Source organism: Luteibacter sp. CQ10 (assembly GCF_040900725.1).
Taxonomy (GTDB): domain Bacteria; phylum Pseudomonadota; class Gammaproteobacteria; order Xanthomonadales; family Rhodanobacteraceae; genus Luteibacter.
Genome location: NZ_JAEUYM010000007.1, coordinates 56,074 through 112,591, shown reverse-complemented (window position 1 = coordinate 112,591; position 56,518 = coordinate 56,074). Strand labels below are relative to the sequence as shown.

General features: G+C 67.2%; 52 protein-coding genes (2 of these 52 running past the window's edge). 40 read left to right on the top strand and 12 right to left on the bottom strand.

All coding sequences use genetic code 11. The features are described 5' to 3' along the window. A protein-coding gene (locus tag JNG39_RS20635) for a hypothetical protein (protein ID WP_368313837.1) crosses the window boundary here: on the bottom strand, positions 1–856 show its 5' portion. It extends 146 nt beyond the left edge of the window; 856 of the gene's 1,002 nt are visible here — the first part of the coding sequence; the start codon lies at positions 854–856; its stop codon lies beyond the left edge, outside the window. 166 nt (positions 857–1,022) lie between these two features. Beyond that, entirely contained in the window at positions 1,023–2,885 is a 1,863-nt protein-coding gene (locus tag JNG39_RS20630; RefSeq protein ID WP_368313836.1) for an LTA synthase family protein, read from the bottom strand. Positions 2,886–3,114: 229 nt separating this feature from the next. On the opposite strand from JNG39_RS20630, the gene JNG39_RS20625 reads away from it, so the two are divergent. The 5 genes from JNG39_RS20625 (at position 3,115) to JNG39_RS20605 (ending at position 9,414) form a co-directional block, all read left to right on the top strand. Continuing rightward, positions 3,115–3,570 (top strand): hypothetical protein, encoded by a 456-nt coding sequence (locus JNG39_RS20625; RefSeq protein ID WP_368313835.1) that lies wholly within the window; start codon positions 3,115–3,117, stop codon positions 3,568–3,570. Positions 3,571–3,646: 76 nt separating this feature from the next. Continuing rightward, positions 3,647–6,535: a bifunctional [glutamate--ammonia ligase]-adenylyl-L-tyrosine phosphorylase/[glutamate--ammonia-ligase] adenylyltransferase gene (gene glnE, locus JNG39_RS20620; protein WP_368313834.1), complete on the top strand. Its 2,889-nt coding sequence runs from the start codon at positions 3,647–3,649 to the stop codon at positions 6,533–6,535. A 49-nt stretch (positions 6,536–6,584) separates the two neighbouring features. Next, positions 6,585–7,514, top strand: a complete 930-nt coding sequence (locus JNG39_RS20615) for a nucleoside hydrolase (protein WP_368313833.1) — start codon at positions 6,585–6,587, stop codon at positions 7,512–7,514. 91 nt (positions 7,515–7,605) lie between these two features. Further along, positions 7,606–7,851 carry a type B 50S ribosomal protein L31 gene (locus JNG39_RS20610; RefSeq protein WP_144916375.1) on the top strand — a complete coding sequence of 82 codons (246 nt, stop codon included), beginning with the start codon at positions 7,606–7,608 and terminating at the stop codon, positions 7,849–7,851. Positions 7,852–8,118: 267 nt separating this feature from the next. Then, a complete protein-coding gene (locus tag JNG39_RS20605; RefSeq protein WP_368313832.1) occupies positions 8,119–9,414 on the top strand; it encodes a citrate synthase in 1,296 nt (431 codons plus the stop codon). Positions 9,415–9,463: 49 nt separating this feature from the next. Here the strand turns inward: JNG39_RS20605 and JNG39_RS20600 are convergent, their stop codons facing one another. After that, on the bottom strand, positions 9,464–11,530 hold the full coding sequence (locus JNG39_RS20600; RefSeq protein WP_368313831.1) for a DUF6543 domain-containing protein: 2,067 nt from the start codon (positions 11,528–11,530) through the stop codon (positions 9,464–9,466). 547 nt (positions 11,531–12,077) lie between these two features. On the opposite strand from JNG39_RS20600, the gene JNG39_RS20595 reads away from it, so the two are divergent. The 17 genes from JNG39_RS20595 (at position 12,078) to JNG39_RS20515 (ending at position 25,851) form a co-directional block, all read left to right on the top strand. Beyond that, entirely contained in the window at positions 12,078–12,380 is a 303-nt protein-coding gene (locus JNG39_RS20595) for a hypothetical protein (protein ID WP_368313830.1), read from the top strand. A gap of 161 nt (positions 12,381–12,541) precedes the next feature. Next, the gene (locus JNG39_RS20590) at positions 12,542–12,880 is read left to right on the top strand and encodes a ribbon-helix-helix domain-containing protein (protein ID WP_368313829.1); all 339 of its coding nucleotides are present in this window, start codon (positions 12,542–12,544) and stop codon (positions 12,878–12,880) included. Then, positions 12,877–14,625 carry a type III secretion system outer membrane ring subunit SctC gene (gene sctC / locus JNG39_RS20585; RefSeq protein WP_368313828.1) on the top strand — a complete coding sequence of 583 codons (1,749 nt, stop codon included), beginning with the start codon at positions 12,877–12,879 and terminating at the stop codon, positions 14,623–14,625. The genes JNG39_RS20590 and sctC overlap by 4 nt, the downstream gene beginning before the upstream one ends. After that, complete coding sequence (locus JNG39_RS20580) at positions 14,622–15,740, top strand: hypothetical protein (protein WP_368313827.1); 1,119 nt, start codon at positions 14,622–14,624, stop codon at positions 15,738–15,740. Before sctC ends, JNG39_RS20580 begins: the two co-directional genes overlap by 4 nt. A 113-nt stretch (positions 15,741–15,853) precedes the next feature. Beyond that, complete coding sequence (locus JNG39_RS20575) at positions 15,854–16,204, top strand: hypothetical protein (RefSeq protein WP_368313826.1); 351 nt, start codon at positions 15,854–15,856, stop codon at positions 16,202–16,204. Positions 16,205–16,316: 112 nt separating this feature from the next. Next, on the top strand, positions 16,317–16,637 hold the full coding sequence (locus JNG39_RS20570) for a hypothetical protein (RefSeq protein WP_368313825.1): 321 nt from the start codon (positions 16,317–16,319) through the stop codon (positions 16,635–16,637). Then, complete coding sequence (gene sctJ / locus JNG39_RS20565; RefSeq protein ID WP_368313824.1) at positions 16,630–17,451, top strand: type III secretion system inner membrane ring lipoprotein SctJ; 822 nt, start codon at positions 16,630–16,632, stop codon at positions 17,449–17,451. Before JNG39_RS20570 ends, sctJ begins: the two co-directional genes overlap by 8 nt. Further along, positions 17,448–18,020: a hypothetical protein gene (locus tag JNG39_RS20560; protein WP_368313823.1), complete on the top strand. Its 573-nt coding sequence runs from the start codon at positions 17,448–17,450 to the stop codon at positions 18,018–18,020. The genes sctJ and JNG39_RS20560 overlap by 4 nt, the downstream gene beginning before the upstream one ends. Beyond that, complete coding sequence (locus JNG39_RS20555; protein ID WP_368313822.1) at positions 18,017–18,634, top strand: hypothetical protein; 618 nt, start codon at positions 18,017–18,019, stop codon at positions 18,632–18,634. The genes JNG39_RS20560 and JNG39_RS20555 overlap by 4 nt, the downstream gene beginning before the upstream one ends. Before the next feature lie 83 nt (positions 18,635–18,717). Further along, a complete protein-coding gene (locus JNG39_RS20550; RefSeq protein WP_368313821.1) occupies positions 18,718–19,623 on the top strand; it encodes a FliM/FliN family flagellar motor switch protein in 906 nt (301 codons plus the stop codon). Beyond that, entirely contained in the window at positions 19,602–20,264 is a 663-nt protein-coding gene (locus JNG39_RS20545; protein WP_368313820.1) for an EscR/YscR/HrcR family type III secretion system export apparatus protein, read from the top strand. Before JNG39_RS20550 ends, JNG39_RS20545 begins: the two co-directional genes overlap by 22 nt. Before the next feature lie 6 nt (positions 20,265–20,270). Further along, positions 20,271–20,540 (top strand): flagellar biosynthetic protein FliQ, encoded by a 270-nt coding sequence (locus JNG39_RS20540; protein WP_368313819.1) that lies wholly within the window; start codon positions 20,271–20,273, stop codon positions 20,538–20,540. Next, the gene (locus JNG39_RS20535; protein WP_368313818.1) at positions 20,537–21,283 is read left to right on the top strand and encodes an EscT/YscT/HrcT family type III secretion system export apparatus protein; all 747 of its coding nucleotides are present in this window, start codon (positions 20,537–20,539) and stop codon (positions 21,281–21,283) included. Before JNG39_RS20540 ends, JNG39_RS20535 begins: the two co-directional genes overlap by 4 nt. Beyond that, positions 21,280–22,017, top strand: a complete 738-nt coding sequence (locus JNG39_RS20530; protein WP_368313817.1) for an EscU/YscU/HrcU family type III secretion system export apparatus switch protein — start codon at positions 21,280–21,282, stop codon at positions 22,015–22,017. The genes JNG39_RS20535 and JNG39_RS20530 overlap by 4 nt, the downstream gene beginning before the upstream one ends. Beyond that, positions 22,014–24,110, top strand: a complete 2,097-nt coding sequence (locus tag JNG39_RS20525; RefSeq protein ID WP_368313816.1) for an FHIPEP family type III secretion protein — start codon at positions 22,014–22,016, stop codon at positions 24,108–24,110. The genes JNG39_RS20530 and JNG39_RS20525 overlap by 4 nt, the downstream gene beginning before the upstream one ends. Next, a complete protein-coding gene (locus JNG39_RS20520) occupies positions 24,107–25,396 on the top strand; it encodes a FliI/YscN family ATPase (RefSeq protein ID WP_368313815.1) in 1,290 nt (429 codons plus the stop codon). Before JNG39_RS20525 ends, JNG39_RS20520 begins: the two co-directional genes overlap by 4 nt. 14 nt (positions 25,397–25,410) lie before the next feature. Beyond that, positions 25,411–25,851, top strand: coding sequence for a hypothetical protein (locus JNG39_RS20515; RefSeq protein ID WP_368313814.1), 441 nt, complete (start codon positions 25,411–25,413; stop codon positions 25,849–25,851). Positions 25,852–25,871: 20 nt separating this feature from the next. On the opposite strand, the gene JNG39_RS20510 is transcribed toward JNG39_RS20515, so the two are convergent. Together JNG39_RS20510 and JNG39_RS20505 are read right to left on the bottom strand one after the other, a co-directional pair. Then, complete coding sequence (locus JNG39_RS20510) at positions 25,872–26,528, bottom strand: hypothetical protein (protein WP_368313813.1); 657 nt, start codon at positions 26,526–26,528, stop codon at positions 25,872–25,874. Positions 26,529–26,584: 56 nt separating this feature from the next. Continuing rightward, the gene (locus JNG39_RS20505) at positions 26,585–29,164 is read right to left on the bottom strand and encodes a penicillin-binding protein 1A (protein WP_368313812.1); all 2,580 of its coding nucleotides are present in this window, start codon (positions 29,162–29,164) and stop codon (positions 26,585–26,587) included. Positions 29,165–29,406: 242 nt separating this feature from the next. Here JNG39_RS20505 and JNG39_RS20500 point away from each other — a divergent pair, with 242 nt between their 5' ends. The 11 genes from JNG39_RS20500 (at position 29,407) to JNG39_RS20450 (ending at position 41,614) form a co-directional block, all read left to right on the top strand. Next, positions 29,407–30,468 (top strand): pilus assembly protein PilM, encoded by a 1,062-nt coding sequence (locus tag JNG39_RS20500; protein ID WP_368313811.1) that lies wholly within the window; start codon positions 29,407–29,409, stop codon positions 30,466–30,468. Then, positions 30,468–31,109: a PilN domain-containing protein gene (locus tag JNG39_RS20495; RefSeq protein WP_368313810.1), complete on the top strand. Its 642-nt coding sequence runs from the start codon at positions 30,468–30,470 to the stop codon at positions 31,107–31,109. Before JNG39_RS20500 ends, JNG39_RS20495 begins: the two co-directional genes overlap by 1 nt. Then, positions 31,106–31,759 (top strand): type 4a pilus biogenesis protein PilO, encoded by a 654-nt coding sequence (locus tag JNG39_RS20490; protein ID WP_368313809.1) that lies wholly within the window; start codon positions 31,106–31,108, stop codon positions 31,757–31,759. The genes JNG39_RS20495 and JNG39_RS20490 overlap by 4 nt, the downstream gene beginning before the upstream one ends. After that, positions 31,759–32,286 carry a pilus assembly protein PilP gene (locus JNG39_RS20485; RefSeq protein WP_368313808.1) on the top strand — a complete coding sequence of 176 codons (528 nt, stop codon included), beginning with the start codon at positions 31,759–31,761 and terminating at the stop codon, positions 32,284–32,286. Before JNG39_RS20490 ends, JNG39_RS20485 begins: the two co-directional genes overlap by 1 nt. 20 nt (positions 32,287–32,306) lie before the next feature. Continuing rightward, a complete protein-coding gene (gene pilQ, locus JNG39_RS20480) occupies positions 32,307–34,532 on the top strand; it encodes a type IV pilus secretin PilQ (RefSeq protein WP_368313807.1) in 2,226 nt (741 codons plus the stop codon). A 149-nt stretch (positions 34,533–34,681) separates the two neighbouring features. Further along, on the top strand, positions 34,682–35,674 hold the full coding sequence (locus JNG39_RS20475; protein WP_247370870.1) for a MoxR family ATPase: 993 nt from the start codon (positions 34,682–34,684) through the stop codon (positions 35,672–35,674). Further along, positions 35,671–36,585, top strand: a complete 915-nt coding sequence (locus JNG39_RS20470; RefSeq protein WP_368313806.1) for a DUF58 domain-containing protein — start codon at positions 35,671–35,673, stop codon at positions 36,583–36,585. Before JNG39_RS20475 ends, JNG39_RS20470 begins: the two co-directional genes overlap by 4 nt. Continuing rightward, positions 36,585–37,067 carry a DUF4381 domain-containing protein gene (locus JNG39_RS20465; protein ID WP_368313805.1) on the top strand — a complete coding sequence of 161 codons (483 nt, stop codon included), beginning with the start codon at positions 36,585–36,587 and terminating at the stop codon, positions 37,065–37,067. Before JNG39_RS20470 ends, JNG39_RS20465 begins: the two co-directional genes overlap by 1 nt. Continuing rightward, a complete protein-coding gene (locus JNG39_RS20460) occupies positions 37,060–38,040 on the top strand; it encodes a VWA domain-containing protein (RefSeq protein WP_368313856.1) in 981 nt (326 codons plus the stop codon). Before JNG39_RS20465 ends, JNG39_RS20460 begins: the two co-directional genes overlap by 8 nt. Then, positions 38,037–39,941 (top strand): VWA domain-containing protein, encoded by a 1,905-nt coding sequence (locus tag JNG39_RS20455; protein ID WP_368313804.1) that lies wholly within the window; start codon positions 38,037–38,039, stop codon positions 39,939–39,941. Before JNG39_RS20460 ends, JNG39_RS20455 begins: the two co-directional genes overlap by 4 nt. A gap of 2 nt (positions 39,942–39,943) precedes the next feature. Continuing rightward, positions 39,944–41,614 carry a BatD family protein gene (locus JNG39_RS20450; protein WP_368313803.1) on the top strand — a complete coding sequence of 557 codons (1,671 nt, stop codon included), beginning with the start codon at positions 39,944–39,946 and terminating at the stop codon, positions 41,612–41,614. Between the two features lie 317 nt (positions 41,615–41,931). Here JNG39_RS20450 and JNG39_RS20445 read toward each other — a convergent pair whose 3' ends face one another. Then, complete coding sequence (locus tag JNG39_RS20445; protein WP_368313802.1) at positions 41,932–42,441, bottom strand: O-acetyl-ADP-ribose deacetylase; 510 nt, start codon at positions 42,439–42,441, stop codon at positions 41,932–41,934. Between the two features lie 74 nt (positions 42,442–42,515). Between JNG39_RS20445 and JNG39_RS20440 the strand changes: the two genes are divergently transcribed. The 3 genes from JNG39_RS20440 (at position 42,516) to JNG39_RS20430 (ending at position 47,342) form a co-directional block, all read left to right on the top strand. Then, positions 42,516–42,977 (top strand): MarR family winged helix-turn-helix transcriptional regulator, encoded by a 462-nt coding sequence (locus tag JNG39_RS20440; protein ID WP_368313801.1) that lies wholly within the window; start codon positions 42,516–42,518, stop codon positions 42,975–42,977. Positions 42,978–43,090: 113 nt separating this feature from the next. Further along, the gene (locus JNG39_RS20435) at positions 43,091–44,227 is read left to right on the top strand and encodes an efflux RND transporter periplasmic adaptor subunit (protein ID WP_368313800.1); all 1,137 of its coding nucleotides are present in this window, start codon (positions 43,091–43,093) and stop codon (positions 44,225–44,227) included. Positions 44,228–44,237: 10 nt separating this feature from the next. Next, entirely contained in the window at positions 44,238–47,342 is a 3,105-nt protein-coding gene (locus JNG39_RS20430) for an efflux RND transporter permease subunit (RefSeq protein WP_368313799.1), read from the top strand. A 174-nt stretch (positions 47,343–47,516) separates the two neighbouring features. Here the strand turns inward: JNG39_RS20430 and JNG39_RS20425 are convergent, their stop codons facing one another. From JNG39_RS20425 to JNG39_RS20415, 3 genes are all read right to left on the bottom strand, one after another. Beyond that, positions 47,517–48,959, bottom strand: coding sequence for a M20/M25/M40 family metallo-hydrolase (locus JNG39_RS20425; protein ID WP_368313798.1), 1,443 nt, complete (start codon positions 48,957–48,959; stop codon positions 47,517–47,519). Positions 48,960–49,120: 161 nt separating this feature from the next. Then, entirely contained in the window at positions 49,121–49,531 is a 411-nt protein-coding gene (gene mscL, locus JNG39_RS20420) for a large-conductance mechanosensitive channel protein MscL (protein WP_368313797.1), read from the bottom strand. Between the two features lie 73 nt (positions 49,532–49,604). Continuing rightward, positions 49,605–50,291 (bottom strand): fumarylacetoacetate hydrolase family protein, encoded by a 687-nt coding sequence (locus JNG39_RS20415; RefSeq protein ID WP_368313796.1) that lies wholly within the window; start codon positions 50,289–50,291, stop codon positions 49,605–49,607. Between the two features lie 121 nt (positions 50,292–50,412). Here JNG39_RS20415 and JNG39_RS20410 point away from each other — a divergent pair, with 121 nt between their 5' ends. Genes JNG39_RS20410 through JNG39_RS20395 form a run of 4 tightly spaced genes read left to right on the top strand, consistent with a single transcriptional unit; the run spans position 50,413 to position 54,873 of the window. Next, positions 50,413–51,663 (top strand): efflux RND transporter periplasmic adaptor subunit, encoded by a 1,251-nt coding sequence (locus JNG39_RS20410; protein ID WP_368313795.1) that lies wholly within the window; start codon positions 50,413–50,415, stop codon positions 51,661–51,663. A gap of 18 nt (positions 51,664–51,681) precedes the next feature. Beyond that, a complete protein-coding gene (locus tag JNG39_RS20405) occupies positions 51,682–52,365 on the top strand; it encodes an ABC transporter ATP-binding protein (RefSeq protein ID WP_368313794.1) in 684 nt (227 codons plus the stop codon). A gap of 14 nt (positions 52,366–52,379) precedes the next feature. After that, positions 52,380–53,546, top strand: a complete 1,167-nt coding sequence (locus tag JNG39_RS20400; protein ID WP_368313793.1) for an ABC transporter permease — start codon at positions 52,380–52,382, stop codon at positions 53,544–53,546. A gap of 13 nt (positions 53,547–53,559) precedes the next feature. After that, the gene (locus tag JNG39_RS20395; protein WP_368313792.1) at positions 53,560–54,873 is read left to right on the top strand and encodes an ABC transporter permease; all 1,314 of its coding nucleotides are present in this window, start codon (positions 53,560–53,562) and stop codon (positions 54,871–54,873) included. A 3-nt stretch (positions 54,874–54,876) separates the two neighbouring features. Here the strand turns inward: JNG39_RS20395 and JNG39_RS20390 are convergent, their stop codons facing one another. The 3 genes from JNG39_RS20390 to JNG39_RS20380 form a co-directional block, all read right to left on the bottom strand. Continuing rightward, positions 54,877–55,053 carry a hypothetical protein gene (locus JNG39_RS20390; RefSeq protein ID WP_368313791.1) on the bottom strand — a complete coding sequence of 59 codons (177 nt, stop codon included), beginning with the start codon at positions 55,051–55,053 and terminating at the stop codon, positions 54,877–54,879. Between the two features lie 275 nt (positions 55,054–55,328). Next, complete coding sequence (gene yedA, locus JNG39_RS20385) at positions 55,329–56,237, bottom strand: drug/metabolite exporter YedA (RefSeq protein ID WP_368313790.1); 909 nt, start codon at positions 56,235–56,237, stop codon at positions 55,329–55,331. 94 nt (positions 56,238–56,331) lie between these two features. After that, on the bottom strand, positions 56,332–56,518 hold the 3' portion of the coding sequence (locus tag JNG39_RS20380; RefSeq protein WP_368313789.1) for a methylated-DNA--[protein]-cysteine S-methyltransferase. The gene runs 689 nt beyond the window's last position; 187 of the gene's 876 nt are visible here — the last part of the coding sequence; its start codon lies beyond the right edge, outside the window; its stop codon occupies positions 56,332–56,334.

Genomic DNA, 56,518 nt, shown 5'->3' with positions numbered 1-56,518 from the left:
TCGGCCCGCCCGGGTATTGGCCGCACGTCGCCACGCTGTACACCTCCAGCACGCCACCGAACACCCAGGTCAGGTCGGCATAGGGATTGGTGGTGAGCGTCGAGGTGCGACCCGTGGTGGTGTTGCGCGAGTCGATCTTCCACGTCGAGCATGCTTGTCCGGCCGCGCAGGTGGAATAGGTGTCGCCGACCACGACGTCGCCGGCCTTCGCCGGCACCGGATCGCTGTGGAAGGTGGTGCCGTCCACGCAGCAGTTCCAGCTCGCCAGGGTCCATGCCTTGTCGTTATAGCCGTTCCAGCCCAGAACCGGTTGCAGGATCGACTGCACGGTGGGCAGTTGTTCCAGACCGGGGAAAAAATAGATCACCTGGTTGCTCTTGGTCGACGGCGCGGTCGGCACCGTCCATGTCGCGACGATGCGTCCGATCGGCTTGCTGCTGGTGTAGTTGGCCGCCTGGACCCAGCCGCTCTGCTCCGGCGGCGGCGTGTTCGTGAACGTATGGCGTCCATTCGCCTCGATGCGCTGGCCTTGCAGCGTGAAGTTGGCCTTGGTGCAGACCGGCGCCCGTTCGACGGCGCCGGAGGCTCGATGGATGACGCCGTCGGTTTGCACCTGGTCGCCTTCGTGCACCGTGGCCACGCAATCGGGCGAGAAATAGCCGTTGGGCGTAACGACGTAGTCGTCCGGAATGCCCGACGGCTTCGCCGACGTCGGTAGGCTGCCGACCCGGGTGAGTTGCATGGATGTCGAAAGATCTTGCGATTCGGCGGCGTGCGCCGCGATCGCTAGGGAGAACATGGCCGCCATGATGCCCGCGTGCGCCACGACCCTGCCGAGTGAAGCGAACCTCTTCATGCGTACGACTCCTGCCTTGATGTGGAAGAGTGTCCATGAAGTGCCGACCGGACCCGGTCGGCACGCGCCCCCGTGTTCCTCCACCTGCATGAGGTGGAGGAACGAGGCTAGCGGTGGGATAGGCGTCGAACTGTGACCTGCGTGGCGTTCGCGTGGTTCTTGCCGTTTACTGCTCGGCGCCGGCGGCGGCTTCGTGTTCCGCGCTGCCCGGTTGGCGGGCGACCATCGACATGTCGGGCGTGGCGTACTGGGCCATGATCGGATCGAGCTTTCGCTTCATGCGCAGCAACGCGACGTTGCCCATCGAGGTGTCGGTGGCCTTCTCGACGTTGTCTTCCGCCGGTGCGGGCGCATCCGGAGCATGGGTAAGCGCGGCGAGCCGGGGACCGATCACCTGGGTGAGCGCGAAGTAGGGGTCGTCGTGGATGCCTGCACGTTCGAGCAGACGCCCCGGAAGCATCCATGCGGCCACGTCGTCGCGCTGCGGCGCGGGGCCGTCGCCGTGCGCGTCGACGAGAATGTAGGGCACCGTCTGCGAGAGCATGTTGCCGCCATCGACGAAGCCGAGCTTGTCGTAGGCTTCCGTCAACGCGGGCAGGTGGTCGCCGTAGAACAACAGCAGCGTGGGGCGCTCGCGTTTGGCGAGCAGGTCGGCGAGGCGGCCCAGTTCCGCATCGGCGTGGCGCATGTGGTAGACGTAATTGCGCAACTGCAACTTCGCCGCGTCGCTCAGGCCGTCGGGCACCGCGATGGCGTCGCGTTCCGCGACATCGACGTTGGGCGATTTGTCGTAGGGACCGTGCGCCTCCATGCTGATCGCGAAGACGAAGCGCGGCGGCCCGTCGCCCTTCAATTGGCTCATGATCTCGTCGGTCATGGCGCTATCGGCCATGTATTCACCGCTTCGCGCGAAGTCCTTCGGGAAGTCGGCCTGCGATACGAAGCGATCGAAACCGAGCGACTTGAAGGCGCTGGTGCGATTCCAGAAGCCGGGGTCGTTGCCGTGCACGGCGATGGTCTCGTAGCCGTGCGAACGCAATGTGCGGACCATGCCCGGCATCACGCCCGAATGCATCTGCAGGTAGGGGAACTGCATGGTCGGGAAATAGCGCAGCGACAGGCCCGTGAGCACCTCGAACTCGGTGCGGATGGTGCCGCCGCCGAACGTCGGCACGTGCAGCCGGCCGAAGCTCGCGTGCGCCGCGAGACGATGCAGGTTGGGAGCCAGGTCCTGTCCTTCCATCCCGCGGATCACGGAGGGATCGAAGAACGACTCGCTCTGCACCACGACGATGTCAGGCGTCTGCCGGTGGTTGGTCGCCGCTTCGTTCATGTGTTCGCGCAAGGCGCCGTCCGTACTCGCGATGAAACGCGCGGCGCCGTCCGGATCGGCTTTCTGCTTCTTGCCGGCGTCCTGCAAGCGGAACTGCATGATCGTGGTGACCACGCCGTTGTAACCCGCGTTGGCCGCGGCGGACCAGGGCTGCATGCCGAGGCGGTCCTTGTCGTACATCTTCGACCACGCGGGGACGCCGGCCATCAGCGTGCCGATCAGGGCGAACAGAGCAAGCCCGCTGACGAGGCGGCGGCCATGCGTCCTTCGGTTGAACAACGGCGGCTCGATGCGCGCGGCCAGCACCACGAGCGCGATGGCGGCAGCGATGCCGAGGTAAGGCAAGGGACTCGCCGGCAGGTAGCTGCCCAGCAGGTGCAGTCCGCCGTTCTTCAGCTGCCCCACCATGCGAAAGTCGGCGGGCAGCAGCGGCGAGCCAAGGTTTTTCATCTTGATGGCGCTGACCGCCAGCACGAGTCCCTGCGCGACGAAGGCCAGCCCGAACGATAGCCAAGCGCGCCGGGTAAGCACCAGCAGCAGGGCTGCGGTGAGGAGGCCCGGAAACGCGTTGACGAACATATGCCACGGCCGGTCGGCCCATTGCGCGCTGGCCACACCGGGGTTGCCATCCATGAAACCCGTATACAGCACGAACGCCACCGCCAGCAGCAGGGGAAGGGCGATGCGCGACGCCATATCACGGTGCGGTGAGACGTTTCGGAGCATTGCGGTCTCTGTGACAGCCTGTCATCGAGGGGATGGTGACTGTAACCGAACGGACATGAATCGGCGGGCAGGCCTGATGTTCCAACGGTGTGAAGGGCCGCAAGCCCCTGCCGGCGCGCCAGCGTCCGCGAGACGCGGTGATAACGTGGCCGCGGGGAATCAGGATCGATCACCCGAACCCTCGAAAAGGAGCTTTGCCTTGACCCAACGTAAGATCCTGGGCACCGCCGCTGCACGTATCGTCCTCGCCGCGGCCCTGGTGGCCGGAGCCGGTGCGGCCGAAGCGGCCGGTGCTCGCTATTTTTCATTCATCACCCATGACGGCCCGCTGACCTATTCACCCAACGAATTCGTCGTGGAGGTTCGCGATCCCGCCTTGGCGGACCGGTACACGCGTATCTTGCGCGGCGACGAAAAACAGCGCTCCGTCCCCTTCGTCGCGAAGGTGCTGGCCGGCCGGGCGCCTTATAACGAAGGCTGGTCTTTCCATGTCGACCCCGCGACGCTGCAACCGCCGGCGGATGCCTCCTTTCAAGAGTGCTCCTTCAGCGCCGAAGACGTGGAGGACCACTGGTGGGCGGTGGATGATCAGATCCTGCCTGACAGGACGTGGTGCCCATGGACCATGCGTCTGTCGCGTGAAGTGAAGCGCTGACGGAGGCGGGCGGAAGGTTCGCCCTTCCGCCCTCGGGGCGTGTGGGTGCCCGCTCCGTTGAGGCACAATGGCCGGGATGACCACTCCCCAGCCGGCCCGGCGCGAAAGTGCGGAACTTCGCGCCCTCATCGACCAGCGCTACGCCGACGTGATGGCGGCCTGCCGCGCGGCCAGGATTCCCCTTTACGACGATGCGGGCGTCGCCGAACGCATCCGGCGCACCCTCATGGCGTCGGACTTCGCCTTCGACGTCTTCCGCCGCCAGCCCGACCTGCTCGCGCCCGCCGGCCTGGAGCGGCTTCGGGCCAGCGCCGACGCGGGTTCGCGCGGTGCCATGCTCGACCTGCCCGCCGACGAGGACGGCTGCATGCGGGTGCTGCGCCGCTTCCGCCACGCCGAGGCGGTGCGCCTGGTGTTCCGCGACGTCAACGGACTGGACGACCTCGACGAAACCCTCTCGTCCACGAGCGTGCTCTACGAGGCCCTGCTCGGTGCCGCCCTGCGCTGGTCGGAAAGCGCACTGCGCGCGCGCCATGGCCATCCCCGCGATGTCGCGGGCAACGAGCAGCGCATGGTCGTGGTGGGCTTCGGCAAGCTCGGCGGCAACGAACTGAATTTCTCGTCCGACATCGACCTGGTGCTCGCCTATGCCTCCGGCGGCGAAACCGACGGCGCGAGGCCGCTCGACAACGGCGAATACTTCATCCGTGAAGCGCGCCAGCTGGTGCGCCTGCTCGCCGAGCCCACGGTGGACGGCATCTGCGCGCGGGTGGACCTGCGCCTGCGCCCGTTCGGCAACGCCGGTCGCCTTGCCCTGCCGTTCTCCGCGATGGAGCAGTACTACCAGCGCGAAGGCCGCGACTGGGAACGCTACGCATGGATCAAGGCCCGCCCCGTGGCGGGCGATCGCACGGCGGGTCGTGAACTGCAGGACATGCTCAGGCCCTTCGTCTATCGCCGCTATCTCGATTACACGGCCTTTGCCGGTCTGCGCGAGATGAAGGCCCTGATCGACGCCGAGGTGGCGCGCAAGGACCTGGCCGGCAACCTCAAGCTCGGCCCGGGCGGCATCCGCGAGATCGAATTCGTGGTGCAGCTCACGCAGATGATCCGCGGCGGGCGCGATCCCGCCCTGCGCGTGCGTGGCCTGCTGCCCGCCCTGCGTGCCTGTGAATCGAGGGGCTACATTCCCGCCGGACGGGCGAAGTCGCTTCGCGCGGCCTACGTGTTCCTGCGCCGGCTGGAAAACCGCGTGCAGATGCTGCGCGATGCGCAGACGCACGATATCCCCGACGACGCGCTCACGCGGGAGCGCCTCGCGCTCGGACTCGACTACGACTCATGGGACGCGCTCGAGAGCGAGCTCGCGGCCCATCGCACGGCCGTGTCGGCGGAATTCGCCGCCGTGCTCGTGCCGCATGCGGGACACACCGCCACGCCGCCCGCGGCCGACGTCGAGCTGTGGACCCATGCGCGCGACGGCTCGCTGACGGCGGCCAGCATGGACGCGTCGGGTTTCTCGCCTGGTGCCGAGGTGGCCGAGGCGCTCGGCAAGCTGCCGCATGCCGCGTCCGTGCGCGCGATGTCGGCGCGTTCGGCCGAGCGGCTCGAAAGACTCATGCCGCAACTGATCGGCGCGGCGCGTTCGAGCATTTCGCCCGCCGCGAGCCTGCTGCGCATGCTCCGGCTGGTGCAGGCCGTGGCGCGCCGCTCGTCGTACCTGGCCTTGCTCGACGAGCAGCCCAACGCGCGCCGGCGTGTCGCCGGCGTGTTCGCCGACAGCGCCTTCCTCGCCGAACGCGTGATCGCGCAGCCGCTGCTGCTCGACGACGTGCTCGACCCGCGCATCGACCAGCTGCCGCTCAAGCGCGCCGACATCGTGGCCGAGATCGCCCGTACCCTGGGCGCGCTGGACGAACGCGACGCCGAGCGTGAGCTCGAGCGCATCAACGAATTCCGCTCGAGCATCGCCTTCCGACTCGGCCTCGCGTTCAACGACGCGCGCGCCGACGCCACGGCCACGGCCCGTCGCCTGGCGGGGTTGGCCGAGGCGGTGGTCGGTGCCGTCCTGGCGCTGGCCACGCGCGAACTGGCGGCACAGCATGGACGGTTGCCGGGAGACGGCGGCGGTTTCGCCGTGCTGGGCTACGGCAGCCTCGGCGGCGAGGAACTGGGCTTCGCCTCCGATCTCGACCTCGTCTTCGTCTACGACGGCAGGCGGGCCCAGGTCATGAGCGACGGTCCGCGTCCCGTCGACGGCACGCGCTGGTACCAGCGCCTGGCCCAGCGCGTGATGCACTGGCTCGACGTGCAGACCCACGCCGGCAAGCTCTACGAAGTCGACACGCGGCTGCGCCCCGACGGCTCCAAGGGCCTGCTGGTGGCCAGCGTGGATGCCTTCGAGGCCTACCAGCGCGACCGCGCGTGGACGTGGGAGCACCAGGCCCTGCAACGCGCACGGATGGTGGCGGGCGACGAGCGGGTGGGCATCCTGTTGTCGGACATTCGCCGCCACATCCTGGCCCAGCCGCGCGACGCGACGCGCGTCCGTTCCGAGGTGAGCGCGATGCGTGTGCGCTGGCGCGCCGAGCGCGACCGTTCCGACGAGGCGCGGATCGATCTCAAGCAGGGCAGGGGCGCCCTGATCGACATCGAATTCATCCTGCAGGGCATGGTGCTCGCCCACGCGGCCACGCACCCCACGATCCTGGACACCACGGCCAGCAGCACGCTGATCGACGTGCTGCGCACCGTCGGGCTGCTCACCCAGGAGCAGGCCGACACCTTGCACCTGGCCCACGCCGACCTGCTCCAGGCGGGCCTTGCCTGCACGCTCGACCTGCGGCCGCGTGTGGCGATGCGCACGCCGGAGCTGGATGCCTGCTGCGAGGGCGTGTCGCGGGTCGCGGCCGAGCTGGGCTTTGACTTCGACGCGCCTGCGGCCGACGAGCGGCAGGCTGTCTGAAGGCGTCGCGCGGCGCTATGCTGTCCGGCCGATTCAAGGCGGTTTCACGATGACCCGACTTCCCCTGCTGATCGACACCGACCCCGGCGTGGACGACGCCCTGGCCATCCTGATGGCCCACGCGCACACCGACGTGGCGGCGCTCACCGTCGCCGCCGGCAACGTGGGCCTCGGTCACACGGTCCGCAACGCGCGTACCTTGGTCGACCTGATCGGTGCCGCCACGCCGGTATTCGCGGGCTGTCCCTCGCCGCTGGTGCGCGCTCCCGAGGAAGACGCGGCATTCGTGCATGGTGAAGACGGCTTCGGCGACGTCGGCTTTCCGGAGCCTCGCCATCCGGCCGAAACCGAGCATGCCGCGCTGGCGCTCATCCGCCTCACCCGCGAGCGCCCCGGCGAGCTCACCCTGGTGGCCCTGGGCCCGCTGACCAACCTCGCGCTGGCCGTGCGGCTCGACCCCTCGTTGCCCGAGCGCGTGAAGCGGCTGGTGATCATGGGCGGTGCCGTCACCGGTCATGGCAATACGGGCAAGATTCCGGCCGAATTCAACATCGGCTTCGATCCCGAGGCGGCCCACGTGGTCTTCGAAGCGTTTTCCCGGTTCGACCTGGTCGACTGGGAAGCCACCGTGCGCCATGCCTTCCCCGACGCCGACTACCAGGGCTGGGTGGCGGGCGACGGCGAACGCGCCCGGTTCTTCGGCCGGATCTTCGAGACGGCCCGGCGCTTCAACGCCGACAACGAACGCACGGGCTTCATCGCCGCCGACGCGCTGGCCATGGCCGTGGCGCTGGACCCGGACATCGTCACCCGCGCCGAAACCCGTCACGTGGGCATCGAACTGGACGGCCGCCTGACCCGTGGCGCCACCGTGGTCGACTGGCAGAATCGCCTGGGCGGCCGGCCGAACGCGCGGATCGTGCTGGAGGTCGACCAAGCCCGGTTCGGGGCGATGATCGCCAAGGCGCTGGGGGCTTAGCCCGTCGTACCGGCGTTTGTTTGGTTGCCAAGTCGCCGGTCCCCGGCTACAATGCCGCTCTTTTCACCCCGCTATCAGTCGAGTCACGACCATGAAAGAGAACATCCATCCGAATTACAAGCCGGTGGTCTTCCAGGACCTCTCGTCCGACTTCGCTTTCCTCACCCGCTCGACCATGAGCAGCAAGGAAACCGTCAAGTGGGAAGACGGTAACGAATACCCGGTGATCAAGCTCGATATCTCCAGCCACTCGCACCCGTTCTACACGGGCAAGCAGAAGACGCTCGACGTCGGCGGCCGCGTCGACAAGTTCCGTCAGCGCTACGGCAAGAAGTAATCCCTCGACATCCGCGCGCCGCCTGCGGGGTGGCGTTTCGCGAGGATCGACGGACACGGGGCAGGCCCAGCGCCTGCCCCGTGTCTTTTTGCGTCCGCGATTAAATTTTGTCTAACGGACGTTCGAATCGGCTCTATGCGATAATGGGGAACTTCGGTCGCACATGGCGGCCGGTACGGTGCCTTCCCCAGGTGCCGTTTTCCCAACAGCGCCGCGCCGCTCCAACCTCCGGGACGGCGAGCATCAGCTAGAGAAGAGGAGACCGCCGTGTCCGACGCCAAAACCGTCAAATTGGTCGATGAATCCAACAAGCCCGTCAGCGAACTGCCCGTCATCGGCGGTACGCTCGGTGCCGAGTGCGTCGACATCGGCACGCTCTACAAGGACACCGGCTACTTCACCTACGACCCGGGCTACGGCAGCACCGCCAGCACCAAGAGCGCCATCACCTATATCGACGGCGACAAGGGTGTGCTGCTTTATCGCGGCTACCCGATCGAACAGCTGGCCGAGAAGTCGACCTTCCTCGAAACCTCCTACCTGCTGCTCAACGGCGAGCTGCCGAGCAAGGCCGAGTTCACCAAGTTCGAGAACGAGATCACGCATCACTCGATGATGCACGAGAACCTCAAGGACTTCCTGAAGGGCTTCCACCACAACGCGCATCCGATGGCCATGCTGGCCGCGTCGATCGCGTCGCTCTCGGCGTTCTATCACGACGACCTCGACGTCGATAACCCCGACGACCGCAAGCTCGCCGCCATCCGCCTCATCGCGAAGATGCCGACGATCTCCGCCGCCATCTATCGTCATTCGATCGGCTGGCCCACCCGTTATCCGCGCAACAACCTCGAATACGTCACCCGCTTCCTGCACACCATGTTCGAAGTGCCGAGCGAGCCGCTCGAGTTGAACCCGGTGGTGGCCAAGGCGCTCGACCTGCTCTTCATCCTGCACGCCGACCACGAGCAGAACGCCTCCACCTCCACGGTGCGCCTGGTGGGTTCCACCGGTGCCAATCCGTACGCTTCGGTGGCGGCAGGCATCACCGCGCTGTGGGGTCCGGCGCACGGCGGTGCGAACGAAGCGGTGCTCAAGCAGCTCGAGGAAATCGGCTCGGCCGACAAGGTCGAAACGGCCGTCAAGCGCGCGAAGGACAAGAACGACTCGTTCCGCCTCATGGGCTTCGGCCACCGCGTGTACAAGAACTTCGACCCGCGCGCCAAGATCATCCGCGAGATGTGCCACAAGGTGCTCGAGGAGCTGGGCGTCAACGACCCGCTGCTCGACGTGGCCATGAAGCTGGAAGAAGCCGCGCTGAAGGACGACTACTTCGTCGAGCGCAAGCTCTACCCGAACGTCGACTTCTATTCGGGCATCATCTACAAGGCCCTGGGCATCCCGACCGAGATGTTCACGGTGATGTTCGCCATCGCCCGCACGTCCGGCTGGATTTCGCATTGGATCGAGCAGCACGAAACCCCGGGATCGCGCATCGGCCGTCCGCGCCAGATCTACACCGGCGCCGACGTTCGCGATTACGTGTCCGGCGACAAGCGTTGATGCACCGATGAAGAAAAGCGCCCCGCTCGTCGGGGCGCTTTTTTTATGCCTATACGGAGAGGGATCGGGGGGTGCCCGTATAGAGGTCGTGCACGTCGGTCAACGACGACGGCCTGAGGTAGACGAAGAGCGTTTCGTCGTGCTCCCGGGTGGTGACGACTTCGAGTGGCGTGTCTGGGGCGACCGCGACGTGATCCGCCAGAAATCCGGTCGAGAGATTCTTCTGCGGCACCTTCTCGTCGAACACGAACACGACTTTCTGGTCTGTCGACGGCACCCCATCGTTTGCCCATGTCCTGTGCCAGTCATGCGCGTTGATGGGTTGGGTGGATGCCGACTGTACGCCCCTGTCGGAGAAAGCTCGGGGCTCCGGGCTCTTCAGCGCCTCGACCGCTTCCGGAGTAACGTACGCCGAGCGGTATGAACGACCGTGATAGTCGGAAAGCGACATGAACTCGTCGAGGAATCCACGTGTGTCGTCGGAGATCGATCCCGAACGAAGTTCCTGGTTATATGTCTTGCTTCCCGCCTCGATGTAATCCACGACATGGGGTTTCTGTTCGGCGTTGGATTTTTGAATGAGGGGCAGCACCTCGCGGTGGAAGCGTTCACGGGTTGTGTCGCTGAGTGGGCGGCTCGGATCGTTGAGGCTCTCACTTTTGGCCCTGACCAGATCATCGAACTCCATCCTCGCGGACTGAATCGCAGGAGAGGACGAGGGGCCGGATCCCGATCCCGCGACGTGTGACGGAAGCGCATCGCTTACCGTGCCGGACGCCGTCGGCGTGGGTCGCCCACGCGCCGCCGCGGGTGTGGCAGCTGGACTTTGCCGGGATAGCTTAGGTGCCTTCACTCCCTTCAGCGCGGCGAAGCCATCCAGCGCGCCGAACGCCACGTCCACGCCTCCGGCGATGATCCGCGACGTGCCGTCCGGCTCGCCCTTGATCGCATCGTCGATGCCGACGCCGACGTTGGCTGCCCCTGCGATCGCGCCCAGGGCCACGCCGAAGGGTGGATAGACGATCCCGAGAGGCAGCAGGGCAAGGGAGGCGACGTTGAGGGTGTCGAGAGCCGACTGCTTCGTGTAGTCACTATTGCTGGTGATGGCGGTGCGGCCGTCGGCGTAGGTCCGGTCCTTCATCCGGCGAGCCATTTCGGCGAAGGCGTCGCCCTTTATCGCATGAAGCTCGAATGCAATATCCGGGGCGATGCTGGTGGTGGTATTCGTGGGAGCGACGCTGTACTTCTCCGACCCCGTGGAGGGGTCGATGCTGGGTTTCACCTTGGCGATGTATTCGAGTTTCTCATCCAGTCCCGGGTAAAGTCCCCCGTTTCGACGATCCGCGAGCTGGAAATGGGTGGCAAGCTTGTCTCGGTCGACCGAGGCGAGGTAGTTCACCATATCGGACCGGCTGTCGAATTCCCTCAGCGGCGAGGTGCTGTCCGTGTGCCAAAGGAGAAAACGGTTCGTCCTGGTGTCCCGTGCGTACATCAGGTCCGACGAATCATAGTGGTATGCGCCGACGAAGCCGAGCTGCATGCCAGGATCCGTGGGCGACGGCCGGATGTCGTCCGGCATGATGTCTTCCATGTCGCGCCCGGCGATCCCCAGGACACGCTGGGCCATTTGCCTCCCTTCGTCCGAAAGCGGGCTGTGCCGCATGCTTTCGAAGTACGACATGCTCAATATCCGAGGCGTCCGCTCTTCCGTTTTATCCCAGAAGTTGTTCAGGTACCTTTCGTGGATATCGGTAAACGACGTGTTCCATACGATCGACTTGAATTCTTCCACGCCTAGCGGGAGCTGTCCTTCGAGGAAGCGATCCGGATCGCTGACGGACGATATCATTTGATCGCTGCCCCATGGCGCGCGCCCCATGTTCCGCTTGGCCGCCTCGGTGAGGGTCAGGCTGTCCGACAACACGCGATTGCGGTGACCGAACGTCACCAGGTGCGCCTTATCGGGATCGACGTCGATACCTCTTGCCTTGAATTGCGACCGGAGTTCGTTCGCTACGGTGAGGTCGACGTTGGGAACGCTATCTCTGAAGCTTTCGAAGCTTGACTGGAACGCCGGATGGATCGATCGAGTCGAAGACGTGGTCGACATCGGCATGGACGATGGCGATTCTTGCGTGCCGCTTTGGCGTCGGGACCTGTTCAAAGCGAACTGTGTCGAGGCAGGTGAATCGGTCCCATGGGAAGGTTCCGTGGACGTCGCGTGGCTCGCGGTCGCCCCGGCGGTAGCGTGTCTCGTGGGCGCAGGTGCCGGTGACGGATGCCCGGAAGTGGCTTGTTGTTCGTCTTCGGTGAGGCCAGGCCATGGGCGGCTGAAGGGGGATGCGACTCGCATATTGGCGTGATCCATGTTGTCCATGGATGAGCGTGTACGAGATCGGGTGGCTCCGGGTGTTACATACCGCTGTCGTCCGGAATGCGGGATGGCGTTTCCTCGTGGGATCGTCGTGACACCGCGGAACCATCCGGGCGGTCGACGAAAGGTTCCGATCCTGCGACGAAGTGACGTCATGCCGCATCGATGGAACGTCGGCCAGCGTTATCTACCACCCGGGATCACGCGTGGCGGGTATGGTCGCCGTGGACCACTTGCGCACGTGACACGCGATGCAGGTGGCGATCATCCGCACATGAGGACTATCACCATGAATCCGTTATCCGCCGTCACGCCTTCGCCCTCGACGTCCTTCGCGTCTTCGGTTGCCGGTGCGACGGATGCGCAGTCATCGATCGTCTCCCGCTCGCCGGAAGACGCGTCGTTCGGTCAGGGCGGAGGCATCCCGCAGGGAAGCGCGGAAGCCGAAGGAAAGCTCACGCCCAAAGATTGGATGGGCTTCTTCCAAAAAGGCATGGACTTCATCCAGAACGTCGTTTCATCCATCGCATCGGCGGCGGGAAGTATCGCATCGGCGGTGAGCTCGGTCGCAGCGAAGATTCCGGGTATGTAACGCGAGGCGGAATGGCATTCCGCGATGATTTTAGGAGTTCACCTCATTCCGGGTCATCACGTTGGGATCGTAGTATTCCGTTTGCCGGAGGGCAGTCGGGGGACGGGATTGAGAGGCAAGGATGGCCTTGGTACCTCACAAGAACGATCTCTGGTGACTGAATGAACGATACATCGGTAGTTGGACGGCTCGCCGTTCGCGACGTCCTTTCGCTCGACCGGTTCGACATGGCATTGGCGGAGCCCGTCGCCCGCTCCTTGCGCCTGAACGGAAAGTCGACCTGCATTCGCCTCGAGCGGATTTACTGGTCCTTGCTCGATTACACGGCATCGATCCACGGAGCTTCACCGGGAAAGATTCTTTCCGAGCTGGACCGTGAAGTGCAATTGCGTTTCGGTGGCGTACGCAATTTTTCCTCGCTGGCACGCGTCGTGGCGGTAGCGCAGATCGTGAAGATTCATCCTGGCGTGATCTCCTGCGTGCAGGGGATCGTGACATGATCGAAAGCACTCCCCGTGGTACGAATCGATGTTGCCGATGTTCTCGCTTCGCCGTGTTCGTCGCGCTATGTCTCATGCCCTTGCTTTCGAGCGCGGTCGAGGTGCCTTGGAAGCACTCGTCGATGGTCTACTCCGCTAAGGGAAAGCCTGTTCGGCAGATGCTCCTGGACATCGCCGCGACGCAGCCCTTCTCGGTGGTGGTCGACGGCGGTGTTCGCGGCGAGGTAAGGGGCGATTTCAACGATCCGGCGAGGCGGGTCTTCGAGAGCATCGTCGATGCCTACGATCTCGTGTGGTTCTTCGACGGATCGGTTCTCTACGTGAGTGCGGCGAGCGACTCGCGTGCCGAAGTGGTGCAGACGGTGCCGCTTGCACCCGCCCAGGCATTGCAGTCGCTGCGTCGCCTGGGGCTGGCGGATGCGCGCTTTCCCATCCGTGTATCGAGGGGCGCACTCCTGGTGACCGGGCCGTCACGCTATATCGATCTGGTGTCGAAAGCGGTCGCCGCCGAAAGGGGGTATGCCGACGCCGAAAATGAGTCGAGGCGTGTTGCGTCGGCCGATGGCCTCTCGGGCGCGAGCGGCGATATCGAGCGTCGCCGCGTCATGGTATTTCCGCTGAGCCACGCGCAGGCGGCCGACACGGTATTGCATGCCGGGGACACCGAACAGGTCGTTCCTGGCGTAGCGACGATCCTTCGCTCGTTGCTCGATGGCGAATCGCCTTCATGGCGAAGCGACATGAAGGATGGCATGGGCCGATCCAGGGAACGCCGTCGCGTGCACGGCGTGCTTTCGGAAAACGAACCCGTCCAAACGGTGCCGCAACCCATGGCGCAGCGCACGGATGGCGCGCGAGTCGAACCCGATCGCCGAACCAATGCGGTGCTGGTGTACGACGTGCCTTCGACGCGTGCTTATTACCAGGAGACGATCGCGGCGCTGGACCGTCCGGGGCGGCTCGTGCGCCTGGATGTGGCGATCATCGACATCGACAGCGCGGCGTTGCGAGACCTCGGCATCGACCTGGGTATCAGCAGCCATCGCTGGAACGGCCAGACGGTGCCGTCGCTCGGATCGGGTGGCGCGCAGTTCCAGGGTGTCATCGGCGGTGGGGCGACGAAGCTGACGGCGCGGCTGGCAGCGCTGGAGCAGGTGGGAAAGGCGAAGATCATGTCGCGGCCGTCGATCCATACGCTCGACAACGTGCCGGCCGTGATCGGCAACCAGTCGACGGCGTATGCGCGGGTTGCCGGGGCGTACGCGAACGATCTGTTTCCCATCACGGCAGGCCTTCGGGTCGACATCACGCCGCAGATCGTGCCGGGCGAAAGTGCGCGACGCCAGGTTCGGCTTGCGATCGACGTGCGTGACGGGCGACTCGGTCAAGCGGGCGAAGTCGACGGGCTACCGGTTTCCACGGACAACTTCGTTTCTACCGAGGCACGCGTCATCGACGGCGATACCCTGATGTTCGGCGGATATCGATACGAGCATGAAACGCACCAGCAATCCGGTGTTCCGGGCTTGCGTTACATGCCCGTGATGGGTGGCCTGTTCCGCAAGACCTTGCACCAGAAGGGTCGATCGGAGCGATTGTTCCTGGTCACGCCGCATATCGTGGACGAATCGCGCCGTGATGGCGTGGACATCGACGCCATCGAAGCGTCCGATCCCGGGCTTGCATTGCCCCGAAGGCCGTTCTCGGCAAAACCCGAGGCCAGGGTGGAGGCGAAGCGCCGATGAACGGTTGGAGGCTTCGGATACTTTCCGGCCTTCATGCCGGTGCGGTGGTGGAGCTGGATGCGCATGACGCGTGGCGGGCCGGCAACGGCATCGACGACGGCATTTTCCTCGCCGATGGCGGCATCGATGCGTCGAGTTTCGTACTCGAGCGGAGCGGCGCGCGGCGTTGGCGGTTGAGTGGGCGAGGGCTCAGGCTCTATGGCATCGACTTGCCGATGGAAAAAACCGTGGATGTATGCGCCGGTGCGCGATGGTCCGCGAAAGGTGTCGACCTCCTGCTGGATAACGACGTAGTCGAAGGGGACGAGGCGGCCGCGAGGCGACACGTATTGCGTCAGATCGATGGGAAAGGCTTTCTCCGTGCCTGGCTTTCGGACGTGCGGCGCCATGTGTGGGTCGTGTGCCTGCCGTTGCTCCTGGGTGCCGCATTGGCCGTGGCAATCGTCGGCTCGAATGGTAGCCCCCGTACCATCGACCGGCAGGGAACATGGGCGGATTACCTTCGCGAGCGATTTCCCTTCGTTGAGGTGGAACTGGACCCCGCGAGCGGGATCGCCACCTACACCGGTTACGTCGAGTCGCAGGGCGAGCTCGATCGCCTGCGCAATCTCGCGGCGGCCGCGGACCGCGGCAAGACCTTCATCAAGGTCGTCCCCATGGATGCACTGGTACTGCAAGCGTCGCTGTTCCTGGAGGAGTTCTACGTGTCCACGGACGTGAAGTCGGTCGGGCCGGGCAGGCTGAAGGTGGATATCGACGGAGCCCAGGCCATGAAAACGCTGTCGTCATGGGATTTCGGCGGCATGGCCGCGCGCGTCAGGCGTGAGATTCCGGATATCTCCGAGGTGGACATCGCGCTGACGAACCGTGCGCCGGCAAGGGTCGACATCCCGTGGTCGCGAGCGGGATACAGCGTCCTTCTGACGCCGGGGTCGATTCCCTTCGCGGTGGATGCCAACGGGTTCCGGCTGTTCGAGGGTGCCAGCGTCAACGAAGGTACCCTGCGGCGCATCGATCGCTGCGCCATCGAGATCCAGGCTGCCGACGATTCGGCGCGTTTTCGTTTCGTCGAGGGCGACGACACGTGTGCGTCGAATACGCGGGATGCCCACTGAAGAGAGGCGGCCCCAGCTTCGCGTTGAACGAATATGTACCACCTGCCTCGGGCACCGAGCCCCTACATTGGAGCCTGGTTCAAAGAGCCCGTCTGGGCAAAGGTAAGTGACACATGTCGATCAGTGCCATCGCTTCGGCGACGAATGACATCTATCGTTCGCTCGGCAAGGAATTCGGTCAGCAGGACATTCGTAACCAGCGCTCGCGCCTCTCTGCGGCGGCGTCCTCCAGTGCTGGCGGCATCTCGGACATGGCATTCGCGGCGGCGGCGGGAAGCATTTCCGATAGCCTTCGCCAGGATGCGATGGCGAAGGTGAAAAGCCTGACGAAGGATTCCACTCCGTCGGAGACGATCCTCGCCAACGCGGCCATGCAGCAGAGCCAAACCAGCTACAGCTCGCTCGCCGAGACCAGCAAGAACATGTTCAAGGACAAGAAGGAAGCCATCACGAACCTGCGCTGACGACACGTCGGCGCGGATCGTCGGTCCGGCCGCGGGATGGAGCGCACCCAGGCGCTTCATCCCGCCATCCGGCGAGGGCGGACACGTCGCCGGCACATCGGCGGACATCGATATGATTACATCTAGCCACATGCCGGCGCCGCTGCTATCGCCGGTGGCGCATTCCCTTCCGGACGACGGCGCGGCCAACGGTCTCGCGCGGGCCGAATCGCATCCCTCCATCCTCGACACGCTCTACCGCGACATGGTGTCGAGTCGCGTCGACGCGAAAGACTGGCTCGACCTCATGGCGGCCGGCGGCGAAGGCATGACCCCGGGACGCCTCATCGTCGCGACCTACAAGCTGGGTTCCATGGGCGTGAAGATGGCCGCGGTGACGACCATCGCTTCCAGCGCCAAGAACTGCCTCAACGAGTTGAAACAGAATGGCTGACCGGTTCGCCCTTCGTTGCGTCGTGCTCGGCTTCGCCGCCGCCCTCGCGGGATGCGAGTCGCCGTTACGCAGTGGGCTCGACGAACGGCAGGCCGACCAGGTCCTGGCGTCGCTGCGTCAGGAAGGCGTGTCGGCACGTCGGGAACGCGCCGCCGACGGTACGTGGTCGCTGGTGGCCTCCGAGCGCGACCCGCAGGATGCCGAGCGAGTGATGCATCGCTATGAGCTTCCGCGGGATGAGCATCCCCGTGTGCCCGAACTGTTTCCAGGCACGGGACTGATGCCGAGCGAACGGGAAGAACACCTGCGTTACCAGTACGCGATCGGGCAGGAACTGGCCGCGACCATCGAGCGCATCGATGGCGTACTGTCGGCCAGCGTCCAGGTGTCGATTCCGAACGAAGACAAACGTGGACGGGAATCGCCCCCTCCGAGCGCGTCGGTGTTCGTGCGGTATCGCAGCGACCAAAGGGTGGACCTGATGAAAGCCCAGTTGCGCACCATGGTGGCGCATGCGCTTCCCGGTGCGACGGTCGAGAACGTGGCGGTGTTCACGCTGCCGGTCGCGCCGGCACTGACCGACAGGGAAACCGATCGCCTGGGTTCAGCCCTCTCCGCGGCGCATCGCCCGGGTGCGTGGCCGGCGTTCGTCACCCTGTTGCCCTGGCTGCTGCTCGTTGGGCTGGCGTCGTTCTGGATCACCCGCCCATCGCGGCGTGAGCGCCTGCTTGGGTCGATCGCATCCTTCAGGGCCCGTTTCGACCGTGCGCATCGTCGCCGCGGGTCCACCCGGCCCAACCGGAAGGCCCCATGACACCGCGTCGCGGCGTGCCGTTCGAACGGTCCGTGCTCTTACCGTCGCTTTGGAGCGATCCGGCCCGGGTTCGGCCCGGGTACGATCCGTCGCTGCCGAGGGCCGTCCGCCTGGCCAGCGTGGCCCTGCATTCGGCGGGCGGACCGCTGCCGGGGCCATTGGATGCGAACGACCTCGTATGGATGGAGCGCCTCGGCGATCCGGACGCATACCGCCGGTTCGTCCACTTCGTGGGCGCATGGCACATGGCGCGACGGTTGCGCGCGTGCACGGGATCGATGCTGCTGCGCGATGTGTCCGCCATCATCGGTCGCGATGCCTTGCTCGCGGTGCTGCGCGCTGGCGCGTCGTCATGCGACGCCACGCCGGCGCTGGATATCGACGCCGTGCGAGTCGTCGGCATGGCACGGCTCATGGCATCGCTCGCGCCGCACGCCGCCCGTTGCATCGCCGTTCGCCATGGATCGGAGAACGACGGCGTGCGCGTGGCTCGAGGCCACTCGCGCGACCCGGATGGCGAAGCGGCGCTTGAGCGGTTGTGGCTCGTCTTTAACGGAGCATCCGCATGAAGTGGCTGGGCTGGTCGGGCCTCGACATCGGCGGCGGCCGCATCGTCGACGCGGACCGGGTACGTGTTCTCGGCGACCTGGCGGACCGGGAGAACGCGGCGCGCGATGAACTCGCCCGGTCGCGCGACCGGCTCGCCGGGCGGCTCAGGCGTTCGCGCGAACGCGCCTATCGCCAGGGTTACCAGGCGGGTCGCGCAGCCGGGTGGCGCGACGTGATCGATGGATTCAGGACGGACGTGCGCCGATGGTCGGACGTCGATCGGCAGCTGCGATGTGCCGTCGACGACGCGCTCGCCCACGTGGGCGACCATGTCACCCTGTCGACGCTCCTCGGCCGCCCGCTGCGGCGCCTGCATGCCGAAAGGACGGGGTGCATGCCCTGGACGGTGCACGCCAACGCCCACACGCTCTCCGCGGTGCGGGCGATCCTCGCCGATGCGACGCCAGCGGGAGTCGACGATGGTGTGCGGCTGGCGCAGGCCGATTACCTCGACGATGGCGTTTGCGTCGTCGAAACGGCCGACGGCCTTACCGAAGTCAAGGCGGACGCCGAGCGCCAGGCGCTGCTGGAACTCGTCCGCGAAGCGATGTTCGCGTCGGGGCATGGGACGTGATGACGGCGCTTTCCCCCTGGCGACCCGTCTGGCCGCGTGTGGACGCGACGACGGTACGCTTCCGAAACGCGCTGTCCCGCGCCATGGACGGGAATCGTGCGCGCATCGTCGTTGCGATGCACGAGTTCGCGATGGTGCCGGGGCCGCCCTTGGCGAACTACTCGCTGGGCTTGCGATTACGGGGTGCGCGGGGCGACCTGGTGGTGGCGGTGGAGTGCTCATCCTGGCTACCGGAATTTTCGGCGGACGTGCTCGCTGTGGCGTGTCCCCTCGACGAACTGGCCGGATGGATGGATTGGGCGGCCATGCCCTGGCTCGATGCGCTGGAGCGTGCCCTGGGTTGTACCTATCGCGTCGTCGAAGCGCTACTCGACCAGCCGCCACCCTTCGGTTCGGTCGCTTTCGGCCTGCGCCACTCCACGGGACGGCTGGCGCACGTGGCGATGGCCGGGGTGCCGCTGGACGCGTTGGCCGATGCCCTGGCCGATGCATCGGCCGACGCGCGAAGGGTGCCTGCCAGGCCGTGGATGCGCGTATCGATCCATGTCCTTCTCCGGTTGTCCGGTGCCACTGTCGCGGAGATGGAACGACTGGCTCGCGGCGCCGTCCTGCGCCTGGATCGCGACGACGTTCGCTTTCAATTTGTAAACGGTTCGAGGAAATACGAGATGTCGGCACGATGGGCGACGGAAAACGGATTGCAAGGCGATGCTTCGACGCTGTCTCCCAGGTCGCGATCGGTGGACGCGCCGCTGCGCGCGCTGGAAGAGCTCACGTTCGACGTTGACGTGGTGCTGGAATCGTTGACCCTGTCCTACGATGAAGCCGCGGGCCTATGCGCCGGCGGCGTGGTGAACCTCAAGGGTTCCGTCGCGGGCCGGCACGTGACCCTGGTCAGCCACGGCAGGCCGTTCGCCAAGGGCGAACTCGTCGCGGTGGACGGCCACCTCGCCGTGCTGGTCGACGAGTGCTGGGGCAACCGGGCGTGATGGAGCAGGGCGTCGATTCGTGGTGGGTGATCGGTGCATCGCTGGGCCTCGGCGTGCTGCCGCTCGCCTTGGTGATGACCACCTGCTACACGAAGGTGTCGATCGTGCTCGCCCTGTTGCGTAACGCGTTGGGCGTGCAGCAGGTGCCCTCCAATCTCGCGCTGTCGGGCATTGCGCTGGCCATCACGATGCTCGTGATGGCGCCCGTCGCGGAAACGATCGGCGGTGGGCTCGATGTCGACGGCATGCTCACCGGAACGCATTTTCCCTCGCTGGGAGAGATGGTGGATGCGGTCCGCTCGCCGATCGAACGGTTCATGCTGCGGTACGTCGACGCCAGCGAGCTGGACGCGTTGCGTGCCGCGCTGGGGGAGGAGGGGGGTGATGGCGACGTACCGCGTCTTTCCGTGCTCGTTCCCGCGTTCGTCGTGTCCGAGGTGGCCTCGGCCTTCAAGATCGGGATGTATCTCGCGCTAGGTTTCGCCGTGGTCGATCTCATCGTGGCGAACCTCACCATGGCGATGGGCATGACGATGTTCCCGCCGACCACGCTGTCCATTCCCCTGAAGCTCCTGGTCTTCGTCGCCACCGCGGGTTTCTCCCGCACCGTGCGCGGATTGATCCAGGCTTACGCCGGGTAAGGGCGCATGGAAGACCAGGGTCAGATCATCGATGTCGCGTTTCGCACGGCGTTGCTGGCGTCCTCGCCCGCCTTGCTCGCGGCGATGCTCATCGGCATCGTGGTGGGCCTGCTGCAGTCGGTGGTCCAGGTGCAGGACCAGGCCATCGCCTACGTGCTGAAACTGGGTGGCGTATGCGCCGTCCTGCTCGCTTCGGCGCGATGGATGATGCGGCAGATGGAAGTGCTGTTCGGGATGATTCTCGATGCCATACCGTTGGCGGGCGTGGTGGCATGACGTCATTCTTCGACGCCTTGCTCACGATCGGCCTGCACGTCGTCCGCCCGGTCGTGGCCCTGTCGTGGCTTCCCGTCGCCGCGTCGTCGTCGGTGGGGCGCCGCTTCACCGTGCCGCTCGCGTTGGCCGTCGCCATGTGCGTCGCTCCGATGCAGCCAGCCGGGGTGACGCCCGCCAGCCTCGTGCTTCTCGCGCTCAAGGAGGCCGCGGTGGGATTCGGCGCGGGGCTGCTCGTGTCGAGGGTCTTCGTGGCCGTCGGGGCGGCAGGCGCATGGCTCGACCAGCAGGCGGGCTACACGGCGGGTGCGTCGTTCAATCCCACCTTCGGCGCGGCCACGGGGCCGCTGGAATCGATCTTCGGCAACCTGCTGATGCTGAGCCTCGTCCAGGGCGGCGCCGTGATGCTCGCGGTCAAGGGCATGATCGCCACCTACGAAGCGTGGCCCGTCGGATCGTGGGCGCCCGAAGCCGCGCGGGTGCGCGAATGGCTCGGCTCGCTCGTGGAAACACAGGGGCAATGGGTGCTGGAGGTGGCCTTACGCGTCGCTTCGCCCCTGTTCGCTCTGCTGCTGCTCGCCGACGTCTGCGTCGCCGTTGCGGCACGCCATGCACAGCAACTGAATCCGTTCTCGCTCTCGTTGGCCATCAAGGCCGCCGTGGCGATGATCGGGCTCGTCGCGATGTCGGCATACCCATGGGCCGACATCCTCGAGCAGACCCTCCGTGGAACGATACGTCGATGAGCCAGGGCACCGAGGCACCCACCGAGCACCGCTTGCGCGAAGCGCGACGCAAGGGCGACCGTCCGCATAGCCGCGATTTCACGGCGGCATGCGGCATGCTCGCGTGGACGGTGGCGATCGTCGCGGGAGGCGCGTTGGGCTTCTCGGTGCTGGTCGGCTACCTGGAGGGCGTGTTGCGGCTGGCGTTCGATGCGGACGGGGCACCGAAGGCTTCGCACTGGATGCCCTTGCACCTCCTGGGTGCCTTCGCCATCACCGGCCTGCTGGGGATCCTGGCGTTCGGTCTTCCCGAACTGTTGCAGTCGCGCGGCGAGATGGCCACGAAGCGAAAGCTCGTCGACCTGTCGAGGATCCAGCCGATGGCGGGCCTGAAGAAGCTCTTCGGCCTCTCGCGAGCCGCCGAACTGCTTTTCGCGGTCGTGCGGCTGTGCGTCGTCGGCGCGATCGCACGGGTGTTCCTCGGCGGCAACCTGGCGCTGCCTTTCGTTCTGCAGGACAGGTCCTGGCATGTCGCGTGGGCGATCTTCGCCGTGCAGGCCGGCAAGGTACTCGCGTGGTCGTCGATCGCCTGCCTGGCGCTCGCGGTGCTTGATCTCCTGGTCCAGCACCGGTTGTGGATCCGGAGAAACCGAATGAAGAAAGACGAAATCATGAGGGAACACAAGGAACAGGAGGGCGACCCGCTCGTTCGCGGGCTTCGCAGGGAAGCCCATCGGGAGAGCACGCGAGGATGAAGGCCAACGATTACGGGCGGCCCTTTCGCGGTGGCGACCTGACCACCTTCCTGGCGGGGCATGCCGACATCGGCATCGGCCTGATCCTGCTGGGCGTGCTTGCCCTGCTGGTGTTTCCCGTGCCGGTCGCGATGGTCGACGTGGCCATCGCCATGAACATGGCGTTCGCCATCCTCCTCCTGGCGGCGGCCCTCTATATCGGTACGCCGCTGGAGTTGGCCACGTTTCCCTCGCTGCTGCTCATGACGACGTTGTTTCGCCTGGGCCTGGCCGTCGCGACCACGAAGATGATCCTGCTTCACGGCTACGCGGGCGACGTGGTGCAGACCTTCGGCCACCTCGTGGTGGGAGGTAACGTGGTGGTCGGACTGGTCGTGTTCGCGGTGCTCTGCGTCGTGCAGTTCATGGTGGTGGCCAAGGGCAGCGACCGCATCGCGGAAGTATCGGCGCGCTTCACCCTGGATGCGATACCGGGCAAGCAGATGAGCATCGACGCCGACCTGCGCGCCGGCACCATCAGCGGCGCCGAGGCCGCCGAACGCCGCGCCACCCTGCAAAGGGAAATTCACATGCACGGCGCGCTGGACGGTGCCATGAAATTCGTCAAGGGCGATGCGATCGTCGGCCTCGTCGTCGCGCTGGTCAACATCGTCGGCGGTATCGTCATCGGCATGGTCAGCCGTGGGATGACGCTCGCTGAAGCCGGGCGAACCTACGTGGTGCTGACCGTGGGCGACGGCCTCGTGTCGCAGATCCCCTCCCTCATCGTCGCGATCGCCGCGGGCCTGCTGATCACCCGTGGCGACGGGCGTCCCGGGCGGGGCGACAACCTCGGCGCGCGCATCTTCGCCGAACTCACCGCTCGGTCGAAACCAGCGTTGATGGCGAGCGTCGCTACGCTCCTGCTGGCGCTCGTACCCGGGTTTCCGCACGTGGTGTTCCTCGTCCTGTCGGCCGTGTTCATGCTCGTCGGCGTGGGCCTGCGCAAGCGCGACGAGGGCGCGGTCCCGCCGGTGGCGACTCCCATGCGGCACATGACCCGGGCGGGAGCGTCGTACACGATGCACATCCTCGACAACGTGGAGATGGGCACCGCCAGCCCGCTGGCGATACGCATCGGCGAGGAGGCCTTCGCCTCGTTGCAGCCCGCCCCATTCGACGAGGCGCTGGGACGCGTCCGCGAACGGCTCATGGAGTCGCTGGGCTTGCCGTTTCCGGGCGTGTCCATGAAAGGCGACCGGGCACTCGAGCCGGAAACCTACCGCATCGAGGTCGAATCGGAAGCCGTGGCCGAGGGCAGCCTGTACCGAGGACGGCTTTTCGTGCCGTCGAGCGAATCCGCAGGCGATGACGCGTGGGAGGCGCACGTGCCCGGGATCGGCGACGGCGCGTGGCTGGCGGGCGCGGATGCGGCGCCGCTGCGCAAGCAGGGCGTCGCCGTACATGCGCCCGGCGATGTCCTCGCGGAACATCTCCTGGCCGTCTGCACGGCCCACGCACCCACCTTCATGGGAACGCAGGAGGCCCGGCACCTCCTGGACCGATTGCAGATCCTGTTTCCCGATCTGGTGGACGGATTTTCGCAATCGACGACGCCGACCGACTTCGCGGCCGTGCTCAAGGCGCTTCTCGCCGAGCGGGTGTCCGTGCGAAACGTCAGGGCGATCGTCGAGGCGATCGTCAAGCTCGCGCCTGACGAGCGAAGGCACGACCTGATGGTGCGGGCCGCACGCATCGCCTTGGGACGCCAGATCGCGCGCGCCTTCGCCGAGCCGTCGTCGGGCATCCTGGCGATCGCCACGCTGGACGACGAGTGCACGCGCTTCCTCGCCGAGGCCTTGCTCCTCGTGGACGGCAGGACGCCCCGGCTCGCCCTGGACCGGGAGCAGCTCGATCGCGCGGAACGGACCTTCCGTGCCGCCGCGCGATCGTTGCCGAAGCATGCCGTGGTGCTGACGTCCGCGTCGTTGCGTGAGCACGTCGCCGACCTGCTGCGTGGCGTGGCGTGCGATGCACCCGTCATGGCGACCAGCGAGGTGCCGTTCGCCGACGTGGAGATACGCAACGTCGGCCACGTCGAGTTGCTTCCGTGACGACGGCCGAATCGGTGAAGGAGGGCGGCAAAGTCGTTCGCGTCGCGGGTACGGTGCTCCACGTGGTGGGCATCCATGCCCGCGTGGGCGACCTGTGCAGGCTCTGGCCGCCGGGTGCCGACGAGGCGACGTTCGGCGAGGTGGTCGGCTTCGACGGTGAACGCACGGTCGTCACGCCGATCGGAAGCCTCCTCGGCGTTTCGCCGTTGACGCGGGTCGAAGCCATGGGCCACGGCCTACGCGTTCCCCATGGACGCGATCTGCTCGGGCGCGTCGTCGACGGGTTTTGCCGTCCGCTGGACGGCGGCCCGGAAATCGGCCGCCGCGTAAGGGAGGTTCGCGGCGATGTCGCGTCACCCCTCTCCCGTCCGCCGATCGACCAACCCTTCCGTACGGGCGTTCGCGCGATCGACGGCATGCTGCCCCTGGGCGTGGGACAGCGTGTGGGCGTCTTCGCCGGTGCCGGCGCGGGCAAGACGACGCTGATCGGCGCGATCACCGCCCGGGCCGAGGTGGACGCCGTGGTGATCGGGCTCATCGGCGAACGTGGCCGCGAGGTGAGTGAGTTTCTGTCCGATGCGATCGCCCCGTCCCTGCGCGACCGCTCCGTCGTGGTGGTATCGACATCCGATCGTCCCGCCGCCGAGCGCATCGGCGCAGCGCATACGGCATCCGCGATTGCGGAGTCGTTGCGGGACGATGGCAGGCATGTCCTCCTGGTCGTGGACTCCCTCACGCGATTCGCGCGCGCGTTGCGCGAGGTGGGACTCGCGGCCGGCGAGCCCCCCGTGAGGCGTGGGTTTCCTCCCGGGGTGTTCGCGGAACTGCCACGCCTGATCGAGCGGGCGGGGCGCACCGGGCTCGGTGCGATCAGCGCGTTGTACACCGTGCTGGTCGAGGGGCCGGAAGGAAGCGATCCGGTGTCGGAGGAGGTGAGGTCGTTGCTCGACGGGCATATCGTCATGACGACGGAACTCGCCGACGCGGGGCACTTCCCGGCCATCGACGTCTTGTCCAGCCGCAGCCGCGTCGTCTCCCGCGTATGCTCCGCAGCGCACCTGCGCCGCGTGAACGACGTCCGCGGCCTGATGTCGCTTTATCGCGAGTCGGAGCTGCTGATACGCCTGGGCGAGTATCGTCCCGGCTCGGATGCGGCGCTGGACCGGGCGGTGCGGATGCACGACGCGATCGATGCGTTCCTGCGCCAGGATCTTTCCGACGTGCATCCGACGGAGCGCGAAGACGCCGCGGCGATGCTCGAAACCCTGCTCGGCCGGGAGGCCTGACACCGATGCGTCGGGTGGCCGACCCCGCCCATGCGCCAGCCCTCGCCGGGCTGGCCTCCATCGCCACGTGGCGTCGGCGTCGATGGAGTTTCGTTCTTGGCCGGGAATCCGAGCACCTTCGATCCTGCGAGGCCGCGGTCGACGCGCTGGATGAAGGCGTGTGTGCCGATGCCAGGGCGATCGAGGCATTGCGCCGCTCGCTGGACGGGCGGGCCGGGAAGCCCTGCGAGAGCGCGACGATGCGGATTCATGCGATCGAGGCGCTCACTTACCGCCACGCCCGGATGCTGGAACGACGCAAGATGGCGTTGGCGGCGCGGGACGAGGCCAGGGAGGCGCTGCGGGAGACGGCGGCGCGGATCGCCGGGTGGACGGAGCGCGAAAAGACCTATGCGGGCATCGTCGAACGCCTGGCGATGCGACGAGAGGAAGACGCCGACGACCGGGATGCGTGACCCCGGTCGCCGATGGCGGGTCAAGGGCCGGCGTCGTACGCGGCCATGTCTTCCTCGGCCAGCAACTGCTGCACCATCGCCACGCTGGCACGCCGCATCGGCCGCTCGTCGACACGGTCCAGCGGAGCCTGGCGGATCGCGTCCACCGGCAGCACGGTGATGTCGAACGGAATGCCGTCGGCGCCGAACAGCAGCACCGTGTGCTCGCTTTGCTCGTGGTCGGACCAGCGCAGCCGGCGGGTCTGGGTTTCGAGCGGGATGCCCTGCTCGCGCAGGAAGATGCCGGGAGCCTCGGGGTCGTCGCTGAACACGTGCAGGCAGACGGCCGAGTGTTCGTCGGCGGTGCCTTCGAGCACGGCGCCCACGAGGCGGGCGTCGAAGCCGCGAAGGAAACGCATGGCCTCCATGGCCGCCTCGCGACGGGCGCGCAAGGCCCGGGGTTGGGTGTCGGCGTGGAAGATGCGCTGGTGTTCGCGCAAGGCTTCTTCGATCTCGTTGTTACGGGGCAGGGCTTGCGTATCGACGATGCCGAGTCGCTCGGCGGCCTTCAGTTTCGCGTGGTGGAAGTCGCGGATGCCATGCTCGCTCATCAAGCGGGCCGCTTCCTGTGCGACGAGGACGCGATTGCGCTGCGTCCGGTCCTGGGCATGGATCCTGTGGTGTTCACCTCGTGCCATGACTCACCCCCATGTGATGTGTTCGTCTGCCAGGCGCACGCCAAACCAGCGCGCGCTCAAAAAATGTCGTAGGCGTGGTCCTGTTGTTCCTCCTGCTGTTTCTGCTGCGCTTGTGCGCGGAGACGGTCGACATCCTCGACCTTCATGATTTCACTCATCCCACCGCCGGCGGACGGCAGGCCCGAGCCGGGGTCGATCTGCACCGTGGCGATGCCGGGAGGCATGGCGAGGGTGTGCGACGGGCGATCCTTCAGCACGCTGCCCATGTAGTCCATCCAGATCGGCAGCGCCGCCTTGGCGCCGAATTCGCCGCGCCCGAGTGAGCTGAAGTCGTCGAAGCCCACCCAGACGGCCGTGGAATAGTCGCCGTTGAAGCCGACGAACCAGGCGTCACGGTGGTCGTTGGTGGAGCCCGTCTTGCCGGCGAGGTCGTCGCGGCCGAGCGCCTTGGCCGCCGAACCGGTGCCGCGCTTGATGACGTCGAGCATCAGCGAGGTGATCAGGTAGTCGTTGCGCACGTCGATCACGTGGGGCGCGAGCTTCGGCGCTTCGGTGGCGTTGTCGTGGGCGTCGGCCGGCAACACCGCATCGCCCGTGCCCGTGCCGCCGGCGCTACCCGCACTGGCCGGCTTGGCCGGGATGAGCGCGGTGGACGGCTGCGTGGGCGGTCCGGGCGGCGTGGGGTTGAGCAGGCGCTCCTGGCAATCGGCGCAGGCGCGTTCGGGGTTGGCCACGTAAACGGGCTTGCCGTCGCGGTCGTCGATGCGCGAGATGAAATACGGCGTGATGAGGTAACCGCCGTTGGCGAACACGGCATAGCCGCGCGCCATGGCCATGGGCGACACCGAGGCCGTGCCCAGCGCCAGCGACAGGTTCTGCGGCAGCGCGTCGGGCGTGAAGCCGAAGCGCGTGGCGTAGTCGCGCACGAAGCGCACGCCGATGGCGTCGAGCAGGCGCACCGACACGAGGTTCTTCGACTGCACCAGCGCTTCGCGCAGGCGCATCGGGCCGTCGAACTTGTTGTCGTCGTTGGCCGGCGTCCACATGCCGTCCGGACGCGACGGGTCGGGGAAGGCCACGGGGGCATCGTTGACGATCGACGCCGGCGTGAAACCGCGCTCGAACGCCGCCGAGTAAAGATAGGGCTTGAAACTGGAGCCGGGCTGGCGGGCCGCCATCACGGCACGGTTGAACTTCGAGCGTACGAAGCTGAAGCCGCCGACCAGGGCGCGCACGGCGCCGTCTTCGGGATCGAGGGAAACCAGGGCCGCCTGCACGGCGGGAATCTGGGTCAGGCGCCATGGGCCTTTCTGCGGTTCGGCCTTGCCGGTTTCGCTGCCGGCGGCGGTATCGGCGGCCTTGGCATTCTCGGCGATGTCGTCCTTTTCGCTGCGGATCAGGCGGACGACGTCGCCGCGCTTGAGCACGGCATCGACCCGGGTGGGCGTGGCGCCGGCACGGCCTTCATTGACGTAGGGGCGTGCCCAGGCGATGGATTCCAGGCTCAGGGTGGCCGTTTCCTTCGCCGACAGGTACACCTTCGCCTCCTTCGGACCGGTTTCCGTCACGATCCCGGGCATCATGCCCGCGACGCTGGTGTAGCCGGCGAGAACGCGGTCGTAATCCTCCGGGCCGGCCTGGGCGGGGAGTTCCTCGTGACCCTCGGGCCCGCGGTAGCCGTGACGGCGGTCGTAGGCGGAGAGCTTGCCGCGCAGGGCCTCGTTGGCGGCCGTCTGGTCGGTGCTGGACACCGTGGTATGCACCACGTAACCCTCGGTGAGCGCGTCGTTGCCCAGCTTCTCGAGCGTCTGCTGGCGCACCATTTCGGCAAGGTACGGCGCGTCGACCTCGATCTGCTGTTCATGCGGGAAGGCGTCGTTCGGCTCCTTGATGGCCTCGTCGTACTCCGCCTGGGTGATGAACCGGTTGGACAGCATCTGGCCCAGCACCCAGTCGCGGCGGGCGATCATCCGCTTGGGGTTGTTGAGCGGATTGACCACCGAGGGCAGCTGGAACGTGGAGGCGATGGTCGCGCACTGCGCCACGGAAAGCTGGTCGAGCGTCTTGCCGTAGTAATACGAGGCCGCCGCCGCCACGCCGTAGGCGCGGTGGCCCAGGAACATCTTGTTGAGGTAGAGCTCCAGGATCTGGTCCTTGGAGAGCTCGTTCTCCATGCGCAGGGCGATGAACATCTCCGTCAGCTTGCGCGAGTAGAGCTTCTCGGGGCTCAGGAAGAAGTTGCGGGCCACCTGCTGGGTGATCGTGGAGCCGCCCGGGCCCTTGTCGCCGCCGGAAAGGATCACGTGGACCCCGGCTCGGACGATGCCGTGCCAATCGATGCCGGGGTGGCTATAGAAATCGCCGTCCTCGGCCGATAAGACAGCATTCTTGAGGCGCGCCGGTACGTCGGCGATGCGGACGGGGATGCGTCGGGTCTCACCGAACGATGCGATGAGTTTGCCGTCGGAGCTCAGCACGCGCAGGGGAACCTGCATATGGTAGTCGCGCAGGACCGCGACCGACGGCAGGCGGGGCGCCAACAACCAGTAGGCGACGCCCACCGCGCCGACGACGAAAAGGATGCCGGCCAAGGCGAGGTAAAGGGCGTAGCGCAGCAGACGCTTGAGGATTCGCATGGATGGGGACTTCGTCACCGCCGTGTGGGTCGGGGCGCAGTATAGGGCCTAGGCACCTATCCGCGCCCGGCCCGGAACGCTAGACACTAGGTCAGCGGTGACGGCTAACCCGGTGATCGGATTTGTGAAATAGTGCCGGTAAGTGGCCTGGAACGGCCGTTGCCAATCCGTTAAGTTTTCGATCTAATGCCATCGCGCCACGACACACATTCCGACAAAGGCGCGGGGAACAGGGGGACATCGTGGGGCTCTTCACACCCAAATCGACGCCATTGATCGGCGTCGACATCAGTTCGACCGCGGTCAAGCTGCTGCAACTCAGCCAGGCGGGCGGGCGTTACCGGGTCGAGCACTATGCCGTCGAACCGTTGCCCCCCAACGCCGTGGTCGAGAAGAACATCGTCGAGGTCGAGGCGGTGGGCGAAGCCATTCGCCGCGCCCTGGCCCGCTCCGGCGCCAAACTCAAGCACGCGGCGGCGGCGGCGGTGGCCGGCTCGGCGGTGATCACCCGCGTCATTCCCATGTCGGCCGATCTCTCCGAGGACGACCTCGAAGGCCAGATCATGGTCGAGGCCAACCAGTACATTCCGTATCCCATCGAGGAAGTGAGCCTCGATTTCGAGGTGCTGGGCCCGGTCCGCGACAACCCCGAAATGAACAACGTGCTGCTGGCCGCCTCCCGTACCGAGAACGTGGACATGCGCATCGCCGCGCTCGACCTGGGCGGGCTCACCGCCAAGGTGGTCGACGTCGAGGCGTTCGCCATGGAAAACGCCTTCGGCATGGTCGCCGACCAGCTGCAAGTGCCCCGCGACGCCCTGGTGGCGGTGGTGGACATCGGCGCCACGATGACCACCCTGGCCGTGCTGAAGAACCAGCGCACCATCTATTCGCGCGAGCAGGTGTTCGGCGGCAAGCAGCTCACCGACGAGATCATGCGTCGGTACGGCCTGTCCTACGAGGAAGCCGGCCGCGCCAAGCGCAAGGGCGGCCTGCCCGAGTCCTACGAGATGGAGGCCCTCGAGCCGTTCAAGGAGTCGCTGGTGCAGCAGGTGAGCCGCCTGCTCCAGTTCTTCTTCGCCGGCAGCGAATACAGCCGCGTCGACCAGGTGGTGCTGGCCGGTGGCTGCGCGGCCATCGAAGGCATCACCGAGCTGCTCGAGCAGCAGATCGGCGTGCCCTGCGTGGTCGCCAACCCGCTGGCGCGCATGGCGCTTTCCAATCGCGTGCAGGCGCAGACGCTGGCCCAGGACGCCCCGGCCCTGATGATCGCCGTGGGCCTGGCCATGAGGAGCTTCGACTGATGGCACGCATCAATCTGCTCCCGTGGCGCGCCGAGCGACGGAAGCTTCGCGAACGCGAGTTCTACCTCCAGCTGGGCATGGCCTTCGGCGCGGCGCTGGTCGTGCTCATCGCCTGGTCGTTCTGGATGGACGCCCGCATCGACAACCAGGGCGAACGGAATGCCTACCTGCAGGGTGAGATCACCCAGCTCGACAGCCGTATCGGGAAGATCAAGGAACTGGAGAAGGTTCGCGCCGACCTGCTCCAGCGCAAGCAGATCATCGAGCAGCTGCAGGCCAACCGCTCGCAGATGGTCCACCTGTTCGACGAACTGGTGAAGACCATCCCGCCCAGCGCGCGCCTGTCGGGCATGAAGCAGTCGGCCGACTCCATGTCGCTCGACGGCGTCGCCCAGTCCAACTCCAGCGTGGCCGACTACATGCGCAACATCGAGGCCTCGCCCTGGATGGGCCATGCCGACCTGCGCAAGACCGAGAACACCCACGACGCCTCGCGCATGCCGTACACCTTCGGACTCGACGTGAAACTCAACACCCCGGCCGACGGCGGCGGCGACGGTGCACCGGCGTCGGCCTCGACCGCCGCCGGGGCCCAACCCGCGCCGGTCGCGCCCGCCACGACGGGAGGGGCCAAGCCGTGAAGTTCTTCGACGACCTGCGCAACCTCGACCGCAACAACGTCGGCGGATGGCCGAAGTCGGTGAAGATGTTCTTCACCGGCCTGGTCTTCGTGCTCGTCACGTTCCTCGGCTGGTACCTGTACGTCAGCGACCAGCAGGACGAACTGGCCAGCGCCGAGCAGAAGGAGGAGTCGCTCAAGCACGACTTCTCGCAGAAGCAGGCGAAGGCCGCCAATCTCGAGGCCCTGGAACAGCAGCTGGCCGAAATGAAGGACATGCTGCGCACGCTGCTTCGCCAGCTTCCCAGCAAGACCGAAATGCCCGAGCTGCTGATCGACATCTCGCAGACGGCCCTGGCCGCCGGCATCGAGACCGAGCTGTTCCAGCCCGGTCCGGAAACGCCGCGCGACTTCTACGCCGAGAAGCCGATCACGCTGCGCATGGTGGGCACCTATCACCAGTTCGGCAGCTTCATCAGCGGCGTGGCCTCGTTGCCGCGCGTGGTGATCCTCACCTTGCACGACGTGTCGCTCAAGCCGAAGGAGGCCGACAAGAAGGGCGCCCCCGCGTCGGGGCAGCTCGTGCTGCAGGGCACGGTCAAGACCTATCGCTACCTCGACGACGACGAGGCGGCGGCCGAGGCCAAGAAGGCCAAGGCGGGAGGCAAGTGATGAGCCACGTTTCCGCACGCGCACGCATCGTCCTGCTGGCCGTGGCCGCCGGCGTGGCCCTGGGTGGCTGCACCCGGGGCACGTCCGACCTGCACGAATGGGTCGACGCCGAAAAGCACAAGAAGGGTGAGCCGATCCCGCCGCTGCCGGTGATCCGCACCTTCGAGACCTTCGCCTACCAGGACCAGAACGCCCGCGATCCCTTCAGCCCGAGCTCGGCCGAAATGGACACCTCGGCGACCTCCGGCCCGCGCCCCGACGAGAACCGTCCCAAGGAGCCGCTGGAGATGTTCGCCCTGGATACGCTGAAGATGGTGGGTACCTTCGGAGCCGGCGCGGGCATGGAGGCGCTGGTCCAGGATCCGGGCGGCGTGATCCACAAGGTCCATCGCAACGAATACATGGGGCAGGCCTACGGCCGCATCACCGCGTTGAGCGAGGATCGCATCGACCTGGTCGAGCTGGTGCCCAACGGAGCCGGCGGCTGGATGGAGCGCCCGGCAAGCATCTCGGTCGGCGAAAAATGAGTATCTCGGGGATGACGCACATGACCACCACTTTCCACCGCCTGCCGGGACGCGCTCGCCGCTGGATCCTCGGCGCGGCGATGGCCGCGACGCTGGGCTTCGCAGGCCAGGCCGCCGCGGCCAATGCCTTGCGCAACGTTACCTACGACGCCCAACCGGGCGGGCGCGTGGAACTGACGCTGGCGTTCACCGAAAAGGCGCCCACGCCCAAGGTGTTCACCACGAACAACCCGCCGCGCATCGCCATCGACCTGGCGGACACGACCAACGCCTACAGCACCCGTCACCTCGACATCGCCAAGGGATCGACCTCGGGCGTGTCGATCGTCTCGGCCGGCGGGCGCACGCGCGTCACCGTGGAGCTGTTCCGCGAATCGGCGTACCGCACGCGGGTGGACGGCAACAACCTCATCGTCACCGTGAACAACGGTCCCACGGGCGCCACGACCACCACGGCGGTGGTTTCCGATCCCACCAAGGCGCTGCCGTCCAGCGCCGGCGTGCCGGTGTCCAATATCGACTTCCGTCGCGGCCAGAACGGTGAGGGCCGGGTGATGGTCACGCTCGGCGCGTCGGCCACCACCACCCCGGAAATGCATCGCGAGGGCGACCACGTCATCGTGAGCCTGCCGGGCTCATCCCTGCCGCCGAAGTTCGCCCAGCGCCTGGACGTGGTGGACTTCGCCACGCCGGTGCTTTCGATCACCTCGAAGACGGCGCCGGGCGGCGCCCGGATGGACGTCCAGACCAAGGGCGAGGTCGAGGTTTCCTCGTACCAGAACGGCAGCGACTACGTCGTGGAAGTGGCGCCGAAGAAGGCCGCCGCGCCCACCGGCAAGGCCGCCAAGGGACAGGAGCCGGTCTACTCCGGCACGCGCTTCAGCCTCAACTTCCAGGACATCCCGGTCCGCTCCGCGCTGCAGCTGATCGCCGATGAGGCCAAGCTCAACCTCGTGGCGTCCGACAGCGTCGGCGGCAGTGTCACGCTGCGCCTGGTCAACACGCCCTGGGACCAGGCGCTGGACGTGATCCTGCGTGCCAAGGGCCTGGACAAGCGCCGCAGCGGCAACGTGATCTGGATCGCGCCGCAGGCCGAGCTCGCCAACTACGAGCAGAGCCTGGCCGATGCCCGCCAGAAGGCCGAGGACAGCGCCGAACTCGTGTCCGACTACGTGCCCATCAGCTACGGCAAGGCCGAGGACATCGCCAAGCTGCTCACCCAGGGCAGCCTGCAGAGCAACGGCGCCAGCGGTGGTGCCTCGAGCGGCAACCGGGGCTTCCTCTCGCCGCGAGGCAGCGTGTCCTTCGACGATCGCACGAACACGCTGCTCATCAACGACACGCCGGACAAGATCCGCGACCTGCGCGAACTCATCTCCACGCTCGACCGCCCGGTGCAGCAGGTGCTCATCGAGTCGCGCATCGTCGCCGCCTCCGACACCTTCAGCCGGCAGCTGGGCGTGCGCTGGGGTGCACAGGCCTTCAAGACCAATTCCAGCGGGCAGGTCATCGGCACCACGCCGGATCTGAGCAGTGGCCAGACGGGTACGACGGCCGGTGGTGCGCCCAACCTCGTTACCCAGGTACACAATCTCAACAACGGCACCGCCACCAACAACACGCTGACGTTCCCCGGCGGCTACAACGTCAACCTGCCGGTGTCGCAGCCGGCCGGTAGCCTCGGCCTCGCCATCCTGGGCTCGAACTACCTCGTCGACCTGGAACTTTCTGCCGCGCAGACCGAAGGCCGCAGCGAAGTCATTTCCAGCCCGCGTGTCATTACGGCCAACCAGCAGGAGGCCGTGATCAAGCAGGGTACGGAAATCGGTTACGTGACCTACCAGGCCTCGAATTCCGGCGGTGGCGCTCAGAATGCCACCGTGCAGTTCAAGGATGCCGTACTCGAGTTGCGCGTCACGCCGACGATCACCGCCGACAGCCGCGTCTATCTGAAGATCAATGTGAAGAAGGATGCCCTGAACCAGTTCATCAACAGCCCGGGCGGCGGCTCCGTGCCGCAGATCGACACGCGGGAGATCAACACCTCGGTGCTTGTCGATAACGGCCAGACAGTGGTGCTCGGCGGTATCTACGAAATCACGAAGAACAACAACACGACGAAAGTCCCCGGACTGGGCGACATCCCCGGCCTAGGGTTCCTGTTCCGCAAAACGACTCGACAGAACGACAAGGCCGAGCTGCTGATCTTCGTGACGCCGCGCATCCTGAGCGACACGCTGCAATAAGCCCGTCGCCCCCGAAACACAACGAGCCCGCTTCGGCGGGCTTTTTTTCGTGGTTGCCGCAGGTCCCGGTCGTGCCGGGACTTCCGGCCCTAAACTTCTCGCCCTCGCTGTGGTCTGATCGGGCCTGACGCCTACGTAGAGACCCGCCGATGTCCGACACGCCGACCGCCACGACGCCGCTCCAGGAGGCCTTCGTCCGCCTGCGCGAGGAACTGGCCCGGGGGATCATCGGCCAGCCCCACCTGGTCGAGTGCCTGCTGATCGCGCTGCTCGCCGACGGGCACCTGCTGGTCGAAGGCGCGCCGGGACTGGCCAAGACCACCGCCATCAAGGCCCTGGCCACCCGCATCGAAGCCGATTTCCACCGCATCCAGTTCACGCCCGACCTGCTGCCCGCCGACCTGACCGGCACGGACATCTTCCGTCCGCAGACGGGCACCTTCGAGTTCGAGCGCGGGCCGCTGTTCCACAACATCGTGCTGGCCGACGAGATCAACCGCGCGCCGGCCAAGGTGCAGTCGGCGCTGCTGGAGGCCATGGCCGAACGCCAGATCACCATCGGCCGGCGCACCTGGCCGCTGCCCGAGCTGTTCATGGTGATGGCCACGCAGAATCCCATCGAGCAGGAGGGCACCTTCGCGTTGCCCGAGGCCCAGCTCGACCGCTTCCTGATGCACGTGACCATCGGTTATCCCGATGCGGCCTCCGAGCTGGCGATCCTGCGCCTCGCACGCGACCAGGCCCGCCAGGTGATGCATCCCGCGCCGCCGGTGGCCCACCTGTTGCGCCCGGACGATGTCTTCGCCGCGCGTGACGCGGTGCTCTCCGTGCACATGGCGCCACCGCTCGAGCTCTACGTGACGCAACTGGTGGTGGCCTCGCGCGAAGCCGGCAAGTACGGGCCGGAACTGGCCCGCTGGATCGCCTGGGGCGCCAGCCCGCGCGCCACCATCGCGCTCGATCGCTGCGCACGGGCGCATGCCTGGCTCGCCGGTCGCGACTACGTGTTGCCGGAAGACATCCACGCCGTCGCGCACGACGTGCTGCGCCATCGCGTGCTGCCCAGCTACGAGGCGGAGGCCGAGGGCGTGCGCGTGGATACCATCGTCGACCGCCTGCTGGATCTCGTGCCGCTGCCGTGAACGCCGTCGCCGCCGCCGACGGGCGCGTACGTGTTTCGTTGCCCGAACTGATCGCCTTGCGCTCGCGCGCGATGCGCGCACCCGCACCACCCGTGGTATCCCGCGCGCCGCGTAGCGGCCAGCGTCCGGGACGCCTGCACGGACGGGGCATGGACTACGCCGAATCGCGCGTCTACCAGGCCGGCGACGACGTGCGCCGGATGGACTGGCGCCTCACCGCCCGCAGCGGCGTGGCCCACACCAAGCTCTTCCAGGAAGAACGCGAAGGCCGCCTTTTGGTGCTGCTCGATACCAACGCGAGCATGCGCTTCGGCACCCGCGTGCGTTTCAAGTCGGTGCAGGCCGCGCGCGCCGCGGCGCTGGCCGCGTGGTATGCGATACGCGGCGGCGATCGCGTGGGCGTGCTCGCCTTCGGCGCGCAGCGCCAGCTGGTGAAGCCGCAGGGCGGTGCGCGCGGCGCGTTGGCCGTGGCCGGTGCCATCGCCGCCTGGGACGCCTTGCCCCCGGGCGAGGACGAAAGCCTCTCCGCCGCGTTGCAGCGGGCCGGCCGCCTGATGCACGGCGCGTCGCGCATCTTGCTGGTGAGCGACGGCTTCTGCGTCGACGAGGCCGCGCGCGGCCGCATGCTCGGTCTCGTCGGCAAGGCCGAGGTCTCCGTGCTCAACGTGGCCGATGCGCTGGAGATGACCGAGCCTCCCGCCGGGCGTTATCCGTTCGCGCATCGCGGCGTCCACTACGACGTGGCGCTGCACGCCGATCGCGAACGCGCCGCCTTCACCCGCGCCATGGGCGAGGGACGTCATCGCCTGCTCGCCCTGGCGAACGGGCTCGGCCTGCGCCAGCGGGCCATCGATACCGCGGCCGATCCGCTGGATGCCGTCGTGGCCCTGCTCGGTGCGAGGAGGCCGTGATGCAGCAGCAAAGCGGTCCGGTGTTGCGCGATATCCACGTGCCCCACGTCTCGATGTGGTGGCCGTTGGCCCCGGGTTGGTGGGCGCTGATCGCATTACTGGTCGTCGCCTGCATCGTCGCCGTCCTTGCCTGGCGTCGCCGCGCGGCACGCCGTCGCCGGGCCGATGCCGTGGTGGCCGAGTTGCGCGCGGCACGCGAACGGTATGCGACGGATGGCGATGCCGCCGCGTTCGCCGCCGCCGCGAGCCAGTTGTTGCGACGCGTGGCGCGCCTGCGCGACCCGCGGAGCGTCACGTCGTCCGGCGACGATTGGCGTCGCGTGCTCGCGACGCAGGCGCCGCGCGTGGCGGTCGATCGCCTCGTCGCGCTCGACGGGACGATGTACCGGCCGAAGGCCGAACTCGACGTCGCCGCCACGGCGCGCGATGCCGAAGCCTGGGTGAGGGCCGCCATGCGGAGGACGTCACGTGTCCCTGCCTGAGTTCGCCTGGCCCTGGGTATTCGTCGCACTGCCGTTGCCATGGTTGCTGCGCCACGTGCTGCGTCCCGTGCGGCCCGCGCAGGCGCTCAACCTGCCGCACCCCGGCCTGGCGCTGGCGCAGGGACCGATGGGGCGCGCACCGTTCGCCGCCACGGCGTTGCTCGTGCTCGCCTGGCTGTGCCTGGTGACGGCGGCGGCACGCCCGCAGTGGTTGGGGCCTCCCGAGCCGCAGCGCCGCAGCGGCCGCGCGACGATGCTGGCGGTGGACCTCTCCGGCAGCATGTCGCTCGACGACATGGAACTGGCCGGTCGTCAGGTCACGCGGTTCACCGCGGTGGAAGCCATCGCCGGCGACTTCATCGACCGCCGCGTCGGCGACGAACTGGGCCTCATCCTGTTCGGTTCGCAGGCGTATCTCGTCACGCCGCTCACCTACGATCTCGACGCCGTGCGGGCGCAATTGCACGGCGCGGTGGTCGGCCTGCCCGGGCGTGAAACGGCCATCGGCGACGCGCTCGCCGTGGCGGTCAAGCGACTGGCCGACATGCCCGAACAGGCGCGCGTGGCGGTGCTGCTCACCGACGGCGTGAACAACGCCGGATCGATCTCGCCCCGCGAGGCCGCGCGCGCGGCGAAGGCGGCGGGCGTGAAGGTCTACACCATCGGCATCGGTGCCACCGCGATGCGCGTGGACGATCTGTTCGGCGCGCATACGGTCAATCCATCGGCCGATCTCGACGTGAGCATGCTGACCGACATCGCCAACCAGACCGGCGGGCGCTTCTTCCGCGCCACCGACACCCGCCAGCTGGCCGATGCCTATCGAGCCATCGATCAGCTGGAACCGGTGCCGCAGGAAGGCGCGGCCTTGCGGCCACGTTACGAGCTGTTCCGCTGGCCGTTGATCGCCTCCCTCGTACTGTTGGCCCTCGCGGCCCTGCCGGGCCTGACGTGGCGGAGAAGCGCCGCATGACCGAGCTGCTGGCGAACTTCCACTTCATCCAGCCGGCCTGGCTGTGGTTGCTGCTGGCGGTACCGGTGGCGGCATGGCTGTTGTCGCGGCGACAGCCCGGCGCGCGCGTGCTCGCGCGGCTCGCCGATCCCACCCTGCTGCCGCACCTGCTCGACGGCGCGCCGGCGTCGACGCGCGCTCCCGCGTTCGCGCTCGCCGCCGCCGGCATCCTCGCCGTGCTCGCCCTGGCGGGGCCCACGTGGAACCGGCAGACGCAGCAGCTCTTCGCCGAGCGCAGCGCGCAGGTGGTGGTGGTATCGATGTCGCAGCACATGCTCTCCCACGACGTCGTTCCCGACCGGCTCAGTCGTGCGCGCTACAAGGTGCGCAAGCTCTACGAAGCGAATGCGGGCGGCCTCAACGCGCTCGTCGCCTATACCGGCGAAGCCTTTACCGTCGCACCGCTCACCTCGGATGCGCATAGCGTCGACGACCTGCTCAACGCGCTCTCGCCGGATACCATGCCGGTCGAGGGCGACGACGCGGGCAAGGCGATCGACCTCGCCGCCGACCTCATCCGTCGCGCCGACCTGCATGGCGGCTCCATCGTGCTGGTGACCGACCGGGTGGACGCCGATGCCGCCGCGGCCGCACGGCGCGCACGTGCCGCGGGCGATCGCGTGTCGGTGCTCGGCATCGGCACGTCGCGCGGCGGTCCGATCACCAGCCCGGACGGCGGCTTCATCAAGGATGCGCAGGGAGCCATCGTGATGGCGCCGCGCGACGACGCATCCCTCTCGTCGCTCGCCAATGCCGGCGGCGGACGCTACGTACCGGTGGCGAACGATGCCTCCGACGTTACTTCGCTGTCGGCGATGCTGCACGACGAAGGCGCCGGCAGCGCGGTCGCGGGCGCAACGTCGGGACAATGGCAGGATCGCGGCGCGTGGTTGCTGTTGCCCTTGCTGCCGCTCGTCGCGTTGGCGTTCCGGCGTGGCTGGCTCATCGTGTTCGTGTTGGCCCTTTTGCCGCTGCGCCCCGCGCACGCCGACGGCCTGGCCGACCTTTTCCGCACGCGCGACCAGCAGGCCGCGCACGCGCTGGCCGGGGGCGATGCGGCGAAAGCCCAGTCGCTCGCGACCAGCGCTTCGTTGCGCGGCGCCGCCGCGTATCGCGCCGGCGATTACGCCGCTGCGGCCGCCGCGTTGCAGGACGGCAAGGACGCCGATTCGCAATACAACCTCGGCAACGCGTTGGCGAAACAGCAGCGCTACGAGGAAGCGATCGCCGCCTATGACCGCGCGCTGAAAGCGCGTCCCGGCGATGCCGATGCGGCCGCCAACCGCAAGGCCGTCGAGGACTTCCTCAAGCAGCAGAAGCAGAACAAGAACGACGACTCGAAGAACGGCCAGGGCGGCAAGCAGGGCGACAAGGATCCGTCCAAACGCCAGCAGGGCCAGCAGGGTTCGCAAGGCGGCCAGGACAAGGACGCGCAGAAGGCGGGCCAGGACGGCAAGTCGTCCGGCGACGCGGGGGGCAACGAGGGGCAGCCCCAGCAGGGCGATCCGTCGAAGGCCGGCGAGGGCGAAGGCAAGGACGCCGGTCAGCCACAGGGTAAGGGCGAACCGCCTCAGGGTGACGCCGCCACGAAGTCGCAGGCGGAACGCGCACAGGCCGAGCGTGCGCAGTCGGCGCTCAAGCAGCAGATGGACGCCGCGCTGGGCAAGGACGGCAAGGCGCAAGACAAGAAGGACGACGGCAGCCACGACCTCGGCACGATGTCGGCGGAAGATGCGTCGTCGAAGTTGCCTGCCGACGTGCGTCGTTCGCTCATGCGCGTCCCGGACGATCCGGGCGGTCTGCTGCGGAGGAAATTCATGCTCGAGTACCAGCGTCGGCACGGCGCGGAGCCGGAGGAATGACGATGCGTAGTTTGCGGTACCCGATGATGCTCGCCCTTGCCTGGGCGCTGGCGTGGCCCATCCTCGCATGGGCCCAGGCGGCGCCCGTCGCCTCGCTCGATCGCAGCCGCATCGGCATGGGCGAGACGGTGACGCTCAACATCGAGGTGGGCGAGGGCGATGCCGATACGCCCGACCTGTCGCCGTTGTCGGCCGACTTCGTCGTGCTGGGTACGTCGACCAACCACTCGTTGAGCATCGTCAACGGACGCCGCGAAGCGCATGCGATCCTCGGCATCGCGTTGCGTCCGCGGCGCGAAGGCCATCTCACCGTGCCCTCGCTCGCGATCGGATCGCAGAAGACGCAGCCGCTCGAACTGGACGTCGAAGCGGCCGGGCACAGTGGCCCGTCGAATCCCGACGCACCGGTGCAGCTCGAGGCGAAGGTCGACCCCGCACAGGCCTACGTGGGCCAGCAGATCGACTACACGTTGCGCCTGTATTTCACCAATCTCGCGGACGGCAACCTCGGCGACCCGACGGCCGAGGGTGCCGAGGTGCGTCGCGTCGGCCAAGATGCCAACTACCAGACGATGCGCGGCAACCGGCGCTTCAACGTCGTGGAACGCCATTACGCGATCTTCCCCCAGCGAGCGGGCACGCTCGATGTCCAGCCGCCCGCGTTCCAGGGCACCGTGGTCGATCCCAACGACATGGGTGCCTTCTTCGGTTCGGGCTCGCCCGTCAGCGCCGTGGCCGAAAAGCTTCGGGTGGAGGTACGCGGGCGCCCCGCCGGTGCGGCGGACGGCGCATGGATTCCGGCGCGCGCGTTGAAACTCGCCCTCGACGGCCTGCCTGCCGACGGCAAGGCCACGGTCGGCCAGCCCCTCACGCTCACCATGCGGCTGGATGCCGTCGGCATGCCCTACGAGGCCTTGCCGGCGCTTTCCCTGCCGAAGCTCGACGGCGCCGACATCTACCCGGACAAGGCCGTCACGGGCGGGAGCACGAACGGTTCCTGGGTAACGGGACGGCGCCAGCAAAGCTTCGCCGTGGTGCCCACGCGGGCCGGCACGTTGCACATTCCCGAAACCACGTTGCACTGGTGGAACGTGGTGACCGACAAGGCCGAGGTCGCGACCATCCCGGCGCACGATATCGACGTATCGCCCGGTAGCGGAGCGGGCGGAACGAAGCCTGCCCCGCCGTCGGCATCGGCCCCGACCGCCCCGTCGTCCGTGCCACCCGCGGTGACCGCGCCGGGCCATCCCTGGCAGTGGCTCTTCGTCGGCATGGCGTCGCTATGGGTGCTGACGCTGCTGGCCTGGTGGCTGACCTCGCGTCGTCGGCCCGTCGTGGCGACGACTTCGCTGCCGGTGCCGCCGCCGCTTCGCGATGGTCCCGCACGCGACGCCTTCATGCAGGCGGCCGGACAGGGCGATGCCGCGTCGATCGAACGTGCCCTGCTCGCCTGGGCGAAGGTCCATCGTCCGGACGTCCGTTCGTTGGGCGGCTTGTCGGTGCTATTGCGTGAAGGGCCGCAACGCGATGCCATCGCGATGGTGCAGCGTGCTCGTTTCGGCGGCGGGGCGTTGCAGGGCGTTACCCTTAAGGACGCCTTTGCCAACGGCTTCGACTGGATGTCCGTGGCGAGCGGCGGGGAAGACGTATTGCCACCGCTTTATCCCCGATGAGCTCTCGCGACCTGGATTCGCCGATGCGATCGGCTCCCACCCTCCGGTAGTGGAGGGCCTCCTTTTTGGGTAGCAGACGTCCTACCGAAGGGGTGGGAGCCGATCGTATCGGCGAATCCAGGTCGCCACGAACGTCCTTTCAGCGAAGCTGCCCTTCATAGGCAGCCGTCGTACTGGCCCCGAACGTGCAGAACACCACCCGCTCCGTCGGCTCCCACCCTCCGGTAGCGGAGGGCCTCCTTTTTGGGTAGCAGACGTCCTACCGAAGGGGTGGGAGCCGATCGCATCGGCGAATCCAGGTCGCCACGAACGTCCTTTCAGCGAAGCTGCCCTTCATAGGCAGCCGTCGCACTGGCCCCGAACGTGCAGAACACCACCCGCTCCGGTCGCCAGGAAGCCCGGCGGATGCCATCCACCGCGATCCGCGCCGCTTCATCCAGCGGATACCCGTACACCCCCGCGCTGATCGCCGGAAACGCGATCGAGTCGACCCCGTGTTCCCGGGCCAGATTGAGGCAATTCTCATAACACGCCGCCAGCAGGTCGGCTTCCCGATGCGATCCTCCCCGCCAGACCGGCCCCACCGTATGGATGACGAAACGGGCGGGCAGGTCGAAGCCGGACGTGACCCGGGCTTCGCCGGTAGGGCAGCGCACACCCGGGCGCGTTTCCGGCAGGAGGCGGCAGGCGGCCAGCAGCCTGGGCCCGGCGGCGCGGTGGATGGCGCCGTCCACGCCGCCTCCGCCCAGCAGGGATTCGTTGGCGGCGTTGACGATGGCGTCCACGGCCAGGGTGGTGATGTCGGCTTGGGCGACCTCGAGGCGCATCGGGGTTTTTCCTATGACGGTCGGGCTGCAAACGGCTAGGATGGGGCGCACCAAAAGCATCGCCCAGAAAGGCCATGGCCGACCAGTTCAAAGTTGAAGACATCTCGTTCGCCTACCTGATCAACGACGTGACCTTGCTCTTCCGCAAGCACTTCGACCGTCGGGCGGTGAAGTTCGGCCTCACCCGTGCCCAGTGGCGTGCACTGAAGACGCTGCATCGTCGTCCGGGCATGCGCCAGAACGAACTGGCCGAGCAATTGGACATGGAGCCCATCGCCGTGGGGCGCGTCATTGATCGCCTCCAGGCCGCGGGCTTCGTCGAACGTCGCGCCGACCCCAAGGATCGCCGCGCCTGGCGCCTTCACGATACCGAGCAAGCGCGCGGTGTCATCGACGACATGGAAGAGATCGCCCGGGGCTTGCGCCGGGATGCCGTGGGAGGGATCGCGATGGAAGACCTCCAGACCACACTGGATACGCTTACCCGCATGAAGGAAAACCTCCAGGCCCTCGACGGCCCGTGCGAGGAAAGCTGAATTTCGCTGTCAACCGATCCGCAACGCATGCGTTAGCGCTTACGATAGCCGTTCACCCATGACCGCGTTTCCCCGCGCGGCGACCGATCCAGGTGGCATCGGCCGGAGAAACCATGCAGCGATCCCCAGGGAAGAAATTCCTCCTTGTCATCGGCCTCCTGCTCGTCGCGGTGGCCGTGACGTTCGTCTGGCGGCACACCGGTCAGACGAAGGATGCCCCGAAAGCCACGGCCAAGACCTCCCCCGCGGGGGTGCCGGTCACCACGGCGGTCGCCACCCGCGGTGAAATCGACCTGTCGCTGAAGATCATCGGCCGCGCCGAGGCCTACTCCACGGTGAACGTGCGCTCGCGCGTCAACGGCCAGATCCAGAAGCTGGCCTTCACCCCCGGCAGCCACGTGAAGAAGGGCGACCTGCTCGCCCAGGTCGATCCGCGCCCCATGCAGGCCGCGCTCGACGCGGCGAAAGGCAACGTCGCCCGCGACCAGGCCTCGCTCGCCAAGGCCGAGGCCGATCTCCAGCGTTTCGAGAGCATGCTCGGCAAGGGCTTCGTCAGCCGTGCCGACTACGACCTCTACAAGGCCAACCTCGGCGTGGCCCGGGCCAACCTCGAGAGCGACAAGGCGGCGGTGCGCGCGGCCCAGGTGCAGCTGGACTACACCACCATCACCGCGCCGTTCGACGGCGTCACCGGGGCGCCGCTGGCCTATCCGGGCGCGACGCTGAGCGCGGACACCACCGACATCGTGGTGCTCAACGAGGTGGATCCGATCCGCGTGGCGTTCGCCGTGCCCGAGGACAGCCTCGCCGCCGTGCGCATCGAGGCGCGCAAGGGCACGTTGCCCGTCGAGGCGCACGTTCCCGGTGACACCGGGGGGCCGCTCAGGGGCGAGCTGGAATTCATCGACAACGCCGTGGACGCCACCACCGGCACCATCGTCCTGAAGGGCCGTTTCGACAACGCCGACGGCCGGCTCACGCCCGGCCAGTTCGCCGAGGTGACCCTGCCTACCACGCGCCTGCCCGACGCGGTGAGCATTCCCGTCGTGGCCTTGCAAAGCTCCACGGCCGGCGCGTTCGTCTTCGTGGTGAAGGCCGACCACACGGTCGAGCAGCGGTCCGTCACCACGGGCGCCACCTCGGGTAGCCGCGTGGTGATCGACAAGGGCCTGAAGGGTGGCGAGGTGGTGGTGACCGAAGGACAGATGCTGCTTACCGACGGCGCGCGCGTGCGCGTCGACGAGGCCTGAGGAGCACGCCATGAGCCTGCCGGAACTCTGTATCCGCCGGCCGGTGATGACCACGCTGCTGATGGCGGCGCTGGTGATCTTCGGCATCGCCGCGTATCCCAGGCTACCCGTCAACGAGCTGCCCAACGTCGACTTCCCCACGATCAACATCAGCGCGAGCCTCCCGGGTGCGTCGCCCGAGACCATGGCGTCGTCCGTGGCCACGCCGCTGGAAGCGCAGCTGTCGACCATCGCCGGCATCGACCAGATGAGTTCGACCAGTTCGCTGGGTTCGACCAACATCACCGTCACCTTCGCGCTGGACCGCAGCATCGACGGCGCCGCGCAGGACGTGCAGTCGGCCATCTCCGCGGCGCAGCGCCAGTTGCCGCAGGACATGCCCACGCCGCCCACCTATCGCAAGGTGAACCCGGCCGACGCACCGATCCTTTTCCTTACCATGCAGTCGTCGACGTTGCCGTTGTCCACGGTGGACGACTACGCCGAAACCGAGCTCGCCCAGCGCCTGTCGATGGTGGACGGCGTGGCGCAGGTGAACGTCTACGGTTCGCAGAAATACGCCGTGCGCATCGCCGTCAACCCCGACCGTCTCGCCGCGACGGGTATCGGCGTCGATCAGATGCGCGAGGCGATCGCCGCCGCCAACGTCAACAAGGCCACCGGTTCGCTCAACGGCAGCCGCCAGCTGCTGTCGATCCGTTCGGACGGCCAGCTGATGCGCGCGGCCGATTACAACCAGGTGGTGGTCGCCTATCGCAACGGCGCACCGGTGCGCCTCTCCGATATCGCCGTGCCCCGCGACAGCGTGCAGGACGACCAGAAGGCCAGCTGGTTCAACGGCGCGCGCGCGATCACGCTGGCGATCCAGCGCCAGCCCGGGGCGAACACGGTGGAAACGGTCGATCGCATCTTCGACCTGCTGCCGGGCTTCAAGGAGACGCTCCCGCCGTCGGTCAAGCTCGACGTGATGTACGACCGTTCGGTATCCATCCGCGATTCCGTGCACGACGTACAGTTCACCCTGATCCTCGCCGGCATCCTCGTGGTGGCGGTGATCTATCTCTTCCTCGGCAACGCCTCGGCCACGCTGATTCCCGCGGTGGCGTTGCCGATCTCGGTGCTGGGTACCTTCGGCGCGATGTTCGCGCTGGGCTACAGCCTCGACAACCTGTCGTTGCTGGCGTTGACGCTGGCCGTGGGTTTCGTCGTGGACGACGCCATCGTGATGCTCGAGAACATCGTGCGCCACATCGAGCTGGGCGAACGGCCCTTCGACGCCGCGGTGAAGGGCTCCAACGAGATCGGCTTCACCATCTTCTCGATGACGCTGTCGCTGGTGGCGGTATTCATCCCCGTGATGTTCATGGGCGGCATCGTCGGGCGGCTGTTCCACGAGTTCGCCGTGGTCATCAGTGTGTCGATCCTGATCTCGGGTTTCGTGTCGATCACGCTGACGCCGATGCTGTGCAGCCGTTTCGTCAAGGCGCACGACCACGGCAAGCGAAGTTTCATCGTGGCCTGGTTCGACAGGGGCTTCGCCGCGATGAGCAACGGCTACACGCGCACGCTGGGCTGGTGCATGCGCCGGCCGCTCGTCGTCATCGGCGTGTTCGTGCTGAGCCTCGCCGCCACGGGCGTGCTCTTCGCGATCACCCCGAAAGATTTCATCCCGTCGGGCGATAGCGGCCAGCTCCGCGTGACCACCGAAGGCCCCACGGACATCTCGTTCGCCGCGATGTCGGCGCGCCAGCAGGCGCTGGCGAAGATCGCCGGCGACGATCCGAACATCGAGGGCTACATGTCGACCGTGGGCGCCGGCGGTCCGCGCACGACGATCAACTCCGGCTCCATCCTGCTTCGCCTGAAAGAGCGGAGCGCGCGCGGTTACACCACGCCCGACGAGATCATCCAGGAGCTGCGGCGCAAGTTCGCGCAGGTGCCGGGCATCCGCACCTACATCCAGAATCCTCCCGCGATCCAGGTGGGCGGCCGCCAGTCGAAGGCGCAGTACCAGTACACGGTGCAGTCCACCGACCTGCAGACGCTGTACGACTGGTCGGGCAAGCTGGTGGCCGCCTTCCAGAAGTTGCCGGGTTTCCAGGACGTCACGACCGACCTGGATCTGAACAGCCCGTCGATGATCGTGCGGGTCAACCGCGACAAGCTCGCGCCGCTGGGCCTTACGATGGACCAGGTGCAGACGGCGCTGGGCACGGCGTTCGGCGAGAACCAGATTTCCACCATCTACGGCGCGGCGACGCAGTATTGGGTGATCCTGCAGGTGGAACGTCGCATGCAGGACGACCCGGCGGTGCTGTCCAAGCTGTACGTCACGTCGGATAGCGGCAAGCTCATTCCGCTCAGTACCGTGGCGCACTTCGAGCGCAAGCCGCAGGTGCTCACGGTGAATCACCAGGGGCAGCTGCCCGCGGTGACGGTGTCGTTCAACCTCGCGCCGGGCGTGTCGCTGAGCGACGCGGTGGCGAGCATCGATCGCGCCACCACCGAGATGAAACTGCCCGCCACCTTGAGCGGCAGCGTGCAAGGGACGGCGCAGGCGTTCCAGGATTCGGTCAAGGGCATGGGCTTCCTGCTGCTGCTCGCCGTGTTCGTGATCTACCTCGTGCTGGGCATCCTCTACGAGAGCTTCATCCATCCGCTCACCATCCTCTCCGGCCTGCCGGCCGCGGCGGTGGGCGCGTTACTCACGCTGGTGATCTTCAACGCGTCACTCGATCTCTTCGCCTTCGTGGGCATCGTGATGCTCGTGGGCATCGTGAAGAAGAACGCGATCATGATGATCGACTTCGCGCTGGAGCGTCAGCGCGACGAGGGTGTGGCGCCGTTCGACGCCATCTACGAAGCGTGCCGCGTGCGTTTCCGTCCCATCATGATGACGACGGCCGCGGCATTTGCGGGCACCCTGCCGATCGCCCTCGGTATCGGCGCAGGCGCGGAGACCCGTCGTTCGTTGGGTCTTGCCGTGGTCGGCGGCCTGGTGGTGTCGCAGATCCTGACGCTCTACCTCACGCCGGTGATCTATCTGTACATGAACCGCCTGCAGGAGCGGATCGCGCCGAAGGCGGTGGAAGGCGAGCCGGTGGTTCACCACTGAGCGCGAAAAGCCGAATGGCTGCCTCGCGTCAGTCGCACGCCCGGCGCTGGGCTCCTGCGTGCGCAGGAGCGACGAGAGTCAAGCTCGTAGTGCGTCGTTCCTGCGCACGCAGTAACCCAGGCCTCGGTGCTCGTGCAAGCGATACGCTCACACGAGCCGTTTCCCGCAGGGCGCTCAGTCGTGCGCCCCATCCTTCGCGAACGCCCCGGGCGCCGAGCCGAAATTCCCGTCCGCCTGCGCCGCCATGTAGGCGAACGCCGCATAGACCGCCACGTTCTGCGCGAGATCCTTCGGGTCGATCTTGTCCAGCGTATCGTTCGCGTTGTGGTGGTAGTCGAAGTACGTCGTGCCGTCCTGCGTGAGCGACAGCGCGGCCATGCCCTTGGCATGCATCTGCGAGAGATCCGAACCGCCACCGCCGGGTTTCGTGGCGTCGTAGGCCACGCCGATCGGTTCGAGCACCTTGGCGATCTGCGCGATGGCGTTGCGTGCCTCGGGTTTCACCGACGCACTCATGCGCCACACGCGACCCGAACCGAAGTCCGACTCCGTGCCGAGCTGGAACTTCGACACCTCTTTCGCATGGGCCTCGGCATATGCGCGACCGCCCCAAAGACCCATTTCCTCGTTCGCGAAGGCGATCACGCGGATGGTGCGATCGGGGCGCTGCGGCATGTCCTTGATGAGTTTCGCGGCCGCCGCGGCGATGGCCACGCCCGCGCCGTCGTCGATGGCGCCCGTGCCCAGGTCCCACGAATCCAGGTGGCCGCCGATGGCGACGACTTCGTCCGGGTGCTTGCGGCCGGTCACCTCGGCGATCACGTTGGAACCTTCATACGTGCCGTTGAAGCCGACATCGAGGTCGAGCTTCAACGTGACGGGCTTGCCCTGCTTCACGATACGCTCGAGCTGGTCGGCATCCGGCAGCGACAGCGCGGCGGCGGGAATCGCTTCCTTCGGATCCTGGAAGCCGGTCACGCCCGTGTGCGGCGTGCGGCTGTGCGGGTCGGTGCCGGCCGAACGAAGCAGGTAGGCGGCGGCACCCATCTTCGCCGCGATCACCGCGCCACCGGTGCGCGTGGCCGAACCCATGCCGTAGTCGTGGCCGTCTTTCTGCTGGGTCATGTGCGTGCTGACGTAGACGATCTTGCCCTTCACCGTCGCCGGATCGGCCGCCTTCAGCGCGGCGAGGTCGTCGAAGGCCACCACCTCGGCCGTCAGCCCGCCCTTCGGCGTACCGGCGGAATAACCCAGCGCGGTCAGCGTGAGCGGCTGCGGGTAGGGCGCGACGACCTGCGCGTGTTCGCTGTGCCGCTCCCACAGCGGGTAACTCACCTTCTCGGTATAGACCTTGTCGAAGCCCATGGACTTGAACTTCGCCACCGTCCATTCCACGGCGCGCTTGTCGGCGGGGCTGCCCGCCAGGCGCGGACCGACTTCGGTGGTGAGTCCGGCGACGAAGTCGTAGCCGGTGTCGTCGTTCATCGCCCGGTCGCGCAGCTCGGTGGCGGCGGCGACGGCTTTCGCGGGAATGACCGTGTCCTTGGCGGCCGCGTGGGCGGAGAAAGCGAACGCGACGCACGCGGCGAGCGCGTGCAGGCGGAAGGTGTGGCGCATGGTGACCCCCGGGGACGGAAAGGTCCGATTATTGCGCCGGGGTGGGGAGGGCGAGTAGGCCGGAAGTCACGGGTGCCGCGATGCGCCGTTCGCCGATACGATCGGCTCCGACCCCGTCAGGAAAGGGGTGGGAGCCGATCGTATCGGTGAACTGAGCTGGATCAGGGCGTGCGATTCTGCTGCTTCAGCAGATCGCGAATCTCCTGTAGCAGCACCACGTCGGCCGGCGGCGCGGCCGGCTTTTCCGCTTCGCGATGCGTGAGCCGGTTGATCGCCTTGACCACCAGGAAGATCGCGAAGGCGATGATGACGAACTGGATCAGCACGTTGATGAACACGCCGTACTGGATGGCCACTTCGGGAATCTTCGCGGCCGCGTCGCCCGGTCTGAGCACCCACTTCCAGTCGGAGAAGTCGATGCCGCCGATGGCCCAGCCGAGCGGCGGCATGATGATGTTGTCGACCAGCGAGGTGACGATCTTGCTGAATGCCGCGCCGATGACCACACCGACGGCGAGGTCGACCACGTTGCCGCGCAGGGCGAATTTCTTGAATTCCGCGATGAAGCTCATCGGGTTGTTCTCCTTCGTTGGCGGTGTGACGAATCGTCGAGGCTAAGGGCCCGCATGTCAGGACTTCGCGAATTCAGCTGACGCGCCCCTCGAGCGTCGCGATATCGCCGAGCGTCGCACGGAAACGGTCGCCGCGCACCAGCGCCGACACACCGGCGGGCGTGCCGGTATAGACGATATCGCCGGCCTTCAGCTCGAACAGGCGCGACAGGTGCGAGAGGATTTCCGGCACCGTGAACAGCATGTCGCCCAGCGTCGCCGACTGGCGCACCTCACCGTTGACCTCCAGCGCGATGCGCGTGTCGGCGGAAGGGTGCGCCTCGGTGGCGGGCACGAGGGCGGAAACGGGGGCCGAATGATCGAAAGCCTTGGCCACGTCCCACGGGGCGCCCTTGGCCTTGGCCTGCGCCTGGAGATCGCGGCGGGTGAGGTCCAGGCCGATGCCGTAGCCCCAGACGAGCTTGCCGGCATCGTCGGGCGAGAGGTCCGCGCCGCCCGCGCCCAGGGCTACCACCATCTCCACCTCGTGGTGGAGATCGTCGGTGGCCGAGGGGTAGGGCACGTCCGCGCCGTCGGTAACGACGGCGTCGGCCGGCTTGGTGAAGAACATGGGGTTCGCCTTGTCGGGCGTGGCGCCCATCTCCTTCGCGTGGTCGGCGTAGTTGCGGCCGATGCAGAAGATGCGGCGGACGGGAAAGCGCTCGGCTCGGCCGGCGACGGGGATGCTCGGCGGGGCCGGCGAAGGGATGACGGTATTCATGCAGCTAGGTTAACGGCCCCGGGTGACACCTGTCACGGCAGATGACTGATGGCGGCAAGTGGTTCACGGTCTGCGTCGATCGCATGATTTTGCCATGGGCGACGACGGGGACCAGGGGAGCATGAATTCGAACGCCGAGCTGCTACGGCAGCTGAAGATCGACAAATCGCACAAGGACACGCCGGGTGGCGGCAACGGCGGGGGCATCCGTACCGCCGTGATCGTGCTCGCCGTCGTGCTGGTGCTGCTGGCCCTGGCTGGCGGCGGGTGGGTCTTCTTCGCCCGGCGTCCCGTGGAGGTTCGCACCGCCACCGCGGTGGCCCCGGCGAGCGCCGCCGAGGCCGGCGCGGTCCTGCAGGCCACCGGTTACGTCACCGCGCGGCGCCAGGCCACCGTCTCGGCGCAGATCACCGGCACGCTGACCGAGGTGCTGATCGAGGAAGGCGACCGCGTGAGCAAGGGCCAGGTGCTGGCGCGACTGGAGGACAACGCGCTGCGCGCCAACCTGCGATCGGCCCAGGCCAGCGCCGCCGCCGCCCACGCGACGGTAGCGCAGAGCGAAGCCCAGCTCACCCAGGCCCTGCGCGACGCCGACCGCCAGGAGGCGCTGGTCGGGCGGGGCCTGGTATCGCGGCAGCTCGCCGAGCAGGCGCGCACCCAGGCGGACACCTCCCGCGCGCAGTTGCAGACGGCCCGCCGCCAGGCCGGGGCAGCCGACGCCCAGGTGGGCGTGGCGCAGGTCAACCTCGACTACACCGTGGTGCGGGCGCCGTTCGATGGCGTGATCACCGACAAGGCCGCGCAGGTGGGCGAAATCGTCTCGCCGCTGTCCGCCGGCGGCGGCTTCACGCGAACCGGCGTGGGCACCATCGTCGACATGGATTCGCTGGAGATCGACGTGGACGTCAACGAAGCCTACATCGGCCGCGTGCAGGCGGCCATGCCCGCCGAGGCCGTGCTCGACGCCTACCCGGACTGGAAGATTCCCGCGCACGTCATCGCCATCGTGCCCGCCGCCGATCGCGGCAAGGCCACCGTGAAAGTGCGCGTGGCGCTGGAAGCGAAGGACGCGCGCATCGTGCCCGACATGGGCGTGCGCGTGTCGTTCCTCGAGCGGCGCGCGCCCACGGCATCCGCCGCGCCCAAGGGCGTCATGGTGCCCGCGGCCGCCATCGTGCAGCGCGACGGACACGACGTGGTGTTCCTCGTGGCCGACGCGCAGGCGCGGCGCCACGACGTCACCGCCGCCGCCGCGAGCGGCGACCTTCGCCTCGTCACGGCCGGCGTGAACGCCGGCGACACCGTGATCGTTTCGCCACCCGACGACCTCGCCGACGGCACCGCCGTCCAACCCGCCAAGCCGGCCCCCTGATAGCGCACGGAGATACCGATGAGCACCCTGATCGACATCCAGGATCTTTCCAAGGTCTACGAACGCGGCCGGCAGAAGGTCGAAGTGCTGCACGGCGTGAACCTCAAGGTGGAGGAGGGCGACTTCCTCGCGCTGATGGGGCCGTCGGGCTCGGGCAAGACGACGCTGCTCAACCTCATCGGCGGGCTGGATACGCCGACCGGCGGCAGCCTCAGCGTGGCCGGCGAACGCATCGACCGCATGAGCGGCGGCCAACTCGCCCGCTGGCGCGCGGCGCACGTCGGCTTCGTGTTCCAGTTCTACAACCTCATGCCGATGCTGACCGCGCAACGCAACGTGGAACTGCCCCTGCTGCTGACGAAGCTCTCTGCCTCGCAGCGCAAGCAGAATGCGTCGGTGGCGCTGCAACTGGTGGGCCTGGCCGATCGCGCCGCGCACAAGCCGTCGGAGCTCTCGGGCGGACAACAGCAGCGCGTCGCCATCGCGCGTGCCATCGTGTCCGATCCCACGCTGCTGGTCTGCGACGAGCCCACCGGCGACCTCGACCGCCAGTCGGCCGAAGACATCCTCGGCCTGCTGCGTGAACTCAACCGCGAGCACGGCAAAACCATCGTGATGGTCACTCACGATCCGAAGGCGGCCGAATACGCCAACCACACGCTGCATCTCGACAAGGGCGCCCTCGTCGAGCAGGCGGCCTGAACGGAGATGCCGGCATGAAATACCTGCACCTCATCTGGGCGGCGCTGTTCCGGCGCAAGTTGCGCACCTTCCTCACCCTGGTGTCGATCCTCGCCGCGTTCCTGCTCTTCGGCATGCTCGACGCCACGCGCGCGGCGTTCTCCTCGGGCGACAGCGTGATCGGCGTGGATCGCCTGCTCACCACCTCGCGTTATTCCATCATCCAGTCGCTGCCCTCGAGCCTCGCCACGCGCATGCAGGCTATCCCCGGCGTGAAGGCGGTGGGCCACGCGAACTGGTTCGGCGGCATCTACCAGGACCCGAAGAACTTCGTGCTGAGCTTCGCCGTCAGCGACAACTACCTCGACATCTACCATGAGGTGCAGTTGCCGCCCGAGCAGCGCAAGGCCTTCGAGACCACGCGCACCGGCGCCATCGTGGGCGAAGCGCTGGCCAAGCGTTTCGGCTGGAAGGTGGGCGACAAGATCCCGCTGCAATCGACGATCTTCCCGCAGCGCAACGGCGACAAGATCTGGCCCTTCGACATCGTGGGCATCTACACGCCCGCCAAGGGCGCGGCCAACGGCACCGACCAGCAGTTCTTCTTCCACTACAAATATTTCCAGGAGGCCAACGCCTACCAGAGCATCGGCAACACCGTGGGCTGGTACGTGGTGCAACTCACTTCGTCCGACAAGGCCGACCCGGTGGCGAAGGCGATCGACGCGCTCTCGGCCAATTCCGATCACGAAACCAAGACGCAGACCGAACAGGCCTTCAACGCCTCGTTCGCCAAGCAGCTCGGCGACATCGGGTTGATCGTCTCGGCCATCATGGGCGCGGTGTTCTTCACGCTGATCCTGCTCACCGGCAACACCATGGCGCAGGCGGTGCGCGAGCGCACCAACGAACTGGCGGTGCTGAAGACCATCGGCTTTTCCAGTGGCAGCGTGCTGGGCATGGTGCTGGCCGAAGGCATCCTGCTGCTGGTGCTGGGCGGCGTGATCGGCCTGGCCATCGCCGCGGTGCTGGTGCCGATCGTGGCCAAGGGCAGCGGCGGCATGCTCAACCTGCCCCCGATCGGCGCGCAGACCTGGCTGCTCGGCCTCGGGCTGATGGTGGTCATCGGCGCCCTCGTCGGTGCCTTGCCCGCCATTCGCGCCATGCGCCTCAACATCGTCGACGCGCTCGCCGGGCGCTGAAGGGAGAGACCTCATGAAGAGCTTCGGTACCGGATTGCTCATGTTGCTCGTCGTCGCGGCGTTCCTCGCGCTGTGGATCGCGTTGCCCTGGCAGGGCGTGGTCCTGCTCGCGGTGCTGCTGGCGCTGTGGATGACCCTCACCCGGCGTGGCCGGCAGACCTGGCAGGTGACCCGCGTGGGCCTTTCGACGGTGTGGCAGCGGCTGGGTTCGTCGTCGGTCGTGGTGGTGGGCATCGCGGGGGTGGTGGGCGTGCTCGTCGCGATGCTGGCGATGAGCGAAGGCTTCGCCGAAACGCTGCGCGCCACGGGCAACGACCATACGGCCATCGTGCTGCGCGGCGGTTCGCAGGCGGAACTCAATTCCGTGCTCGACCGCGACAGCGCCAACGTGGTGATCCAGGCGCCTGGGGTGAAGAAGGGCGCCGACGGCAAGCCGATCGCGTCGAGCGAGCTGGTGGTGGTGGCCAACCTGCCGCGCAAGGGCGACCCCAACAGCGATTCCAACGTGCCCATTCGCGGCGTGAGTGGCGACGTGTGGGCGCTGCGCGACCAGGTGAAGATCGTCGAGGGTCGCAAGTTCAACCCGGGTCTGCGCGAGCTGATCGTCGGCAAGGGCGCCAAGGCGCAGTTCGAAGGGCTGGACGTCGGCAAGTCGCTGCGACTGGCAGGCCAGGACTGGACCATCGTCGGCACCTTCGCCTCGGGCGATGCGCTCGAGTCGGAGCTGTGGGGTGACACGCAGAGCGTCGCCTCGGCCTATCGACGGGGCAGCAGCGTCGCCTCGGTGACGGTGCTGCTCGACTCGCCCCAGGCTTTCGACGCCTTCAAGGCCAACCTCGCCGCCGACCCGCGGCTCAAGGTCGACGCCACCACCACGCGCGAGTACTTCAGCAAGCAGTCCGAAGGCCTGACCAAGGTGCTGCGCATCGTCGGCATCACCGTGGGCATCATCATGGCGATCGGTGCCGTGTTCGGCGCGCTCAACACCATGTTCGCCGCGATCCAGGCGCGTGCCCGGGAGATCGCCACCTTGCGTGCGATCGGCTTTCGCGGCGTGCCCGTGGTGGTGTCGGTGATGCTGGAGACGATGTTGCTGGCGCTGCTCGGCGGACTGATCGGCGCGGGCATCGTGTGGATCATCTTCAACGGCTATTCGGCGTCGACGCTCGGCGCGAACTTCAGCCAGGTGGTGTTCCGCTTCCACGTCAGCGGCGCGCTGCTCTGGACCGGTATCAAGTGGGCCCTCGCCATCGGCTTCATCGGCGGGCTGTTCCCCGCGCTACGCGCGGCTCGCTTGCCGGTGACGACGGCCTTGCGCGAGCTGTGACGATCACGACGCCCCCTCGGCGGCGAGTGGGGCGTCGTTCGTTTCCGCGGGGTGCGGTTGCCATACCTCGTCGGACGCATGGCACGACGCGAGCGCCGCCATCGCTACGCCGAAGACCGTCGCCGCGCGGGCCGCGCAGAGGTAGAGGCGCGCTCGCGGTGAAACTGTGTTGGACGTCACGTGGGGTGATCCCGCTGGCGAAAAGCGAGGAGGCTAGGTCGTCCTCGCGGCGGGGAGATATGGAAGGATTCTCAAAAATCGTCGCGGGCGGTAAAGCGTGGGACACGCTTCACATCGTGCGCGGTCGTGCCGTTTCCGTGGGTGCGGCGTCGCGAAAATCATGCTCGTCGCGTGGGCACCGGCCTGCGCCGGTGCGACGCTTCGTTTTACGTCGAGGTATCTATCCGTCGCGCCGGCGCAGGCCGGTGCCCACGGCGAGGCATTCGGGGCCTGCCTCAGGCTTTCCGGGTTCGCATCATCGTGATGATGCCCACGCCCACGAGGATGATCGCCATCCTCGCGAGATCGAACGGCCCCACGTGCTCGCCTGCCACCGCCACGCCGAACAGTACGGCCACCGGCGGGTTCACGTAGGCATAGCTCGTCGCCAGCGCCGGCCGCACGGTTTTCAGCACGTAGAGATACGCGCTGAACGCGACGATCGACCCGAACACGATGAGGTAAGCCAGCGCGGCGGTGGCGCTGGCCTGCGGATGCGCCGGCAGCCGTTCGCCGTGAAGCAGGGCGATGACGGTGAGCGACACGCTCGCGCACAGCATCTGCGCCGCCGTGTTCATCGGTCCGGCCGGCATGTCCTGCTTCTTCGACCACACCGAGCCGAACGCCCAGGCCATCGCCGCGCCGATCAGCGCCACGGCGCCCAGGGGCGAGCCGGAAAGGCCCGCGCCCAGGTTGAGCACCACCACGCCGACGAAGCCCAGCAGCAGGCCCACGGTTTCGCCACGCGACGGCCACTCGCCGTAGAGACCCGCGAACACCGCCGCGAACAGCGGCATGCTCGCCACCGCCACGGCGGCGATGCCCGAACTCACCGTCTGCTCGGCGAAGCACACCAGGCCGTTGCCACCCGCCAGCAGCAACGTGCCGACGATGGCGGCGTTGCGCCATTGCCGCGCCGTGGGCAGGGCGAAGCCGCGGAGGCGCAACACGGCGAAGAGCAGCACGCCCGCGATCGCGAAGCGGATGGCCGCGAGGAGGAAGGGCGGGTAGCTCGCCAGCGCGTAGCGGATGCCCAGGTAGGTAGAGCCCCAGATGATGTACATCGACAGCAGCGAGATCGGCACCATCCAGCGCGGATCGGTGAACGTCGAGGAAGGCGTGGCGGTACAGGCGGTGTCGGACATGGGGCGCGATCCAGGCAAGCGCGCGCGTGGGGATGCGGCGCGAACGTGCACGATATCGCCGCCGCGCGGCGCGCGGTAGCGAAACCTGCGAAGGTCAGCCTTTAACGGCTTTCATGCCGCGCTCGTCCGCGAGCAGTTGCCGCTTGATGTCCACGCCCCAGCGCCAGCCGCCGAGGCTGCCGTCTTCGCGCACGATGCGGTGGCAAGGCACCAGCAGCGCGAGGCGATTGCTGCCGCAGGCGCGGCCGACCGCTCGGGCCGCCTTGGGCACGCCGAGCTTC

Excerpts from the sequence above, each read along its gene's own strand:
- JNG39_RS20630 (WP_368313836.1), bottom strand. The coding sequence starts at position 2,885 with ATGGCGTCGCGCATCGCCCTTCCCCTGCTGCTGGCGGTGGCGTTCGTG.
- glnE (WP_368313834.1), top strand. The coding sequence starts at position 3,647 with ATGACCACTCCCCAGCCGGCCCGGCGCGAAAGTGCGGAACTTCGCGCC.
- JNG39_RS20615 (WP_368313833.1), top strand. The coding sequence starts at position 6,585 with ATGACCCGACTTCCCCTGCTGATCGACACCGACCCCGGCGTGGACGAC.
- JNG39_RS20610 (WP_144916375.1), top strand. The coding sequence starts at position 7,606 with ATGAAAGAGAACATCCATCCGAATTACAAGCCGGTGGTCTTCCAGGAC.
- JNG39_RS20600 (WP_368313831.1), bottom strand. The coding sequence starts at position 11,530 with ATGCCGATGTCGACCACGTCTTCGACTCGATCGATCCATCCGGCGTTC.
- JNG39_RS20595 (WP_368313830.1), top strand. The coding sequence starts at position 12,078 with ATGAATCCGTTATCCGCCGTCACGCCTTCGCCCTCGACGTCCTTCGCG.
- JNG39_RS20590 (WP_368313829.1), top strand. The coding sequence starts at position 12,542 with ATGAACGATACATCGGTAGTTGGACGGCTCGCCGTTCGCGACGTCCTT.
- sctC (WP_368313828.1), top strand. The coding sequence starts at position 12,877 with ATGATCGAAAGCACTCCCCGTGGTACGAATCGATGTTGCCGATGTTCT.
- JNG39_RS20580 (WP_368313827.1), top strand. The coding sequence starts at position 14,622 with ATGAACGGTTGGAGGCTTCGGATACTTTCCGGCCTTCATGCCGGTGCG.
- JNG39_RS20575 (WP_368313826.1), top strand. The coding sequence starts at position 15,854 with ATGTCGATCAGTGCCATCGCTTCGGCGACGAATGACATCTATCGTTCG.
- JNG39_RS20570 (WP_368313825.1), top strand. The coding sequence starts at position 16,317 with ATGATTACATCTAGCCACATGCCGGCGCCGCTGCTATCGCCGGTGGCG.
- sctJ (WP_368313824.1), top strand. The coding sequence starts at position 16,630 with ATGGCTGACCGGTTCGCCCTTCGTTGCGTCGTGCTCGGCTTCGCCGCC.
- JNG39_RS20560 (WP_368313823.1), top strand. The coding sequence starts at position 17,448 with ATGACACCGCGTCGCGGCGTGCCGTTCGAACGGTCCGTGCTCTTACCG.
- JNG39_RS20555 (WP_368313822.1), top strand. The coding sequence starts at position 18,017 with ATGAAGTGGCTGGGCTGGTCGGGCCTCGACATCGGCGGCGGCCGCATC.
- JNG39_RS20550 (WP_368313821.1), top strand. The coding sequence starts at position 18,718 with ATGGACGGGAATCGTGCGCGCATCGTCGTTGCGATGCACGAGTTCGCG.
- JNG39_RS20540 (WP_368313819.1), top strand. The coding sequence starts at position 20,271 with ATGGAAGACCAGGGTCAGATCATCGATGTCGCGTTTCGCACGGCGTTG.
- JNG39_RS20535 (WP_368313818.1), top strand. The coding sequence starts at position 20,537 with ATGACGTCATTCTTCGACGCCTTGCTCACGATCGGCCTGCACGTCGTC.
- JNG39_RS20530 (WP_368313817.1), top strand. The coding sequence starts at position 21,280 with ATGAGCCAGGGCACCGAGGCACCCACCGAGCACCGCTTGCGCGAAGCG.
- JNG39_RS20525 (WP_368313816.1), top strand. The coding sequence starts at position 22,014 with ATGAAGGCCAACGATTACGGGCGGCCCTTTCGCGGTGGCGACCTGACC.
- JNG39_RS20510 (WP_368313813.1), bottom strand. The coding sequence starts at position 26,528 with ATGGCACGAGGTGAACACCACAGGATCCATGCCCAGGACCGGACGCAG.
- JNG39_RS20505 (WP_368313812.1), bottom strand. The coding sequence starts at position 29,164 with ATGCGAATCCTCAAGCGTCTGCTGCGCTACGCCCTTTACCTCGCCTTG.
- JNG39_RS20495 (WP_368313810.1), top strand. The coding sequence starts at position 30,468 with ATGGCACGCATCAATCTGCTCCCGTGGCGCGCCGAGCGACGGAAGCTT.
- JNG39_RS20485 (WP_368313808.1), top strand. The coding sequence starts at position 31,759 with ATGAGCCACGTTTCCGCACGCGCACGCATCGTCCTGCTGGCCGTGGCC.
- pilQ (WP_368313807.1), top strand. The coding sequence starts at position 32,307 with ATGACCACCACTTTCCACCGCCTGCCGGGACGCGCTCGCCGCTGGATC.
- JNG39_RS20475 (WP_247370870.1), top strand. The coding sequence starts at position 34,682 with ATGTCCGACACGCCGACCGCCACGACGCCGCTCCAGGAGGCCTTCGTC.
- JNG39_RS20465 (WP_368313805.1), top strand. The coding sequence starts at position 36,585 with ATGCAGCAGCAAAGCGGTCCGGTGTTGCGCGATATCCACGTGCCCCAC.
- JNG39_RS20455 (WP_368313804.1), top strand. The coding sequence starts at position 38,037 with ATGACCGAGCTGCTGGCGAACTTCCACTTCATCCAGCCGGCCTGGCTG.
- JNG39_RS20450 (WP_368313803.1), top strand. The coding sequence starts at position 39,944 with ATGCGTAGTTTGCGGTACCCGATGATGCTCGCCCTTGCCTGGGCGCTG.
- JNG39_RS20445 (WP_368313802.1), bottom strand. The coding sequence starts at position 42,441 with ATGCGCCTCGAGGTCGCCCAAGCCGACATCACCACCCTGGCCGTGGAC.
- JNG39_RS20440 (WP_368313801.1), top strand. The coding sequence starts at position 42,516 with ATGGCCGACCAGTTCAAAGTTGAAGACATCTCGTTCGCCTACCTGATC.
- JNG39_RS20435 (WP_368313800.1), top strand. The coding sequence starts at position 43,091 with ATGCAGCGATCCCCAGGGAAGAAATTCCTCCTTGTCATCGGCCTCCTG.
- JNG39_RS20430 (WP_368313799.1), top strand. The coding sequence starts at position 44,238 with ATGAGCCTGCCGGAACTCTGTATCCGCCGGCCGGTGATGACCACGCTG.
- JNG39_RS20425 (WP_368313798.1), bottom strand. The coding sequence starts at position 48,959 with ATGCGCCACACCTTCCGCCTGCACGCGCTCGCCGCGTGCGTCGCGTTC.
- mscL (WP_368313797.1), bottom strand. The coding sequence starts at position 49,531 with ATGAGCTTCATCGCGGAATTCAAGAAATTCGCCCTGCGCGGCAACGTG.
- JNG39_RS20415 (WP_368313796.1), bottom strand. The coding sequence starts at position 50,291 with ATGAATACCGTCATCCCTTCGCCGGCCCCGCCGAGCATCCCCGTCGCC.
- JNG39_RS20410 (WP_368313795.1), top strand. The coding sequence starts at position 50,413 with ATGAATTCGAACGCCGAGCTGCTACGGCAGCTGAAGATCGACAAATCG.
- JNG39_RS20405 (WP_368313794.1), top strand. The coding sequence starts at position 51,682 with ATGAGCACCCTGATCGACATCCAGGATCTTTCCAAGGTCTACGAACGC.
- JNG39_RS20400 (WP_368313793.1), top strand. The coding sequence starts at position 52,380 with ATGAAATACCTGCACCTCATCTGGGCGGCGCTGTTCCGGCGCAAGTTG.
- JNG39_RS20395 (WP_368313792.1), top strand. The coding sequence starts at position 53,560 with ATGAAGAGCTTCGGTACCGGATTGCTCATGTTGCTCGTCGTCGCGGCG.
- yedA (WP_368313790.1), bottom strand. The coding sequence starts at position 56,237 with ATGTCCGACACCGCCTGTACCGCCACGCCTTCCTCGACGTTCACCGAT.